The sequence below is a fragment of the Zunongwangia mangrovi genome, assembly GCF_900112105.1.
Taxonomy (GTDB): domain Bacteria; phylum Bacteroidota; class Bacteroidia; order Flavobacteriales; family Flavobacteriaceae; genus Zunongwangia; species Zunongwangia mangrovi.
Genome location: NZ_FOKV01000009.1, coordinates 1 through 57,671 on the forward strand (window position 1 = coordinate 1; position 57,671 = coordinate 57,671).

Annotated in this window: 55 protein-coding genes, 1 rRNA gene and 1 other RNA gene (1 of these 57 running past the window's edge); 24 read left to right on the forward strand and 33 right to left on the reverse strand. The window is 35.1% G+C overall.

The window, feature by feature from the left end:
- Positions 1-223: 223 nt before the first annotated feature.
- Positions 224-332: ribosomal RNA gene (rrf, locus tag BM201_RS15550) — 5S ribosomal RNA — on the forward strand.
- A gap of 325 nt (positions 333-657) precedes the next feature.
- On the opposite strand, the gene BM201_RS15555 is transcribed toward rrf, so the two are convergent.
- Positions 658-1,089: a DUF4268 domain-containing protein gene (locus tag BM201_RS15555; protein WP_092544280.1), complete on the reverse strand. Its 432-nt coding sequence runs from the start codon at positions 1,087-1,089 to the stop codon at positions 658-660.
- A gap of 3 nt (positions 1,090-1,092) precedes the next feature.
- The gene (locus BM201_RS15560) at positions 1,093-1,761 is read right to left on the reverse strand and encodes a ZIP family metal transporter (protein WP_092544282.1); all 669 of its coding nucleotides are present in this window, start codon (positions 1,759-1,761) and stop codon (positions 1,093-1,095) included.
- A 148-nt stretch (positions 1,762-1,909) separates the two neighbouring features.
- Between BM201_RS15560 and BM201_RS15565 the strand changes: the two genes are divergently transcribed.
- Complete coding sequence (locus BM201_RS15565) at positions 1,910-3,067, forward strand: THUMP domain-containing class I SAM-dependent RNA methyltransferase (protein WP_092544284.1); 1,158 nt, start codon at positions 1,910-1,912, stop codon at positions 3,065-3,067.
- Here the strand turns inward: BM201_RS15565 and BM201_RS15570 are convergent.
- The 3 genes from BM201_RS15570 to rlmD are packed head-to-tail and all read right to left on the reverse strand — an operon-like array spanning position 3,064 to position 5,809.
- A complete protein-coding gene (locus BM201_RS15570; RefSeq protein WP_092544286.1) occupies positions 3,064-3,816 on the reverse strand; it encodes a DUF6048 family protein in 753 nt (250 codons plus the stop codon). The genes BM201_RS15565 and BM201_RS15570 overlap by 4 nt on opposite strands.
- On the reverse strand, positions 3,816-4,400 hold the full coding sequence (locus BM201_RS15575) for a DUF6452 family protein (RefSeq protein ID WP_092544288.1): 585 nt from the start codon (positions 4,398-4,400) through the stop codon (positions 3,816-3,818). Before BM201_RS15575 ends, BM201_RS15570 begins: the two co-directional genes overlap by 1 nt.
- Positions 4,400-5,809, reverse strand: coding sequence for a 23S rRNA (uracil(1939)-C(5))-methyltransferase RlmD (gene rlmD, locus BM201_RS15580; RefSeq protein ID WP_092544290.1), 1,410 nt, complete (start codon positions 5,807-5,809; stop codon positions 4,400-4,402). The genes BM201_RS15575 and rlmD overlap by 1 nt, the downstream gene beginning before the upstream one ends.
- A gap of 166 nt (positions 5,810-5,975) precedes the next feature.
- Between rlmD and rocD the strand changes: the two genes are divergently transcribed.
- Entirely contained in the window at positions 5,976-7,220 is a 1,245-nt protein-coding gene (rocD, locus tag BM201_RS15585) for an ornithine--oxo-acid transaminase (RefSeq protein ID WP_092544292.1), read from the forward strand.
- Between the two features lie 76 nt (positions 7,221-7,296).
- Here the strand turns inward: rocD and BM201_RS15590 are convergent, their stop codons facing one another.
- From BM201_RS15590 to BM201_RS15600, 3 genes are read right to left on the reverse strand one after another with little or no spacing between them, the layout of a single operon-like run.
- The gene (locus tag BM201_RS15590; protein WP_092544294.1) at positions 7,297-7,620 is read right to left on the reverse strand and encodes a CCC motif membrane protein; all 324 of its coding nucleotides are present in this window, start codon (positions 7,618-7,620) and stop codon (positions 7,297-7,299) included.
- Between the two features lie 3 nt (positions 7,621-7,623).
- Positions 7,624-7,905 carry a DUF2752 domain-containing protein gene (locus BM201_RS15595; RefSeq protein ID WP_092544296.1) on the reverse strand — a complete coding sequence of 94 codons (282 nt, stop codon included), beginning with the start codon at positions 7,903-7,905 and terminating at the stop codon, positions 7,624-7,626.
- 19 nt (positions 7,906-7,924) lie between these two features.
- Positions 7,925-9,730, reverse strand: coding sequence for a T9SS type A sorting domain-containing protein (locus tag BM201_RS15600; RefSeq protein WP_092544298.1), 1,806 nt, complete (start codon positions 9,728-9,730; stop codon positions 7,925-7,927).
- Positions 9,731-9,820: 90 nt separating this feature from the next.
- On the opposite strand from BM201_RS15600, the gene BM201_RS15605 reads away from it, so the two are divergent.
- Complete coding sequence (locus tag BM201_RS15605; protein WP_092544300.1) at positions 9,821-10,030, forward strand: hypothetical protein; 210 nt, start codon at positions 9,821-9,823, stop codon at positions 10,028-10,030.
- On the forward strand, positions 10,030-10,584 hold the full coding sequence (locus BM201_RS15610; RefSeq protein WP_092544302.1) for a Smr/MutS family protein: 555 nt from the start codon (positions 10,030-10,032) through the stop codon (positions 10,582-10,584). The genes BM201_RS15605 and BM201_RS15610 overlap by 1 nt, the downstream gene beginning before the upstream one ends.
- Positions 10,585-10,692: 108 nt before the next feature.
- On the opposite strand, the gene BM201_RS15615 is transcribed toward BM201_RS15610, so the two are convergent.
- Entirely contained in the window at positions 10,693-11,709 is a 1,017-nt protein-coding gene (locus tag BM201_RS15615; protein ID WP_092544304.1) for a hypothetical protein, read from the reverse strand.
- 89 nt (positions 11,710-11,798) lie between these two features.
- On the opposite strand from BM201_RS15615, the gene BM201_RS15620 reads away from it, so the two are divergent.
- Entirely contained in the window at positions 11,799-12,947 is a 1,149-nt protein-coding gene (locus BM201_RS15620) for a cysteine desulfurase family protein (RefSeq protein WP_092544306.1), read from the forward strand.
- A gap of 116 nt (positions 12,948-13,063) precedes the next feature.
- Here the strand turns inward: BM201_RS15620 and BM201_RS15625 are convergent, their stop codons facing one another.
- Entirely contained in the window at positions 13,064-14,758 is a 1,695-nt protein-coding gene (locus tag BM201_RS15625) for a M23 family metallopeptidase (protein WP_092544308.1), read from the reverse strand.
- A 183-nt stretch (positions 14,759-14,941) separates the two neighbouring features.
- Here BM201_RS15625 and BM201_RS15630 point away from each other — a divergent pair, with 183 nt between their 5' ends.
- The 4 genes from BM201_RS15630 (at position 14,942) to rny (ending at position 17,337) form a co-directional block, all read left to right on the forward strand.
- Complete coding sequence (locus tag BM201_RS15630; protein ID WP_092544310.1) at positions 14,942-15,232, forward strand: hypothetical protein; 291 nt, start codon at positions 14,942-14,944, stop codon at positions 15,230-15,232.
- Positions 15,233-15,238: 6 nt separating this feature from the next.
- Complete coding sequence (locus BM201_RS15635) at positions 15,239-15,532, forward strand: cell division protein ZapA (protein ID WP_092544312.1); 294 nt, start codon at positions 15,239-15,241, stop codon at positions 15,530-15,532.
- Positions 15,533-15,584: 52 nt separating this feature from the next.
- Positions 15,585-15,701: non-coding RNA, 6S RNA (ssrS, locus tag BM201_RS15640), on the forward strand.
- Between the two features lie 49 nt (positions 15,702-15,750).
- The gene (gene rny, locus BM201_RS15645) at positions 15,751-17,337 is read left to right on the forward strand and encodes a ribonuclease Y (RefSeq protein ID WP_092544314.1); all 1,587 of its coding nucleotides are present in this window, start codon (positions 15,751-15,753) and stop codon (positions 17,335-17,337) included.
- 119 nt (positions 17,338-17,456) lie between these two features.
- Here the strand turns inward: rny and BM201_RS15650 are convergent, their stop codons facing one another.
- The gene (locus BM201_RS15650; protein WP_092544316.1) at positions 17,457-18,413 is read right to left on the reverse strand and encodes an aldo/keto reductase; all 957 of its coding nucleotides are present in this window, start codon (positions 18,411-18,413) and stop codon (positions 17,457-17,459) included.
- Between the two features lie 95 nt (positions 18,414-18,508).
- The gene (gene xerD / locus BM201_RS15655; RefSeq protein WP_092544318.1) at positions 18,509-19,408 is read right to left on the reverse strand and encodes a site-specific tyrosine recombinase XerD; all 900 of its coding nucleotides are present in this window, start codon (positions 19,406-19,408) and stop codon (positions 18,509-18,511) included.
- 116 nt (positions 19,409-19,524) lie between these two features.
- Here xerD and BM201_RS15660 point away from each other — a divergent pair, with 116 nt between their 5' ends.
- The 5 genes from BM201_RS15660 (at position 19,525) to BM201_RS15680 (ending at position 23,192) form a co-directional block, all read left to right on the forward strand.
- Positions 19,525-20,130 carry a porin family protein gene (locus BM201_RS15660; protein ID WP_092544320.1) on the forward strand — a complete coding sequence of 202 codons (606 nt, stop codon included), beginning with the start codon at positions 19,525-19,527 and terminating at the stop codon, positions 20,128-20,130.
- A 139-nt stretch (positions 20,131-20,269) separates the two neighbouring features.
- Positions 20,270-20,824, forward strand: coding sequence for an outer membrane beta-barrel protein (locus BM201_RS15665; protein WP_092544322.1), 555 nt, complete (start codon positions 20,270-20,272; stop codon positions 20,822-20,824).
- Positions 20,825-20,961: 137 nt separating this feature from the next.
- On the forward strand, positions 20,962-21,375 hold the full coding sequence (gene aroQ, locus BM201_RS15670) for a type II 3-dehydroquinate dehydratase (protein ID WP_084842827.1): 414 nt from the start codon (positions 20,962-20,964) through the stop codon (positions 21,373-21,375).
- Positions 21,376-21,460: 85 nt separating this feature from the next.
- On the forward strand, positions 21,461-22,189 hold the full coding sequence (locus tag BM201_RS15675) for a Dph6-related ATP pyrophosphatase (RefSeq protein WP_092544323.1): 729 nt from the start codon (positions 21,461-21,463) through the stop codon (positions 22,187-22,189).
- Positions 22,190-22,253: 64 nt separating this feature from the next.
- Positions 22,254-23,192 (forward strand): hypothetical protein, encoded by a 939-nt coding sequence (locus tag BM201_RS15680; protein ID WP_092544325.1) that lies wholly within the window; start codon positions 22,254-22,256, stop codon positions 23,190-23,192.
- Between the two features lie 119 nt (positions 23,193-23,311).
- On the opposite strand, the gene lpdA is transcribed toward BM201_RS15680, so the two are convergent.
- From lpdA to BM201_RS15705, 5 genes are all read right to left on the reverse strand, one after another.
- Complete coding sequence (gene lpdA / locus BM201_RS15685) at positions 23,312-24,703, reverse strand: dihydrolipoyl dehydrogenase (protein ID WP_092544327.1); 1,392 nt, start codon at positions 24,701-24,703, stop codon at positions 23,312-23,314.
- A 283-nt stretch (positions 24,704-24,986) separates the two neighbouring features.
- Entirely contained in the window at positions 24,987-25,538 is a 552-nt protein-coding gene (locus BM201_RS15690) for a hypothetical protein (RefSeq protein WP_092544329.1), read from the reverse strand.
- Between the two features lie 24 nt (positions 25,539-25,562).
- Entirely contained in the window at positions 25,563-25,955 is a 393-nt protein-coding gene (gene msrB, locus BM201_RS15695) for a peptide-methionine (R)-S-oxide reductase MsrB (RefSeq protein ID WP_092544331.1), read from the reverse strand.
- Between the two features lie 8 nt (positions 25,956-25,963).
- Entirely contained in the window at positions 25,964-26,452 is a 489-nt protein-coding gene (msrB, locus tag BM201_RS15700) for a peptide-methionine (R)-S-oxide reductase MsrB (protein ID WP_092544333.1), read from the reverse strand.
- Positions 26,453-26,479: 27 nt separating this feature from the next.
- Positions 26,480-27,349 carry an alpha/beta fold hydrolase gene (locus BM201_RS15705; RefSeq protein WP_092544335.1) on the reverse strand — a complete coding sequence of 290 codons (870 nt, stop codon included), beginning with the start codon at positions 27,347-27,349 and terminating at the stop codon, positions 26,480-26,482.
- 146 nt (positions 27,350-27,495) lie between these two features.
- Between BM201_RS15705 and BM201_RS15710 the strand changes: the two genes are divergently transcribed.
- Positions 27,496-28,320 (forward strand): M48 family metallopeptidase, encoded by an 825-nt coding sequence (locus BM201_RS15710; RefSeq protein WP_092544337.1) that lies wholly within the window; start codon positions 27,496-27,498, stop codon positions 28,318-28,320.
- Between the two features lie 63 nt (positions 28,321-28,383).
- The gene (locus tag BM201_RS15715) at positions 28,384-29,703 is read left to right on the forward strand and encodes an MFS transporter (RefSeq protein ID WP_092544339.1); all 1,320 of its coding nucleotides are present in this window, start codon (positions 28,384-28,386) and stop codon (positions 29,701-29,703) included.
- Between the two features lie 363 nt (positions 29,704-30,066).
- On the opposite strand, the gene BM201_RS15720 is transcribed toward BM201_RS15715, so the two are convergent.
- The 4 genes from BM201_RS15720 to BM201_RS15735 are packed head-to-tail and all read right to left on the reverse strand — an operon-like array spanning position 30,067 to position 33,041.
- Complete coding sequence (locus BM201_RS15720) at positions 30,067-30,801, reverse strand: head GIN domain-containing protein (RefSeq protein WP_092544341.1); 735 nt, start codon at positions 30,799-30,801, stop codon at positions 30,067-30,069.
- Between the two features lie 60 nt (positions 30,802-30,861).
- Positions 30,862-31,950, reverse strand: coding sequence for a DUF4097 family beta strand repeat-containing protein (locus tag BM201_RS15725; RefSeq protein WP_245758670.1), 1,089 nt, complete (start codon positions 31,948-31,950; stop codon positions 30,862-30,864).
- Positions 31,934-32,494, reverse strand: a complete 561-nt coding sequence (locus BM201_RS15730) for a hypothetical protein (RefSeq protein WP_092544343.1) — start codon at positions 32,492-32,494, stop codon at positions 31,934-31,936. Before BM201_RS15730 ends, BM201_RS15725 begins: the two co-directional genes overlap by 17 nt.
- Positions 32,484-33,041, reverse strand: a complete 558-nt coding sequence (locus BM201_RS15735; protein ID WP_175487067.1) for an RNA polymerase sigma factor — start codon at positions 33,039-33,041, stop codon at positions 32,484-32,486. Before BM201_RS15735 ends, BM201_RS15730 begins: the two co-directional genes overlap by 11 nt.
- Positions 33,042-33,255: 214 nt before the next feature.
- Between BM201_RS15735 and lon the strand changes: the two genes are divergently transcribed.
- The 4 genes from lon to rpsA all read left to right on the forward strand — a co-directional run bounded on the left by lon (position 33,256) and on the right by rpsA (position 39,690).
- The gene (gene lon / locus BM201_RS15740; protein ID WP_092544345.1) at positions 33,256-35,706 is read left to right on the forward strand and encodes an endopeptidase La; all 2,451 of its coding nucleotides are present in this window, start codon (positions 33,256-33,258) and stop codon (positions 35,704-35,706) included.
- Between the two features lie 93 nt (positions 35,707-35,799).
- A complete protein-coding gene (gene cmk / locus BM201_RS15745) occupies positions 35,800-36,492 on the forward strand; it encodes a (d)CMP kinase (RefSeq protein ID WP_092544347.1) in 693 nt (230 codons plus the stop codon).
- Position 36,493: 1 nt separating this feature from the next.
- Entirely contained in the window at positions 36,494-37,687 is a 1,194-nt protein-coding gene (locus tag BM201_RS15750) for an MFS transporter (RefSeq protein WP_092544349.1), read from the forward strand.
- Positions 37,688-37,860: 173 nt separating this feature from the next.
- Positions 37,861-39,690 (forward strand): 30S ribosomal protein S1, encoded by a 1,830-nt coding sequence (rpsA, locus tag BM201_RS15755; protein WP_092544351.1) that lies wholly within the window; start codon positions 37,861-37,863, stop codon positions 39,688-39,690.
- A gap of 73 nt (positions 39,691-39,763) precedes the next feature.
- On the opposite strand, the gene BM201_RS15760 is transcribed toward rpsA, so the two are convergent.
- From BM201_RS15760 to BM201_RS15820, 12 genes are all read right to left on the reverse strand, one after another.
- Positions 39,764-40,204 carry a hypothetical protein gene (locus BM201_RS15760; RefSeq protein WP_092544353.1) on the reverse strand — a complete coding sequence of 147 codons (441 nt, stop codon included), beginning with the start codon at positions 40,202-40,204 and terminating at the stop codon, positions 39,764-39,766.
- 85 nt (positions 40,205-40,289) lie between these two features.
- A complete protein-coding gene (locus BM201_RS15765) occupies positions 40,290-40,694 on the reverse strand; it encodes a response regulator (protein ID WP_092544355.1) in 405 nt (134 codons plus the stop codon).
- Positions 40,681-43,803, reverse strand: a complete 3,123-nt coding sequence (locus tag BM201_RS15770; RefSeq protein ID WP_092544357.1) for a PAS domain-containing protein — start codon at positions 43,801-43,803, stop codon at positions 40,681-40,683. The genes BM201_RS15765 and BM201_RS15770 overlap by 14 nt, the downstream gene beginning before the upstream one ends.
- Positions 43,804-43,936: 133 nt before the next feature.
- Positions 43,937-44,689 (reverse strand): NUDIX hydrolase, encoded by a 753-nt coding sequence (locus BM201_RS15775; RefSeq protein WP_092544359.1) that lies wholly within the window; start codon positions 44,687-44,689, stop codon positions 43,937-43,939.
- Between the two features lie 402 nt (positions 44,690-45,091).
- A complete protein-coding gene (locus BM201_RS15780; protein ID WP_092544361.1) occupies positions 45,092-46,126 on the reverse strand; it encodes a leucine-rich repeat domain-containing protein in 1,035 nt (344 codons plus the stop codon).
- Between the two features lie 500 nt (positions 46,127-46,626).
- Positions 46,627-48,168, reverse strand: coding sequence for a hypothetical protein (locus BM201_RS15790; RefSeq protein WP_139219259.1), 1,542 nt, complete (start codon positions 48,166-48,168; stop codon positions 46,627-46,629).
- Between the two features lie 16 nt (positions 48,169-48,184).
- Complete coding sequence (locus BM201_RS15795) at positions 48,185-48,859, reverse strand: hypothetical protein (RefSeq protein WP_245758671.1); 675 nt, start codon at positions 48,857-48,859, stop codon at positions 48,185-48,187.
- Between the two features lie 235 nt (positions 48,860-49,094).
- Positions 49,095-50,681, reverse strand: coding sequence for a hypothetical protein (locus BM201_RS15800; RefSeq protein ID WP_139219261.1), 1,587 nt, complete (start codon positions 50,679-50,681; stop codon positions 49,095-49,097).
- 10 nt (positions 50,682-50,691) lie between these two features.
- Positions 50,692-51,366 (reverse strand): hypothetical protein, encoded by a 675-nt coding sequence (locus tag BM201_RS15805; RefSeq protein ID WP_092544370.1) that lies wholly within the window; start codon positions 51,364-51,366, stop codon positions 50,692-50,694.
- A gap of 133 nt (positions 51,367-51,499) precedes the next feature.
- A complete protein-coding gene (gene gloA2, locus BM201_RS15810) occupies positions 51,500-51,883 on the reverse strand; it encodes an SMU1112c/YaeR family gloxylase I-like metalloprotein (protein WP_092544372.1) in 384 nt (127 codons plus the stop codon).
- Complete coding sequence (gene eutC, locus BM201_RS15815) at positions 51,876-52,631, reverse strand: ethanolamine ammonia-lyase subunit EutC (protein WP_092544374.1); 756 nt, start codon at positions 52,629-52,631, stop codon at positions 51,876-51,878. The genes gloA2 and eutC overlap by 8 nt, the downstream gene beginning before the upstream one ends.
- Entirely contained in the window at positions 52,624-53,994 is a 1,371-nt protein-coding gene (locus BM201_RS15820; RefSeq protein ID WP_092544376.1) for an ethanolamine ammonia-lyase subunit EutB, read from the reverse strand. Before BM201_RS15820 ends, eutC begins: the two co-directional genes overlap by 8 nt.
- 209 nt (positions 53,995-54,203) lie before the next feature.
- On the opposite strand from BM201_RS15820, the gene BM201_RS15825 reads away from it, so the two are divergent.
- The 3 genes from BM201_RS15825 to BM201_RS15835 form a co-directional block, all read left to right on the forward strand.
- Positions 54,204-55,715: an MltF family protein gene (locus tag BM201_RS15825; RefSeq protein ID WP_245758672.1), complete on the forward strand. Its 1,512-nt coding sequence runs from the start codon at positions 54,204-54,206 to the stop codon at positions 55,713-55,715.
- 107 nt (positions 55,716-55,822) lie between these two features.
- A complete protein-coding gene (locus BM201_RS15830; RefSeq protein WP_092544378.1) occupies positions 55,823-56,950 on the forward strand; it encodes an aldo/keto reductase in 1,128 nt (375 codons plus the stop codon).
- 6 nt (positions 56,951-56,956) lie between these two features.
- Positions 56,957-57,671 carry the 5' portion of an L-dopachrome tautomerase-related protein gene (locus BM201_RS15835; RefSeq protein WP_092544380.1) on the forward strand. It continues 410 nt past the right edge of the window, so the window shows 715 of its 1,125 coding nt (coding positions 1-715); its start codon is at positions 56,957-56,959; the stop codon falls past the right edge of the window.

The window sequence follows — 57,671 nt, forward strand, 5'->3', positions numbered from 1 at the left end:
GACCACGTTGATAGGCTATAGGTGTAAAGGCAGTAATGTCATAGCCGAGTAGTACTAATAATCCGTATAGCTTGATGCAACGTTCTCTAAGGGGTGCAAGCTCCTTAGAGACGGCCAAATGCTAAGTTTTGTTAAGTTTTATAGTATTTTTTATTTCTTAATCATGTCAACATATTAGACTGTTGATCAGTTATATTGATAACTGATGCAATAGGTAACGACTTAAGGTGGTTATAGCGACGGGGCTCACCTCTTCCCATTCCGAACAGAGCAGTTAAGCCCGTTAGCGCAGATGGTACTACTATTTGTGGGAGAGTATGTCGCCGCCTTGCTTTTTAAAAACCCTTACCGGAAATGGTAAGGGTTTTTTGTTTTATAGAAGTTTATAAGTTTAGGATGAGTAAACCAATACGTACGTGAAAGTCGTTGCACAGCTAAGAACTAACTAACTCATGACACCCCATAAAAAAGCCGCTCTATCTAATTAGAGCGGCTTTTTATATATTATATGTACTACCCGAAACCTTAGGCGGCCGGAAGATCCCCATTACCCTTGGTCGGTAACTTACTACTGCCCATTAAATATTTATCCACGTGGTAAGTTGCGGTAGAATAATTGTAGTAGATAGTTATTTTTTGAGAGGTAATTTATATGAATTAATCAGTAATAAAATCTTTAAACTCTAGCCAAAACATTTCTAGTTGATGCATATTTTCAGCAAAAAAGCTCTTAACCTGTGGCCAATCATTTCTGTTATTAATACTTACTTTATCTTCTAGTTCTACGTAGATTCTTGAAACGCTTTTTCCTTCAGGTAATACATACTCAGCATCAAATACGATATTAGACAGGTATTCAGATTTCAATAAATTTCGTAGAGATTCTAGTTTTTCAAAATAATAGGATTGAATAATTTCATCTTCAGAATCAACATCTAAAGATATCATTGCTGTTTTTCTGGTAAATGTAAATTTTAGTTGAATTTCCTTAACTTTGGTGTTATAAAGAATCCATTTGCGTGAATATTCCTGTCCAAAGCTTGTCCAAAATTCCTGTCTAAGTTTTTTGCTTTCTTCTTTACTGAACATAAATTACATAAAATAAGCTAGTAGAATTCCCAAAATAATTACGCATAATTTCGAGGCATTAAATTTATGATCTTTAGAAGCTTCGAATAAAATAGTAGTTGATATGTGTAAAAATACGCCTATAACTACTGCATTTATATAGGCGCCGTAATTTTGTATGAAATCGAATTGAATTTTTAGAAAACTTCCGATTGGGGTCATTAAAGCAAATAGAAGTAAGAATAGAGCTGCTTTAAATTTTCCCAGTTTAGAATTGAACAAAAATATACTTAGAATAGCTGCTACTGGTATTTTATGAATTGCAACACCATATAATAGATGAGAGCTCTCACTTAGAGGAAAACCTTCTAATAAAGAATGTATTCCCAAACTAAATAAAAGCATTATGGGGAATTGTTTAGAATTTGGATCATGGTGCATATGACCATGCTCCAATCCTTTCGATATAAATTCTAATATGATCTGGAATAATAGACCTAACAAAATAAAGACGCCTATCTCTTTTCCTTTATTCTCGTAAACTTCTGGAAGTAGCTCAAAAACTGTTACAGATAGTAAATATGCACCACTAAAGGATAATAGAAGTTTAAAACTTGTGGACGATGATGGTTTTAGAAATTTTGCAATTAAATAACCTAGTAATACAGCTAAAAGGGGTAAAATAAATATCATCAATCGTTTCCTGTTAATTATGGCGATGCTTAGTCGATCTTTTTACTGAATGATTTCAGAAAAAATTAATTTTTTAACCAATTAAGCTAAGGTTATTATTTGCTGCGAAAATAACGTAATTTTGCCATTCTTTAAAAGATGATCGAATATGGATGGTAACTTTAAAATGATAGCGAAAACTTTTTTTGGTTTTGAACCAATCTTGGCAAAAGAGCTTAGAGATTTGGGTGCAATGGATGTGAAAGAGGGGAATAGAATGGTAAGTTTTGTAGGTGATAAAGGTTTTATGTATAAGGCTAATCTTTGCCTGCGTACGGCTATAAAGATCTTAAAGCCCTTTGCTGGTTTTAAAGTATTTTCTGAGGAGGATTTATACAACAATATTAAAAAGCTAAATTGGGATGAAGTTTTAGATGTTAATGGAAGCTTAGCTGTGGATGCTACATTACATTCTGAAGTATTTACCCATTCAAAATATATCTCTTTAAAGACCAAAGATGCTATTGTAGATCGTTATCGAGAGCAATATGGTAAACGACCTAATGTAGATTTAAAATTTCCAGACTTACGAGTAAATATTCACATCGAAAAAACATGGTGTAATGTCTCATTAGATACCAGTGGAGATTCGCTGCATAAAAGAGGATATCGTACGGCCACCAATATTGCTCCTATAAACGAGATTCTTGCTGCTGGTATGATATTGAAGTCAGGTTGGAATGGCCAGTGTGATTTTTTGGATCCTATGTGTGGTAGTGGAACCATTCCTATTGAAGCAGCTATGATTGCGTGTAATATTCCTGCAAATATTAACCGAAAAGAGTTTGGGTTTGAACGTTGGAAAGACTGGGATGAAGATTTATTCGAAAAGATAGAAGCTTCCATTCTTAAGAAAGTTAAAGATTTTCATTTTGAAATTCTTGGGTATGACAAAGCGCCATCTGCAGTAGAAAAAGCAAAGGACAATGTGAAGAATGCCAATCTTTCAGAATTTATAAAAATAGAGCGAACAGATTTTTTTGAAACTGTAAAAAGAAATGATCGCCACCTGCATATGGTTTTCAATCCACCATACGGAGAAAGATTGCAGGTAAATATTTCAGAATTCTATAGGAGAATAGGTGATACATTAAAACAAAGTTATCCTGGGACTGAAGCCTGGTTTATCACTTCAGATGATGAAGCTCTAAAGAACGTAGGTTTAAGACCTTCACGCAAAGTGAAAATGTTTAACGGAGGTTTAGAATCTCGTTTTTTGAAATATGAAATTTATGAAGGTTCTAAGAAGCGAAAAAAGCAATTCTAATTTTTAGCCTTTCTGAAAATAGGAATTAGGTAAGAGATAGAGTATCCGTAGCCAATTCCAAAATTACTATCGTCGAACGTACGCCCAAAACCGGGTATGGTAAGATTATCGAAACCATCGGGCGTAGTTTGGCTTAGTCTACGTTTAAGCTGAACGTTAGCCGAAAGATATAGATTTTTCAGCACTTCAACTTTAAAGCCGGCCATCAGTTCGATCCAACTTGCATTTAAACCTGAAGTTTCTTCACCGTTATACCTTATATCATCGTCAAAATAGTCATTAGTGGTGTATATACGATACTCTTCAATATCCTGGCTAAAGGTCGAAAATCCGTAGCGTAGACCTGCAAATACGATATTTTGCATGCCTTCCCAGTTTTCATAAGCATTGTAATTAGCTCCTATCTTTATAAAGCTTCCTGAGGCGGAAACTCGAATATAGTCTTCGCCAAAGGGTAGTGTTTCATTACCAATCTCGGCCGCCAGATAATAATTATCATAGATTCTCATATCGGCTTCGAGCATAAAACCTGTGTAGTCTTCATCTAATGCGGTTCTGGCTAATTTACTTAGGTCAATCCCCACACGTAAGCCATACTTTTCTTTGTACACGGTATCGGCTTCCGCAGCTATTTCAGCAAATTCTTCTTCCTGATTCTGTGCAGACAAAATATTAGTGCTCAGTAAAAAGAGTAGAAGACTAAAAACTAGTGCTGATTTTATATAATTTCGGACTATTTTTTCAGGCATTATTCAAAATAGATATTTAAATGTGCGGTTATGGCATCTTCATCATCTTCGTCTGCATTTTCAAAATTATCTGAAACGACATCATCGACTAAAAATTCCATCCTGGTGATCCATCGATCGTCTTCGCCCCCGTCTGTGATGTAATCTATATTCAAATAGTTTACTTTAAATGAACAAGCTCGGTTGATATATTCTTCTTCTGGATCGTAATTAAACTCGATAATATCTGTATTGGTCTCTAGATTATCATCTTCATCTTCTACAACCTCACCATTTTCATCATAAATAGGGCCGTTATATACAAATTCATACTGAGTTGAATTTTCGCCTGTTCTTAACGGAAGTTGTATACTTTGGCTATTCTCGCGATATAAAACCAGATCTAGTGGATCTCTTCCTGCTTCACGAACCGTTAAGTTAACTGAAGTTCTCGGCTCCCGAGTGGTAGCATCAAAGAAATTGATTACTAACATAGGAGTTGTATCTACTGTTTCTGGGCAAATGTCATCCCTTTGGCATCCTGCAAAAATTACCAGGATGAAAATCGATAAAATTAAATGACTTTTATAATTAGTAAACTTCATTATTTTCTTTCTAAACAAACCACATTTTCAACATGAAATGTTTGTGGGAACATATCGACAGGCTGCACCTTGGTTACCTTGTAATATTCGTCTAGCAAAGCAAGATCTCTTGCTTGTGTAGCCGAATTACAACTTACATAAACAATTTTTTCTGGTAATATTCCTATAATTTGAGCGACCACGTCTTTATGCATTCCGTCTCGTGGTGGATCTGTTATTATAACGTCTGGGTGGCCATGTTTATTGATAAAGTTTTCAGTAAAAACTTTTTTCATGTCTCCAGCAAAGAATTCGGTATTTGTTATGCCATTTCTTTCGGCATTTTCAATCGCATCACTTATCGCTTCAGGAACTGCCTCAACACCAATAACTTTTTTAGCTTGTTTTGCCACAAACTGAGCGATAGTTCCTGTACCTGTATAAAGATCGTAAACTAATTCATCTCCTTTAAGATCTGCAAATTCTCTTGTGATCTTATAAAGTTCGTAAGCCTGGGCAGAATTTGTTTGGTAAAATGATTTGGCGTTGATCTTAAATTTAAGACCTTCCATTTCTTCGAAAATATGATCTCTACCTTTGTAACATATCACTTCCTGATCGTAAATTGTGTCATTTCCTTTGTTATTGATCACGTACTGTAATGAAGTGATCTCTGGGAATTCTTCAGCAACGGCATTTAATAGCAATTCTCTAGCATCCCTATCTTCTTCAAAAAACTGAATAAGAACCATAATTTCACCAGTGCTAGTAGTTCTAATCATTAGAGTTCTAAGTAGACCTGATTGTGCTCTGGTATTAAAGAATGGGATTTCATTTTGCGTCGCAAAAATCTTCACAAAATTTCTTATCGCGTTACTAGGGTCTTCCTGAAGGTGACATTTCTTAATGTCTAAAATTTTATCCCACATTCCTGGAATATGGAAACCAAGCGCATTTTTATCGTCAAAATCTTTACCACTTTGAATTTCTTCTAAAGTCAACCAACGGCTATCACTAAAAGAGAATTCCATTTTATTACGATAAAAATAAATTTCCTTACTGCCTAAAATTGGGGTTATTTCGGGTAATTCTATTTTCCCTAGACGCTGAAGATTGTTTGTAACTTCCTGTTGTTTATATTCAAGTTGATATTTATAATCCATAAACTGCCATTTGCAACCACCACAGGTCCCAAAATGTTGGCAAACAGGTTCTACTCTTTTATCTGAATATGAATGAAAATTTATAGCTGTACCTTCAAAATACGACTTACGTTTTTTGGTAGTTTGCACGTCGATTACATCACCAGGTACGGCATTATTTACAAAAATTACACGTCCATCCGGTGACTTGGCAATGCTTTTTCCTTTAGCACCGGCATCAACAACTTCAACAGCTTCAAAAAGCTTATTTTTATTCCTTCTTCCCATATCGCAAAAATAGAATAATTGCATGATTAAAGGTGTGTGTCATTGAAAAAATCAGGAAACATTTAGTAAATTGCGAAAACATTAAAAATGGATGATTTCTCTCCTAATCTGTAATAGCAGAACAAGAAGGAATTGAATATATTAATGATTAAAATTTGAAAAAGGAATGCCATTAACAGAAATTAATTCATCACAACAAGCTATCGAGTTAGAAGACAAGCATGGTGCGCATAATTACCATCCGCTACCAGCTGTTTTAAGTAGAGGAGAAGGCGTGCATGTTTGGGATGTAGAAGGGAAAAAGTATTATGATTTCCTTTCGGCATATTCTGCAGTTAACCAGGGACATTGTCATCCAAAAATTGTAGAGGCATTAAATAAACAGGCGGCTACCTTAACCTTAACTTCTAGAGCGTTTCATAATGATGTGCTAGGACCGTTTGAAAAATATGCTACAGAGTATTTTGGTTTTGATAAATTGTTGCCAATGAATACTGGTGCTGAAGCGGTAGAAACTGCTATTAAAGTAGCCAGAAAATGGGCTTACGAGACTAAAGGAGTAAAGGAAACTGAAGCTGAAATAATTGTTTGTGAAAATAATTTCCACGGAAGGACAACAACGATTATTTCTTTTTCTAATGACGAAGAAGCACGCAAGAATTTTGGACCATATACACCGGGTTTCCAAAAAATACCTTATGATGACATTGATGCTTTAGAAAAAGCTTTGAATAAAAATGAAAACATAGCTGGATTTTTGGTAGAACCAATCCAGGGTGAAGCCGGAGTTTATGTACCATCTGAAGGTTTTCTAAAGAGAGCAAAAGAACTATGTGAAAAACACAATGTTCTATTTATAGCAGATGAAGTTCAAACAGGAATCGCCAGAACAGGTCAATTACTGGCTGTAGATCACGAGGATGTGAAACCTGATATTCTTATTTTAGGTAAGGCAATATCAGGAGGAGTATATCCAGTATCAGCTGTTTTAGCAAACAACAATGTGATGGATGTGATCAAACCAGGTCAGCATGGTTCGACTTTTGGAGGAAATCCACTTGCTTGCGCAGTGGCGCATGCAGCTTTAGAAGTTATTAAAGATGAAAAATTAGCTGAAAATGCGGAAAAGCTAGGAGGATTATTCCGTAGACTTTTTGATGATTATATAAGAACTTCTAATATTGTTGAATTAGTAAGGGGTAAAGGCCTTTTAAACGCAATTGTAATAAATGATTCTCCAGATAGTTCGACAGCATGGGATATTTGTGTTGCTCTGAAGAAAAATGGTTTGTTAGCAAAACCTACTCATGGTAATATTATTCGTTTTGCACCACCTTTAGTAATGAACGAAGAACAGCTTAGAGACTGTGTAGATATCATTACAAAAACTCTAAATGAATTTGAAAAATAAGAATCAAATAAAATTAAAAAAATCCCCGGTTTTTCCGGGGATTTTTGATTTATAGCAGTTTAGAACATATGCTATATTATAATCCTGAGCTGTATATCTCTCTTTGCATTTCCATCAAGCCTTCTATTCCTCCGGCAGAAATAAGTGCAATTATTCCAGAAATAAATGAAAGAGCACTAAGCACCAAACCAATAATACCTAGAATACGACCGGTTTTTACATTTTCGTAACCTGTATAAAGTTCTGGATTCGCATAGTAAAGTTCTTTCGCTTTATTGGCTAATACGATGGCTAAAATTCCAAATACAATTCCGAATAATCCATAGCAACAACAGCCTATAATAGATAATATTCCGAAAACTAAAATGAGTGTGGAATTAGGTAATTTTTCTTTCATGATTGATTAATTGGTTAGGTTATAAAATTGGCTCATTTTGAAAACATACGAAATAATCATTATCGATGCATTCAAAAAAATAAAAGCGATCTTAACTTTAAAATCGCCTTTAAACTTATATTTAATATTGATGATCAAGAAAATCGCAAAGATAACTAAGGTGTAAATTGCAGGATACATTAGAAAAGCCTCTTTGAAATTACCCTGAAAAAGTAAAATTGCAGCTCTTTGCCCACCACAACCATAACAATCTACACCCAGAAGTGTCTTGTTAAGGCAAGGAAGCATATATTCTTCGTAACCGGTATTAATTTTTAACTGTTATTTTCTTGGTTACTGTTCTATTATCTGCGGTATTGATCTGAACAATATAAATAGCATCTCTAAGATTAGAAGTAGAGAAGCTGAAATCTTTTTCAGACGTTGAAACATCCTTGCTAATTACGGCTCCAGCATTCAAGTTATATACTGAAATATGTTTTACCTTTACGTTTTGTGGAACTAACACCTGTAAGCGACCTTCGTTATTGTTTTGGAAAACATCGATAGAAGCAACAAATTCTTCTTCCTCTGCGCTTGCCTGAACCTTTTCTTCTTCTGTTGGTTGATCATTTTCAAATGCAATGAAAAAGCGATCTTTAAAATCACCATTTAATTGTACTTTATAATGTTCTTTTTTAATATCGGTGTATCGATTATTTTCAGAATCGTATAAAAAGATGTTTTCGTTTTCGAGATTTTCATTTTGAACAATAAAAAAATCTACTTCCATGTTATTATTTGTAATCAAATTAACAGGTATTAATTCATCTCTTCTAAAGGGTTTATAATTAATCACATATTCCTGATCATCGATATTCCATGCTGCATCACTTGATAACTTCCCATACATGGCAGCATCCATGGCTCTATCATAACCGTTAGTAGCCCTGTCGCTAAATGCTAAAACTAATTGTCTAGTATAAGTATCATTAAATGATATATTGAGCCTCAATCTAAGAGCATTATTTTTTTTGGGTATGATGATAGAAGAGTTTTTAGTTTGATTGGCTAAAGGAGTTTGAGATTTTTGACTTGATTTCAATTCTAATTCTGGCTCATAAACTCTATGCTTATTACTAAAAACAATATTTCCGCCTCCATTAGCTCCCACTACCATAAAACCTTGTGCAATTGGAATATTTTGTTTTAAAAGATTTTTACCTTGATTGTTTGTATTTCTTTGGTATATACCATTGCCATTGTACTTAGCAAAAACCGCTCTAGTATAAACCCCAGAATCATTGCCATCTCCGGGAGAATAGTAACCGTAACCTCCTTCGTATTCATTTAATTGATGAGAATTCACATTTTCTTTACTATCCCAGAAATATGCAATTCCAGTAATTTTGTCGTTTTCTATCAAAAACTTCTGGAGATCTAATGATGAAGGATAAGGGTTTCCAATTAAAACTGAATTACCTTCATCAACCCATACCTTGATATCTCCGTTATTGGGGAGACCTCTGAAATCATATCTTTGTGCACTTCCTGGATTGTTTGGTATTCCATTCACAATATCCGATAAATTATCATTGTTAGTTCCTTTCATTGAAAACCCAAAACCAGGTTTTATTTTTTCGACATCATTTCCGACATGTTCCCAATTACTATAACCAGTTCCTCTAAAAATATATAACCATCTTTTTGAAATGGTTAACGGTAATGCCTGCCCGTTAAGACCGGAAGTGAAATTAGCTTTATTACTTAATGTTTTAGTTTTAGGTTCATAAATAATTTGCTTCCAGGTTTTATTCTCCGTACTTACAGGTAAAGACCAATAATTATAATCAAAAGCATTTGAAGTTCCTTCTTGAAAGACAGAAAGGTAACCGTCCCCGGAACTTTTAATGGTATCCCCCTGAAGTAATTGAGCTTCATTTCTTAAATAGATACTGGCTTCTGTAGAACCTGTACTATTTTTCTTAAGTTTAATTCCTTTATTTACGTACAATATTTCATCATTAACATAAACATAACTGTCACCATTGCTAGACGGTGAAACAAATAAGTCAACCTGTGCATTCACAAGCATCGGAAAGATTAATGCCAATATTATGTAATATTGCTTCATAATTAAATTAAATTTGCATGCAAAAATAGTTCAATTTTCCTTTTAATATACGAAAATTTTTAAAAATTAGACTAAAGGCTTAAAAAAAAGATGAAAAAGAACAAGTCGCAAATGCTTAATACTCTTATTATTATAATTGGTGCTGTTATTTTGATCTACGGAATGTCAGTTGCCGATGATACACCTTATGCGAAGATCATTGGACTGGTGATTTTGATGTTCGGTTTATATCGCGCAACTCAATTCTGGTCGGCTACCAAAGATGATTATAAAAAAGAACAGGAAAACGAAAACGAGTAATGGAGTTTGCAGTAGGAGATAGCGTCCAAGTGATCGATGATGATATCGAGGGTGAGATTGTTGAAATTCAGGGTGATATTTTGACGATTGAAACTTCAGACGGATTTCCTATGAAGTTTCCTACGAAGGATCTGGTCAAAATACAACAAGATGTAGAGCCATTACTAGAGCTGGAGAGTGATACTATTGCTGAAGCACTTCAGGAAAAAGAACACTTCAGAAAAAATAAAAAAAGAGCCTCTAATAAGAAAAAGGAAAAGCAAATTCCGCCAATGGAAGTCGATTTGCATATCGAAAAATTACTTCCTTCGAAAAAAGGTCTGTCTAATCATGATATTCTTACCAAACAATTAGATACGGCACGAGGTCAATTAGAATTTGCCATCCGAAAAAGAATCCAGAAAATAGTTTTTATTCACGGTGTAGGCGAAGGGGTATTAAAAGCTGAACTAGAATATCTTTTTAGTAGATACGAAAATGTGAAATTTTACGATGCCAACTATCAAAGATATGGATTAGGAGCTACTGAAGTTTATATTTTTCAGAACCCCTAATCCCTCATTATTTAGTTTCTCATTAAAGTTTTTATTTCACGAGGCTTGTCTCGAAATTAAGAAGATTTTTATCCTATTACCTCGATAGCTTAGCCTTAAGTTCAGGTTTTATTCTACTTCAGTTTCTTCATCGTCTTCTTCTGTATCTACATTTCTTTCATAAATAATAGTATACGAAGAATTATAGCTTCCCATTACAAAGGCAACATTGGTATTAATGTCTGGCGCATTTCCATCACGGTCTCTTAAGCTAAATCCAGAGATTGTAACTTCTGTAATCACACTACGCTGAATTTCATTTTCTATATAGGTAGGATTATCAAAATCTCGTTGAAATTCACTATTTAGATAATCTGGAATTCCATCTTGTTGATCGTAATTTAAAGGATTTAAATATTGACCTTCGTCCAGGTTTGCTAAGTCGTTACCATTTACCTCATTTCTTGTTGGTACACCGTCACCATCGTCATCTGCATCAAGGTAATCTGGAGTACCATCACCATCTGTATCTAAGAAACCAAATTCCTCCCAGGATCCTTCTTCAGGATTTAGTTCATCTTCGGTTAGTACATTATCACCATCATCGTCTATATCAAGGTAATCTGGAATTCCGTCGCCATCGGTATCCAACATTTCAGCATCGGTTAGATTTGGATCAAAACCTTCTACATTATTAGGAACTCCGTCTCCGTCGGTATCGTCTGTTTCATCAAGGTTATCGGTATATGCAACGCTAATGGTAACTGTACCCGCGTTTCCACTAATAAATTCCTGTACAACACGTGGTGTACTTGGCGGAACCGAAGAACAAAAATAATCACTGTCTATTGGTCCATCATAGATCCTGTAAATTAAGCGATTGTTATCATCCAAATTAAATGGGTGATCTCCAATTTCAGAAATTAAAGCTCCATTTACCGTATCATTAATTGGTCCCGTAGCATCAAGAATCAGTGAGATACTTTCGTAAACACCATCGTTATTTACAGCGAATATTACTTTTTCATCCAATCCACAAACATCAAGTTCGGCATCTTCAATAGCAAAATCGGTTACTACAATATCTCCATCATCACAAGAGAACACTAAGAACGCAAGGCTTAGAACGCCTAATATCTTTTTCATAAAAAAGCTTTTGAACAAAAATAGAAGTTTTATAGATTTTCAACGGAGCTTCTTTAAAATTATTTTAAATACCACTACCTTTGTCCGCCATGGAAAAAGTATATTTAGACTCTGCCGCCACAACCCAAATGCGTCCTGAAGTTATAACTAAAATAACTGAAGTGATGCAGGATAATTATGGAAACCCTTCATCGACTCATAGTTTTGGGCGTTCTGCTAAATCGTTAATTGAGAAAGCCAGAAAAACGATCGCAAAACAGTTAAATGTTACTGCTGCTGAAATAATTTTTACTTCCGGCGGAACTGAAGCCGATAATCTTGCGCTAAACAGTGCTGTGAGAGACCTTGGTGTAAGACGTATAATAACTTCGGAAATTGAGCATCATGCAGTTTTATATTCAGTAAATCAACTGAAAGATTGTTTTGATATTGAAGTTGAATATGTTAATCTTACTGCGGAAGGTGAAGTTGATCTAAAGGATCTGGAAAATCGTCTTAAGAACTCTGATGTTAAAACGCTGGTAAGTTTAATGCATGTAAATAATGAAGTAGGGAATAAGCTTGATCTTAAAAAGGTAGCCTTACTTTGTAAAGAATATAAAGCTTTATTTCATTCAGATACGGTACAGTCTATTGGCCATTACGAAATCGATCTTCAGGAAATTCCGGTAGATTTTACTGCGGTAAGCGCGCATAAATTTCATGGACCAAAAGGTATTGGTTTTGCTTTTATCAGGAAAAATAGTGGTTTAAAACCGCTAATTTTTGGTGGAGAGCAGGAGCGTGGTTATCGTGCGGGTACAGAAGGGCTACACAATATTGTAGGTTTAGAAGAAGCTTTTAAACTGGCTTATGCAAATCTTGAAGAAGAAAAAGCCTATACTACCGCTTTAAAATCTCATTTTATCGAAGCGCTTAAAAAAGAAATTCCCGGAGTGAAATTTAATGGGAAATCTGCCGATTTAGATAAAAGTACTTATACCCTGATCAACGTAAATCTTCCGGTTAGCGAAGAAAAAGCTTTAATGCTATTGTTTCAGTTGGATTTAAAAGGAATTGCCTGTTCTAAAGGTAGTGCCTGCCAAAGTGGAAGCGATAAAGGTTCGCATGTTCTAAATGCTTTCCTTTCAGAAGAAGATTTAAAAACTCCTTCCATTCGTTTTTCATTTTCAAAATATAACACCAAAGAAGAGATCGATTATGTGGTAAAAACACTTAAAGAATTTATCGAATCTTAACTCGATAATCGATTTTTAGTAAAATATCTCGAGGCAAGCTTGGGAGTATTATAAACTTTGGTGGTACCAATAAAAAACGCCTCGCAATTGCGAGGCGTTTTTGGTTATTTTAAAGATCAATTTTTTCTGAAGAATTTGGCTTCGTAGGTCGTGGCGTTTCCAACATTATCGGTAACGATCAACTTATAATCATTTTCTGTTTCAGTAACTACACCATCAGAAAAATCGTGCGTTAGTGTATTGTTTTTGTATTCATATTCCATTAGGATCCACTTGCCGTTTACGGTTGCTCTAAAACTTTGGATTCCGCTTAAATCGTCACTTATTTTTACTTTTAAATCACTATTTCCTGAAATCCACTGTCCATCATAAAAATTTACAGGTCGCACTGAAGGTGGATTCAAATCTGAAACCAGTGTATATTCTCCAAAACTGCGTGTGCCGGTCGTAAAACGAGTTGGTTTCTTGTATGTTGTGGAATAACTAGGACGACCGTATTTGTTTAACCTGGCCACAAACATTTTTTCCTTTTCTTCAGTCGGGATATCGCTTACATCAAAACCAATGGTCATGTTTTTGTGTAATGGCACATCGTCATGATGCACTTTTACCGTGTCTCCCATAAATTCGATATCTAAAAATGTATCGTAATACAATGCATTTTTAGGAATGTAAATGTCTATTCCGTTTTCTTCAATAGAAAAAGTCTCATTGTAATTAGTAAAGTAGTCGGTTTTCACGTCATCTTTCGGGGTGATCTCACCAGAGAAATTACCTTTGATTGGGATTCTAATCGTTTTAGAGTTTCCTTTAAAATCGGTTACTTCAACCACGTAATTATAATCCAATCCGTCTTCAATATCTAATTTTCCTTCATTTACAACACCATTATAAATACTAAGCGGATTATTACTTTCCTTAAATAATTTCTGAACTCTTTTTCTGTGATTCGAGTAATATTCGTAATCAATAAGGAAATTCAGATATCTGCTTTCAGCAAAAGAAAAACGCTGAAAATCTAAGTTCATCACCGGACTTCCGTTTAAGGTAGCTTCAATTTTATAAACTCCATTTTTATTGGGAGCAAGACTTTTTTGATCTACAGTTGAAATTCCGAAGCCAATTTCTCCACAGGCTTCCACAGCATTCGTGGAATACGAACCATCATTCTGCGGAATTAATCGCAATTTTTGTCGATTTGCTGAATTGTTTACATGAGCGCCTTCGCCAATAGGATACGCAAATAACCCATCTACAATAGGATCTCGAGTATCCTGAATTTCTATACCAAACATTTCAGGGTTCATTGGTCTTTGACTGCCGTCCCGAATTTCAAAATGCAGGTGTGGGCCACCACTACCGCCGGTATTTCCGCTGTAAGCGATAACTTCTCCCTGTTCAACCTGTAATTCAGAAGCGCCGGGAAATAATTCGATCTCGTAAGATTCTTTATTGTATTGGCGCTCTTTCAGGTATTCTTCGATCTTTGGCGCCAGTTTTTTTAAGTGACCGTAAACAGTGGTGTAGCCATTTGGATGTTGTACGTATAAAGCTTTTCCGTAGCCATAATGCTGAATTTTGATTCGGCTTATAAAACCTTTCGCTGAAGCTTTTACTTCTAATCCCTGCCGTCCCTGTGTTTTAATATCTAATCCTGCATGAAAGTGATTAGACCGTAATTCGCCAAAAGTTCCAGATAAAACTAGGGGAATATCAAGTGGATCTTTAAAATAATCCTGAGGGACATTATCGATCTGTGCATTAGCTACCAGGGAAAAAAGGCCAAGAAAAAGGCTGAAAAATCGCTTCATAAATCGTCAAAAATCATTAAATTCTACTTGCGTAAAGGTAATCAAACTTCGTGCAAAATTAAATCACTATAATTTAGAAAGTTAGAATTTATAAGGCTTAAAAACGAAAATTGAAATAAAAAATCATTGCAAATTTAAAACGGTATGTTAACTTTGTAAGGATTAGTATCGAGTTTGACTTTTATGAGCGAGATCACCGAAATTGTTGATAATCTTGAAAATAGGATTAGTAAGTTACTGCACAGGCACGAGTTGCTTAAGCAGGAAATGCAATCACTACAACAGGAATTGACGGCGGTTCGATCTGAAAATAAATGGCTAAAGGGCGAATTAGAAAATTCGAACGGCCAGATAAAAGATCTAAAAGCAGCAAACGCGATGCTTGGCAGTAATGATTATAAAAAGGAAACTAAGCTTAAAATAAATAGTCTTATTAGGGAGATCGATCAATGTATCGTTCAATTATCTGAATAAATGTAGATGGAAGACAAGCTTAAAATAAAGATTTCGATCGCAGATAGGGTGTATCCCTTAACAATCAATCCTAAACAAGAAGAGGGATTGCGTAAAGCTGCAAAGAAGATCGAAGCCATGATTAAGCAATTTGAGCAAAGTTATGCCGTAAGGGATAAGCAGGATGTTTTGGCCATGTGTGCCTTACAATTTGCAGCCCAAACGGAACAAAAAGATATAGATAAAAGCGAGGAAATGCAAAAAGCAGAAGACAAGTTAAGATCACTTAACGAATTATTGCAAAAGCATATGGCCTCATAACGTTCTTTAAATAAAACTAAGGTTACTGCCTGTATTAGTTACTTTTTGATAAACTCAACAGATAATTCTTTAAAGAGGGTGAGTCTAAGTTGTAAAAGCGCGCCGTTCCCGTTTGGGACTACGGATTCTTGATCAGCTTGTTAGCCCTAAACTTGATTTTAAGGAGTTTAAACAAAACAACGACTAATACAGGCTTTTTTTTTATATAAACAATAAGTATGGATATAATAATATTTGCGATAGTAGGAGTAGTTGTTGGGCTTGGTATTGGTTTTGCCATTGCTAAATCTTTGGAAAAGAAGAAAGCCTCGGGCACTATTCAGGAAGCTGAAAATAGAGCTTCAGGAATTATAAAAGAGGCAAAAAATGAAGCCGAAAGTATTAAGAAGGATAAAATACTTCAGGCTAAAGAGAAATTCATCGAATTAAAGTCTGAGCACGAAAAAGTAATTCTTGCCAGAGATAAGAAAATTGGTGATGCAGAAAAACGTACTCGAGATAAAGAATCTCAGGTTTCTAGTGAGCTTTCTAAAAATAAGAAATTAAATAAAGAATTAGAGAACAAAAGTAAGCAGCTGGAAGACCAGATCGCAGACTACGAACATCGTAATGATTACCTGGAGAAAAAACAGGAAGAGATCGATAAATTGCATAACAGTAAAGTACAGCAATTAGAAGTGATCTCTGGCCTTTCTGCTGAAGAAGCGAAGTCGCAACTGGTAGAAAGCCTTAAAGATTCTGCAAGAGCTGATGCTATGGCTTTAATTCAGGATACGATTGAAGAAGCTAAACTTACCGCACAGCAGGAAGCTAAAAAGATCATCATTAACACAATTCAGCGAATAGGAACAGAAGAAGCGGTAGAAAACTGTGTTTCTGTATTTAATCTTGAAAGTGATGATGTAAAAGGTAGAATTATTGGTCGTGAAGGTCGTAATATTAGAGCTTTAGAAGCTGCTACTGGGGTAGAAATTATTGTGGATGATACTCCTGAGGCCATTATCCTTTCTTGCTTCGATTCTGTTAGAAGAGAGGTGGCAAGATTATCTTTACATAAATTAGTAACAGATGGTCGTATTCACCCAGCTCGTATTGAAGAAGTAGTGAAAAAGACCAGAAAGCAGATCGAAGAAGAAATCATTGATATAGGAAAACGTACTGTGATCGATCTTGGAATTCACGGTTTACAACCAGAATTAATTAAAATGGTTGGTAGAATGAAGTATCGTTCTTCTTATGGCCAAAACCTATTGCAACACTCCCGTGAAGTTGCAAAACTTTGTGGTGTGATGGCAGCTGAATTGGGTATAAATCCAAAATTAGCAAAACGTGCGGGACTTTTACACGATATTGGTAAAGTGCCAGAAACCGAAACTGAAGTACCTCACGCAATTTTAGGTATGCAGTGGGCAGAGAAACATGGCGAAAAAGCAGAAGTTTGTAATGCTATTGGTGCTCACCACGACGAGATAGAAATGAACTCATTACTTTCTCCAATTGTTCAGGTTTGTGATGCTATTAGTGGTGCAAGACCGGGTGCAAGAAGACAGGTTTTAGATTCTTATATCCAACGTTTAAAAGATCTTGAAGAAATTGCTTTTGGATTTGGTGGCGTTAAGAAAGCTTACGCAATCCAGGCGGGTAGAGAACTTCGTGTGATCGTAGAAAGTGAAAAGGTGAACGATGAAAAGGCAAGTAACTTATCCTTTGAGATCTCTCAAAAGATTCAAACAGATATGACGTATCCTGGTCAGGTTAAAGTGACCGTGATTCGTGAAACAAGAGCAGTAAACATTGCAAAATAATTAGAGCCGAAATTATACAATCTGGCCTTAACTTTTAGCCCAGATTTTTAATAGAGCTTATAAAAACAAAAAATCCCCGGAAATTCCGGGGATTTTTTGTTTAAAAATGTTACTTCAAATTATTCATCGTAGATATTGGAGTAAGAGTTTCCTTCAGTAACAAAGAATTCTCCTGTAACATATCTAAAATGATCGTCTAATTTATCGATTTCAGCAAGATCATCTTCATCTAATTGATATCCAGAACTCGCAAGATTTTCTTTAATTCTTCCTTCATTCGTAGATTTTGGGATTACAGCCGTTCCTCTTTGTACAGCCCAGTTAATTAAAATCTGTCCTGCAGAAGCTCCGTGTTTTTTAGCGATCTTTACTATTGTTGGATTTTCAAGTAAGCTTGGTTCGTCTTCAGCTTTCATGGCATCAGAACGATCTCCACTTCCTAATGGGGAATAAGCAGTAACATTAATCCCATTTTTACTGCAGAATTCCAGAAGATCATTTTGATGAAGATAAGGATGTAATTCTACCTGAAGTGCCTCAGGATTTTCATTTGTTTTACTTATTAGATCTTCTAATTTTTCTTTACTGAAATTAGAAACACCAATATGTTTTACCAAGCCTTGCTTTTTGGCTTCAACCATAGCTTCCCAGGTTTCGATAATTGGTACTTCCTGTAACGAATAAAATTCATCATCACTTTCTGGAAAACCAACTCCTTTTTTAAAAGCTACCGGCCAGTGAATTAAATATAGATCCAGGTAATCTAATTTTAGATCGTTAAGACTTTGTTTTAAAGCCGGGATCACATCTTCCTTTTTGTGTGAATCATTCCAAAGTTTAGATGTGATCCATACTTCTTCTCTTTTTATTTTACCTTCAGTAAAAACCTTTTCAAAAGCTTCGCCAACTTCATTCTCGTTACCATAAGTGGCAGCGCAATCAATATGTCTATAGCCGCTTTTTAAAGCGGTTTCTACTGCTTTTGCAACTTCTCCTTTACCAGATTTCCAGGTACCAAGACCTATTGCTGGTTGCTCATCATCATTCTTATACTTAAGCGTTCTTAGTGGTTTCATAGTTTATTGTTTTTCTCGAAATTAATCAGAGTAAAAGGCAAAATAAACTAATAACCAATGTTTAGCAGAAATTTAATAGTAGTTCTTAACCTACGTTAAGTTTTCTTTGGATGATATTTCTCCAAAACTTCTCGAAGATAGGTTCTATCTACGTGCATGTAGATTTCTGTAGTGGTAATACTTTCGTGACCTAGCATTTGTTGTATGGCTCGCAGATCTGCTCCATTTTCTAAAAGATGTGTAGCAAAAGAATGCCTAAAGGTGTGCGGACTAATCTTCTTCTTAATGTTCGCTTTTTCTGCCAGCTGTCTAATAATAGTAAAGATCATCGCGCGAGTTAACTGGCCGCCTCTTCGGTTTAAGAATAAAGTGTCACTGGCCTCAGGTTTTGCATCCTGGTGCGATCTTACTTCATCTTTATAAATATTGATATATTTTATGTTGTAATCTGAAATGGGTACAAAACGCTGTTTATCACCTTTACCGGTTACTTTTATAAAACCTTCGTCAAAATAGAGATCTGATATTCTAAGATTGGTTAATTCTGAAACTCGTAAACCACATCCATAGAGCGTTTCTAGAATAGCGCGGTTTCGTTCACCTTCATTTTTGCTAAGGTCGATAGCAGCAATAAGCTCATCTATTTCTTCTACTGAAATTGTTTCAGGTAATTTTCTACCAATTTTCGGGGCTTCAATAAGATCTGTAGGATTATCTTCTCGATAGTCTTCAAAAATCAGGTAATTGAAGAAGCTTTTTAAACCCGAAATTAACCTTGCGCGAGATCTTGCATTTAGCTCTTTTGCTATCTCATATAAAAATAATTGCAGTGTTTCCTGGTCTATTGTAAGCGGAGTTGTAGAAATGCCTTTAACTTTTAAAAAATTAATAAGCTTGATTAGATCCAGTTCATAACTGCTAATCGAATTAATTGAAAGTCCGCGTTCTAACTTTAAATAGGTAAGGTAATCCTTTAAAATTTGCTCCCATTTCATGTGTTAAAGATACAATTTAAGGTGGTTTAAACTTAGTAATACTTTAGCCTTTGCTAAGTTTTCTTTAAGAAGTGCATGCATACATTTGCCCCTGTAATCAAAAACAAAATGTTATTATGAAGAAGTCAATTTTAATTATTGCTTTAGTATTATTTGGAGCGACTACTATGAGTGCTCAGGAAGCGTGGAATTTTGGTATTAAGGGTGGTGTGAACTTCGCAGATTTTACCGGGGATGATTTTAGTTCACACAATTCCAGAACAAGCTTCAACGTAGGTTTACTTGCAGAAATTCCAGTAGTTAATGGATTTTCAATCCAGCCAGAGGTTTTATATTCAGGACAGGGATATGAGATCTTTGAGATTGATCAGGAAAATTTTGCAGATACAGACGATAATGTTGAGTATCAACTAGATTATGTAAGTGTACCAGTTTTAGCTAAGATCTATTTAGTAGATGGATTAAGTGTACAAGCAGGTCCTTCTTTTAACTTTAAAGTAAATGAAGAAATCGATTACCAACCATTAAGCGACGGTGGAGACATTGATAATGCATATCCAGAAGCTCAGGATTTTGAATTTGGTGGTGCAGCAGGTATCGAGTACAAATTCAACAACGGATTCTTTATCCAGGGTAGATATACTTATGGGTTTTCTGAAACTTTCGAAGATGCAGACGTACATAACTCAGTATGGCAAGCAGGTGTAGGTTTTATGTTCTAAGAAAAAACTGAAAAACAAACTAAACTAACTAACCAAATTATGAATTAAAGCGGAAGATTTTTCTTCCGCTTTTTTGTTGCTCAAAATGTAAAATCAATGCAAAATTGATTAAATTAGATTAAACTTTAATTCATCAATCATGTCTAAAAAATTATTTTTTGCTCTTCTTTTTTTAGTGAGCATTGGCGGTGTTTCAGCCCAAACTGTAGAATTCGGAGTGCAAGCTGGGTATACAAATATTGAAGGAGAATCTTCTAGTTCTTCAGATGATGTAAGCTATTCTGGAAATTCATCTGGTTTTTTCGTAGGTGCAGTTTTTGACTTTACTCTATCTGAAAAATTTCATCTTCAACCTTCCATAAACTATGCGAATGCAGATGAAACAAATTTCATAGTTATTCCATTATTGGCTCAATATTATTTAGAAAATTCGGGCTTTTATCTTTTAGGAGGCCCACAAACAACCATTTTTTTGGATAATTATTCTATTGAGAATATTGAATTTTTTAATGATTTAGGAATCGATTTAGCTTTTGGTGCAGGTTATGGAATTACAGATAATTTTTTCATTGAAGCCCGATATAGTTTTGAACTAACAAATAGATACACTAAAGAGATTAGAGATGCTGCTGGTTCAACAGATATAGACGCAGGTTTTAATGCACTAAGTATAGGAGTAGGTTATAAGTTTTAGCAGCATATAATTATGATTTAAAGCGGAAGATTTTTCTTCCGCTTTTTTTATACCTTTACTTTTCCTCGATGTAAAGAGGATTTTCAAACGAATACCTCAAAGGATTGACCTGAGGGGTTTTTCTAATAATACATAGCATGAAATTACTGATCATCAACGGGCCCAATCTCAATCTTTTAGGAACTCGTGAACCTGAAATTTACGGAAATCAGACCTTTAAAGAATATTTTAATGATCTGCAGAAAAAGTTCGATAGTGTAGAGCTTTCTTATTATCAAAGCAATATCGAGGGGGAACTTATCGATATGCTTCATGATGCCCGCAAAGAATTTGATGGTGTAATTTTAAATGCTGCAGCATATACGCATACTTCAGTGGCTATTGCAGATGCCATTAAAGCGATCGAAACTCCGGTTATCGAAGTGCATATTTCCAATACACACGCTCGTGAAAGTTTCAGGCATAAATCCTTTTTATCGCCGGTGGTAAAAGGCGTAATTTTGGGATTCGGACTCAAAAGCTACGATCTCGCGATACAAAGCTTTTTATAATTTGGGTCGAAATTCGATAATTTCAGCATTAATTTAATTCGAGATTCCTTCAGATAAAGAAGGAATTTTTCATTTTCAATTCGGTATGAAAAAAGCTTATTTAAATTGGAGTAGTGGCAAAGACGCTGCTTTTTCTTTATATAAACTTAAGCAGGAAGACGATTTTGAGGTCGTTAAGCTATTTACTGCAATTAATACCGATGTAAACAGAATTTCGATGCATGGCGTTCGTGTAGAATTGCTCAAAGCTCAGGCAAAAAGCCTTGGCTTGCCTCTGCAATTGGCTAAATTTTCTGGAAATGTTTCTATGGAAACTTATAATGAAGTTATGGAAACCGAAACTAAAAAACTGAAAGCAGAAGATATCGAATTTGCATGTTTTGGTGATATATTTTTAGAAGATTTAAAAGAATATCGAGATGCGCAGCTGGCAAAAGTTGGTTTAAGCGGAGTCTATCCGCTTTGGAAAAAAGACACCAAAAAATTAGTCGAGGATTTTATCGAATTAGGCTTTAAAGCGATCGTTGTTTGTACTAATGCGAAATATTTGGACGAATCTTTCTGCGGAAGAGTGATCGATCATCAATTTCTGGAAGATTTGCCTAAAAATGTAGATCCCTGTGGTGAAAATGGAGAATTTCACAGCTTTGTTTTCGACGGACCAATTTTTTCTGAAGCTATTAATTTTGAAATAGGAGAAAAAGTCCACCGAACTTATCAAAAAGCAGAAGAGGGCGAAGATAATTGCTTTACAGATGAAGAAACCAATTGGGACACTGGATTTTGGTATTGTGATTTACTCGATTTACCCTGAAAACTTTACTATAATTTTCTAACCTGAAATTATCTAAAATAGAAGAACAACCTTCAACTTAAAAATGAATAAATTATTTATAATCTTAAAAAAAGTCTTTTTCGTCTTACTATTTACCATTCTTATTTTAGGAGTTTTTGGATATGTTTACTTATACGTGCTTCCTAAAGGTCCAGAGGTTACCGAAGTAGAGAAACTGAAAACAGACACCGATTCTTTTGTGATGTATGCTTATAAAACAAATGAAAGAAGATCGATAAAAGTTTGGACGTATAAACCTGAGAATTGGAAGAATAATGATAGAATTATCTTTGTAATGCATGGCGGAGGTAGAAATGCAGACGATTATCTGGATGCCTGGAAAAATATAGCTGAAGAACAAAATATACTGGTTCTCGCACCTGAGTTTGCCAACAAGTTTTCAAAGTATACCACTAACGATTATCAGGAAGGTAATTTATTTACTTTTTTTGGAACCAGTAATCCCAAAGATGAGTGGGCTTATACGGTAATAGAAAATATATTCGATCGAGTAAAAGAAACTAACGACATTACAAATGAAAGTTATGATCTCTTTGGACATTCTGCCGGTGGCCAATTTGTACATCGTATGATCCTGCTAATGCCAGAAGCTAGAATTAATAAAGCAATCGCAGCAAATGCCGGATTTTATACCTTACCAATCGAAGATTTAGAATATCCTTACGGATTAAAAAATACTCAGATATCTTTTAATACTATTCAAAAGTCTTTTGAGAAACAATTAATCGTTTTTTTAGGAGAAAATGATAACGATCCAAGCCTTGGAACTTTTAGAGAAACAGATCTAGCTATGCAGCAGGGCGAGCACCGTTTAGCGCGAGGTTCATATTTCTACAAAACCGCTTTCAATTTAGCAGAAAAGAAATCATGGAATTTTAATTGGAAAATTGACACGGTTCAAGATGTTGGTCACAACTACAGAGAAATGTCTAAGCAGGCAGTTAAGTATCTCATGAATTAGTATTCTGCAAAATAATTACATGAAAAAAGCCCTGAAAATATCGATTTTCAGGGCTTAAATTTTTTATAGAATCAAAATCAAAAAGTCTATACTCTATGTTCTAAATTCTATTATCTGTTTTAGATATGGATCACTTCATCATAAGCAGCAGCAACAGCTTCCATTACCGCTTCACTCATTGTTGGGTGAGGGTGAACTGCTTTTAATACTTCGTGTCCTGTAGTTTCTAGTTTTCTACCAAGAACCGCTTCTGCGATCATATCGGTAACACCGGCACCAATCATGTGGCAACCTAACCATTCACCGTATTTAGCATCAAAGATTACTTTTACGAAACCATCAGATTTTCCGGCAGCTTTGGCTTTACCAGAAGCAGAGAATGGGAATTTACCCACTTTAATTTCGTAACCAGCTTCTTTTGCTTGCTTTTCAGTGAAACCAACCGAAGCTATTTCAGGAGTAGCATACGTACAACCAGGAATATTTCCGTAGTCTAAAGGCTGTACATTCATTCCTTTAATTTTTTCAACACAAATAATTCCTTCCGCAGAAGCAACGTGAGCAAGCGCTGGGCCATGTACTACATCACCAATTGCGTAAATTCCGTCCTTATTTGTTTTATAGAAATCGTCTACTACGATCTTATCTTTATCGGTTTTGATCCCTAATTCTTCAAGACCAATATTTTCGATATTTGTTTTAATTCCAACCGCAGAAAGTACGATATCAGCTTCTAAAATTTCTTCACCTTTTTTAGTTTTAACTTTCGCTTTAACGCCATCGCCAGAAGTATCAACGCTCTCTACAGAAGAGTTTGTCATTACTTTAATACCAGCTTTCTTAACGCTACGCTCAAATTGTTTAGAAACATCCTCGTCTTCTAAAGGAACAAGGTTTGGTAAGAATTCTACGATAGTAACCTCGGTTCCCATCGAGTTATAAAAATGAGCAAACTCAACCCCAATCGCACCACTACCAACAACGATCATTTTCTTTGGTTGCTTATCCAAAGACATAGCTTCACGATATCCAATAACTTTTTTACCGTCTTGTTTTAGGTTTGGCAATTCACGAGAACGAGCACCAGTTGCAACGATAATATTATCTGCAGAGTATTCTGTCTTTTTATCTTTAGCATCGGTAACTTCAACCTTTTTACCAGATTTTAGTTTACCGTAACCATCGATAACATCGATCTTGTTCTTTTTCATAAGGAACTGTACACCCTTACTCATACCACTGGCAACATCACGACTTCTTTTAATTACAGCACCAAAATCCTTATCTGGATTCTCTAATTTTAAGCCGTAGTCTTCTGCATGTTTAAGATAGTCAAAAACCTCTGCACTTTTAAGCAATGCTTTTGTTGGGATACATCCCCAGTTTAAACAAACACCACCAAGGTTTTCTTTTTCCACAATAGCTGTTTTAAAGCCTAATTGTGAAGCACGGATCGCAGTTACATAACCACCCGGGCCACTACCTAAAACAATGATATCGTATTTACTCATATTTAGATTTTTTTTAAACAAAAAATAGTTCCTGCGAATTTAAGGAATATTAGCTTAACCGAAAAGTTTTGCACTTACAGGATTCCCTTAAAATCGCCTTTATTTTTATGCTGAAATTTAATTTATGATTGTTTGCTTAAAGTTCGAAAATCTGATTTTTGAAGCTTATTTTTTATGCTGAAATTTTTAGATTGAATATACTTTCTCCTGAAGTAATTCTACGGAATAAAAAAAGGCTTTACCCAAAAAGATAAAGCCTTTATATTTTTAAATATACTGAAGCTTAATTAGCTAATTTGATATCTGAAGTTTTCAAATTCAATTCTTTCATAACTTCATTGTAATTTGTAATATCAAGGTCATTATTAGAAGCTAAATAATCTGAAGGAACAACAACAATTCTAAAAATTTGGTTGTTGGTGTAATCTGTACTTAGGTTACTTAAATCAAAATTCCCTTCGATAATGATCTCAACGTCTGATGGAGTATGATTGTAAACGTATTGAATTGTTCCTTCGTCAAAAAAGAAATTTTGAGGAATTAAACTCCATGTGTCAATAAAATTCCCATCGTTATCCTGAATTTCTCGGTATCGATACACTAAAACTGCATCAGCTTCAGGGTTAATTGTTGCTACATCATCAGGAATTGATATTAAACGTGAATAACTATTGCTATCAGAATAATAATCAAAAGTAATTTGTTCTTCTAATGTATAACCAAGTCCATCAAGACCATCTTCACCTGGAGGCCCTTGTGGTCCTACCTCTCCATCATCTGAACAGGAGGCAAATAAAAATGTGCTTACAAATAATAAAGTGAATATCTTTTTCATAGTGGTAGTATTTAAAGTTTTTAATTATTTTTTAAAATCTATGCTGGCCGAGTTTACGCAATATCGTTGCCCGGTATCTGTTGGGCCGTCATCAAAAACATGACCTAAATGGCTTCCGCAATTGGCACATAATATCTCGGTTCTTATCATTCCAAAGGTGCGATCCTGGATATATTCGATCTTACCGTCTATAGCTTCATCGAAGCTTGGCCACCCACAAGCGCTTTCAAACTTGCTATCGCTTTCGAATAATTGTTCGTTACAAGCGGCACATCGATATTCGCCATCTTCAAAGTGAAGATTATATTTTCCGGTATGTGGAGCTTCAGTTCCTTTTTTTCTAAGCACACGATATTGCTCTTCGGTAAGCTGTTCTTTCCATTCAGCTTCCGATTTCTCGATATTATATTTCTTCATTGGTTATTTTATTTTTCGGTAGGTTTAAAATCCATAGCGACACCGTTTATACAATGTCTTTTTCCAGTAGTTTCTCGTGGTCCATCATCAAAAACATGACCTAGGTGTCCACCACATTTTGCGCAGTGAACTTCGTCACGCTGGTATCCTAGTTTAGAATCAGATCCAAAAGCCACGCCACCTTCAATAGCACGATCAAAACTTGGCCAGCCCGTACCGCTTTCAAACTTGTATTTATTTTCGTAAAGTTCGTTTCCGCAGGCAGCGCAAACAAAGGTTCCGTTTCCTTTTACCGTTAACAGATCGCTTGAAAAAGGACGCTCGGTCGCAGCTTTTCTAAGAACTTTAAATTCGGCATCTGTAAGTTCTTTTTTCCATTCGTTTTCAGATTTAGAAATTTCGAACTTTTGCTTCTTTTTCGCATTTTCTTCCTGGGCGTTCCCTTTGCAGCTTACCAGAGTAAATACGGCAATTAATATAAATAGTAACTTTCTCATTTCTTTTTATTTTGAAAGTTACAAAGATTATGCCGTGATGAACGTTGTGATTTTGTTAATAACATTTTGGTCTCCCAGGATTCGTCGATGTCCTAGGCCTTCGGTTAAATAGAGTTTGCTGTTTTTTAATTGATTATGGATTTCTTCAGCACATTTGTAATGTACATCTACATCATCTTTATCATGAATAACTAAAGTTGGAATATGTACACTTTGCGCTGAAATTGCTCCGGAATAATTATCCATATTTTGCCCGAATTTCTCATCAAATTGCGCTTTCATAAAATAGGCGACCTCTTTATCCATATGAAGGTTTTGTACAAATTCCTGCGTAATTGCGGTAACGCTATTTGCTGTTCCAATAATTACTGCTTTTTCTGAAGATACTCCTTCCTTAATCGCTTTTAAAGTAGACATTCCGCCTAAAGAATGGCCAATAATCGTATGAAACGGTCCGTATTTTTTGCTCAGATAATGAATAGCTTCAATGAAATAAGGCATCATGCTCATTTTTCCCGAAGCTTTCCCGTGGGCAGGAGCATCGAAACTAATGGTACTAAAACCTTCTTTAAGCAAAGCATCGGCAATTTTAGAAAGTTGTGTGCCGCGACCACTCCAACCGTGTACCAGCAAAACTTTTTTATCACTCTTACCATATTCGTAAACCACAATTTCCCTTTCACTTTTAGGTAAAACTTGTGTGGATTGCTTTGAATTTTGATCCATTCCTTGTTCCCGCTGCGGTAATTTATATTTTAAGGGCGTTAGGAATAGTTTACCCGCAAATTTACTCGCAAGATAAGGTGAGATCCAGTTAAGAACTTTCCCGGTATATAAAATGTACCAGGGCAATAATAACTGCTGAATTGGGGTTTTATCTTTATGTTTTTTTGCCATCCTTTTTATAAATACTTGCTATATAGATTCTAAGATTCTTTAATTTTAGAACCTTTTTTGAAAGCTATAATTTGTTAAATCCTACTTAAACAAAACTTTTAAGCGATTTGGCTTTTGTAATTTTAACAAAACTAATCTAATTAACTATGAAAGTAAAGAAGTGGATATTAGTTCTTTTTGTTACTGCTTTAACAGTAGTCGCCTGTAAAGTAAATCCTTTCACAGGAGAAAAGAATTTAAATTTTGTAAGCAACGATCAATTATTCCCATCATCATTCCAGCAATATGATGCCTTTTTGGATAGTAGTAATGTGGTTACTGGTACTACCGAATCCAAAATGGTAAAGAGGATAGGTGATAAGATTAAGACAGCAGCAGAACGCTATTTAAACGCCAATGGATACCAGGGATTTTTAGAGGATTTTAGATTTGAATATAATCTAGTTCAGGACGATCAGGTAAACGCATTTGCGATGCCGGGAGGTAAAACGGTGGTCTATACAGGAATTTTGCCTATAACCCAGGACGAAACAGGTTTGGCAGTAGTGATGGGGCACGAGGTAGCTCACGCATTGGCCGATCATGGGGCGCAACGAATGAGTGCGGCGCAAGCCCAACAAGTTATTGGAGCTGCAGGAGCTGTTGCGCTTAGTGGCAAAAGTCAGCAAACTCAGCAAATTTTTGCCCAAGCCTACGGAATTGGTTCTCAGGTAGGGGTGATGTTACCTTTTAGCCGAAGCCAGGAAGCTGAAGCTGATAGAATTGGTCTAACCTTAATGGCGATCGCCGGCTATGATCCAGATGAAGCAGCCGATCTTTGGAGAAGGATGCAACAAAATAGTGGAGGAGCTTCTACACCAGAATTTTTAAGTACGCACCCTTCAAATCAAACAAGAATCAATAATCTTGAGGCCTGGGCTCCTGAAGCAAAAGCTGAGGCCAGAAAATACGGAGTAACAAGTTTTCAGTAAGATTTTACAAATAAATAAATTGAAAAAGCTGCACTATTGGTGTAGCTTTTTTATTTTTAGTCCATGAAAAATCTTCCAAAGGGTAGTAAAAAACTACTTAACGCATGGGCATTTTACGACTGGGCGAACTCGGTTTATAGCCTGGTGATATCTTCAGCAATATTTCCTATTTTTTATGGAGCGCTTACGATTTTAAAAGATTCTGAAGGAAATATTATTGATGATAAAGTCCCATTTTTAGGATTCGATTTTAATAACGATGCCTTAATCTCTTATGTTACCGCGGCAGCTTTTCTGGTAGTCTCTGGTCTTAGTCCGTTTTTGTCAGGGATTGCCGATTATGTTGGGAATAAGAAGAATTTCCTTAAATTTTTCTGCTATCTGGGCGCGCTATCCTGTATAGGCTTGTTTTGGTTCAACTTAGAAAACCTTTGGTTCGGGCTGTTATGTTATTTTCTGGCTTTAATCGGTTTTTGGTCTAGTTTGGTATTTTACAATAGTTATTTACCAGATATCGCCTTCCCAGAGCAACAGGATAAAATAAGCGCAAAGGGTTTTTCATTGGGATATATTGGTAGTGTTATTTTATTGGTTCTTTGTTTATTAATGATCCTTAAATATGAACTATTTGGTTTTGAAGATGAAGGATTACCAACCCGACTTTCTTTTGTGTTAACCGGAGTATGGTGGATTGGTTTTAGTCAGTACACTTATTATTATTTACCAAAAGGGACTAAAAAAGCAAAACTGACTAAAAATGTGATGTTCAATGGTTTTAAAGAGCTTCGGAAGATTTGGAATTCTTTAAATCATAATCTTCAGCTTAAAAGATATTTGGGAGCTTTCTTCGTGTATAGTATGGCGGTGCAAACCATTATGCTTATTGCTACTTATTTTGGAATTAAAGAATTAGATTGGGGCGAGCAGGATTCAACCACCGGGTTGATCGTAAGTATTTTATTGATTCAGTTGGTCGCTGTTTTGGGTGCAACGCTAACGTCTAGAATTGCAGCTAAGATTGGTAATATTAAGGCCTTAATTTTTATAAATATCATTTGGGCACTTATTTGCGTTTACGCCTATTTTATTACTACGCCAAATCAGTTTTACGTTGCCGCAGCCAGTGTGGGATTAGTAATGGGAGGTATTCAGTCACTTTCTAGGTCTACTTATTCCAAAATGCTGCCCGAAAATGCGATCGATACCGCAAGTTATTTTAGTTTTTATGATGTTTCAGAGAAAATTGGGATTGTAATCGGAATGTTTATGTATGGCTTAATTGCTCAAATTACCGGAAGCATCCGAAATTCGATATTATTCCTTATCATTTTTTTTATCGGCGGAATTGTTTTGCTGATCAGAGTACCGAAGATTAGAAGTTAAAGTTCAGACCGCTTCGCTGTTAGAATATAGAGTATAGACAAGAGAAGAGAGAAAAAAGAGGTAGGAAACAGGATTACATTAAGTTTAATTCTGAACTCTATATGTCTTTAAAACAAATAATACCGATACATTGTAAGATGATAGAACAGAAAAAAATTAAAAATTTTATTTCACTGATTTTTTATTTTGCGGACAAAAGTAATACATTAGATTGATGATTGCTGATTGCTGATTGCTGATTGCTGATTGCTAATTCCTAATTGCTGTCAACCCTTTACCATAAAGAAAATCTAAAAAAATCCCTTCTGTAGGGTAGAAGGGATTTTCATTCAAAAATTAAACAATAATTACCAGTATTTGGAATTAGTACTTTGAAATATCTCCAGATCCTGAAGTTTTAAAATTTTCTTTACTAGGATTACCTTTATAAGAAATATCTCCAGATCCTGCGATTCTTGCATTCAATTCTTTTTCAGCATAAACCATAATGTCTCCAGAACCAGATACTTGGGCACTTACAACAGCTGCTCTGAGTTTGTAAGCGTCAAAATCTCCAGATCCTGTAACGTTACAATCTAATTCACTTGCAGTTCCTATTAATTGGGTATCGCCACTTCCCGTAACTTTTCCGTCAATTTCATCAGCTTCAATTTCAATATTCATATCACCGCTTCCGGTAACCGATAGTGAAAAATCTCTCGCTGTGATCTTATCTTCTGTCCAAATATCACCGCTTCCGGTTAAATAAGCGCCTTCTAAATCTTCAAAAGGAACTGTTACTTTAATGCTTTTGTGTCGTGACGGACTTATATTTACGCCTTTCTCTACTGAAATTCTTAAAGTGCCGTTTTTAACTTCTGTAGTGATGTATTCCTGTAGATTGCTTTCGGCTTGGATAGTTAAATTTCCTTCGCTTCCTTTTACTAGTGCAACATCCATAAAACCTACAAGGCTTACTGCGTCGTAATCTGATGTTTTTCGATTTTCGGTAACTACATTGCCGTTTCCTTTAATACTTTTATCGCTGCTCCACCATTGGGCGTTTGCTGAGGTGATGCTGATGCATAAAATGACTGCGGCTAAAATTGACTTTTTCATGATTTGATTGATTAATGGTTGTGCCTTGCGGCGAATATTTATTGCTGAAATTATATATTTTTAGAATTCTTTTCTGAAGCTTACACTACCGTAACTTGTGGTGATATTTATTGAATTTGAGCTGTTTTGTTTTCCGTAATATCCTGAAATTTCCTTACTGGTATTACGATCATGCTTTTTTTGAATTTCCAGATCATCTGTACCTTTTACACTCCCGTAAGAAGTTTTTACATTGAAGGTGAAATCCATCTCGGCATCAAAACCAAGTTTAATTCCGGCATAATCGGTATCGATATTTACGTTTCTCACACCGTCGATTAATTTTTCGATAGAGATCGAACCATAATCCTGATTTAAGTTTAGTGAAGTAAACACACGACCAATTTTGGTGCTAAGGTAATCTCCGTCAGCTTCCAAAACTTTTACTTTATCTACTCTAAAGCTTCCGTAGTCACAATTGTATTTTAGGCGTTCTACTTTTTCAACTTTCGAGTCGGTATAATCTGCACTTATATTTAGATCTTCAGCTTCTTCAATGGTAAATTCAGAATAATCAGCGTCAATTTCCGCAGTAGAAATAAATCCGAAGTGAGAATTACGGGTATAATCAAAATTCAGCATATTTCGTGATCCTCTTAGCTCGCCAATATCAACCTTTCCGTAGTCACAGGAGATATCTGTATTTCCGTTCACTTTATCAATATAGATCGCTCCGTAATCATTATCGATCACCATATCGTGGTTTACCGGAGCTTTAATTACATAGTTAATTTCCATATTAATGCCATTGCCGCTGCTAAATAAACTGCTCCACCAGGATCTTTCTTCTTTTTGATATTTGGTTTTTGCACTTACGCGGTTTCCATTTTGCTGAAAATCGACAGAAATATCATCTAATTTTTTCTGAACCCTTTCCAGGTCATCGCCATTGGTTTTAATAAATACCTGAATTACAATTCGGTTTTCATCCCAGGTAGAAATATCTACATTTCCGTAGTTATTATTAATATCCAGAATCCCTTTTTGCGATACTTTAAATTCTCTTTTTAATGTTTTCTCTTTGGTATGTCTACCTTCAACATCCCCATTGGCAAAGCTTATTGCCGGCACCAAAAGCGCAAGGAATAGTAATTTATATAATAGTTTCATTTTCTTGTGTGTTTAGTTGTTTAATAGTCTCAATTTGGTCTAGTACCTGGTTTAGCAGGTCGATCCTTTTCTGAAAGTTGTTAATCATGGCATAGATTACGCGTTTATCCTGGCCACTTTCTAAAAGATCTTTTTTTAGTTTGTTGTATTCTTTTTCTAAAGTTTCTAATTGTACGAATGCATCGTTAATGATCTTATTGGTTTTTGGGCTGCGCTCTCCTTCTATAGATTTTAACTCTCTTTCTATAAGTGTGCTGTAAAAATCTTGAGTTTCTTTCATTTGGGAAGAAACTGCAGCAAGATCTGCTTCTTTTGCAAATGCAGGCGTATTAAAAACATTACCAAAAGCTATAAATGCGATGATAAGTGCGGCTGCTATACTGCTTAGCGGAATCCAAAGTTTTCTTAGTTTTCCTGTTTTAGAAGCTTCATTTTTATGTTTCTGTTCGAGTTTTTCAAGAAATCGATCTTTATGTCCAGAATCTGGTTCAGAAATATCAAAGTTCAATCCCTTTAGATCCTCAAAGAATTCGTCATTTTTCATCTTTCATCATTTTTTTTCTTAAACTTTCTTTCGCTCGGGAAATGGTTGTCCTGCAATTGGCATAAGAAATATTTAAAATATCACCTATTTCTTCATAATCATAACCTTCGATTAAGTGTAGTGTTAGGCAAATCCTGTAATTTTCTTTAAGCTCCTGCATGGCTTTTAAAACCATTTTTACTTTTTTATTTTGAGTATCGGTAGTAGTTATTCCTTCATTCTCGTCTGTTTCGTTTTTTAGATAATCCTTATAGCTTACTTCTTCGTACTTCGATTTTTTATTGTGGGCATTAATACTGTTGTTTACCACAATTCGCTTTAGCCAGGCGCCAAAAGAAGCTTCAGCTTTAAATTGATCGATCTTTTCGAAAGCACTTAAAAAAGATTCTTGCATAATATCTTCGGCCTCGGCACTATGATGTACGATTCGCAATGCAGTATTATACATGGCTTTGTAATACCGGTTGTAAATCTCCATTTGCGCACGCTGGTTTCCCTGCCGGCAGTCGTTTACAAGATCGTTAATATGTGTGATGGTTGATTGCAAAAAAATATCTTGTTTCTAGTATAAAGATAGGATGAGTTTCTGTTTGTTACAGTTTTTGAAAATTATTTCAGAAAAAATATGCTGGCATAGGAATTGACACCATTAAAAAGCAACAATTTTAATCGCCTGGAATCTAGTATTTGCAGGCGTAGAGGTCTCAAAACAAATTAAAATAAACAAACTGCAATGACAGTTTGACTATTAAAGATAACTTATGGCTAAAACAAAGTTCACGGATATTGACAGTTTGTCATTACAGGGTATAAATGAAGATGCAGAGTTGATACCGTTAATGACGCCTGAAGATGAAGAGGAAATAAATAAAGAAAAATTACCCGAAAACTTACCAATATTACCTTTAAGAAATACGGTTCTTTTCCCGGGAGTAGTGATTCCTATCACTGCTGGAAGAGATGCTTCGATCAAGTTAATTAACGAAGCAAATAATAATGAAAAGATCATTGGTGTTGTTTCTCAAAAAGATGAAGAGGTAGAAAATCCAGGGATTAAAGACATTAATAATATTGGTGTTGTAGCTAGAATTCTTAGGGTTTTAAAAATGCCCGATGGAAATACAACAGTGATCATACAGGGTAAAAAGCGTTTTAATATTACTGAAGTTACCCAGGAAGAGCCTTTTATGAGGGCAAATGTTGAAGAAATTCCTGAAACAAAACCAGATGCTGAAAATGAAGAATTTGGGGCAATAATCGATGCGATTAAAGATTTAGCGCTGCAAATTATTAAAAGCAGTCCTAATATACCTTCTGAAGCTTCTTTCGCCATTAAGAATATAGAAAGTAACTCATTACTAATCAATTTTGTGTCTTCTAACATGAATCTTTCTGTAGAAGAGAAACAAAACTTATTAGCGACCAACGATCTTAAGGAACGTGCTTTAGCGACCTTGAAGTTTATGAATGTCGAAAATCAGAAACTGGCACTTAAGAATGATATTCAGTCTAAAGTGCAGAGTGATATGAGTCAGCAGCAACGCGAATATTTCTTGCATCAGCAAATGAAAACCATTCAGGAAGAATTGGGTGGTGTTTCTCATGAAGATGAGATCGAAGAAATGCGCGTACGAGCTAAAGACAAGCACTGGAATGAAGATGTACAAAAGCATTTTGAAAAAGAGCTTTCAAAAATGCAAAGAATGAATCCTCAGGTAGCCGAATATTCCATTCAGCGAAATTACCTGGATCTGTTTTTAGATCTTCCCTGGGATGAATTCAGTAAAGACAAATTTGATCTTAAGCGAGCAAAGAAAATTTTAGATCGTGACCATTATGGTTTAGATGATGTAAAACGTAGAATTATAGAATATCTGGCAGTTTTAAAACTGCGTAATGATATGAAGTCTCCTATTCTTTGTCTTTACGGTCCTCCGGGAGTTGGTAAGACCAGTTTAGGAAAGTCTGTAGCCGAAGCTTTAGGGCGAGAATACGTTCGAATTTCTTTAGGTGGTTTAAGAGACGAAGCTGAAATTAGAGGACATCGTAAAACTTATATTGGTGCGATGCCGGGTAGAATTATCCAGAGTCTTAAAAAGGCGGGAACCAGTAATCCTGTTTTTGTTTTGGACGAAATCGATAAGCTAAGTATTGGTAATGCAGGGGATCCTTCTTCAGCATTATTAGAAGTTTTAGATCCGGAACAGAATAGCGAGTTTCACGATAACTTTTTAGAATTAGGTTTCGATCTATCTAAAGTGATGTTCATTGCAACCTGTAATAGTTTAAATACTATTCAGCCGGCATTACGTGATCGTATGGAAATAATAAATGTTACCGGTTATACGATCGAAGAGAAGATTGAAATCGCTAAAAGACATTTACTTCCGAAGCAATTAAAAGAGCACGGACTAACAAAAGATGATCTCAAAATTGGTAAAGCCCAGCTAGAAAAGATCGTTGAAGGTTATACACGTGAATCTGGTGTTAGAGCGCTAGAAAAACAAATTGCAAAAGTAGTTCGATACGGTGCGAAAAGTATCGCAATGGAAGAGGAGTATAATGTAAAAGTGACTAACGAAGATATTATCGAGATTTTAGGTAGTCCTCGTTTAGAACGTGATAAATATGAGAATAATGAAGTTGCTGGAGTTGTTACAGGTTTAGCCTGGACGCAGGTTGGCGGTGATATTCTTTTTATTGAATCAATTTTATCGAAAGGAAAAGGAAATTTAAATATTACCGGAAACCTTGGTAAAGTGATGAAAGAATCTGCTACCATCGCGATGGAATATATTAAAGCCAACGCGGATGCTTTAGGTATTGATTCAGGTATTTTCGAAAAACATAATGTGCATATTCACGTACCAGAAGGTGCTACTCCAAAAGATGGTCCGAGTGCGGGTATAACTATGCTTACATCTTTAGTGTCATTATTTACTCAGAAGAAAGTGAAGAAAAGTATAGCCATGACAGGAGAGATTACCTTGAGAGGGAAAGTGCTTCCGGTAGGCGGAATCAAAGAAAAGATCCTAGCTGCTAAAAGAGCTAGAATTAAAGAACTTATTCTTTGTAAAGAGAACGAACGTGATATAAACGAGATCAAAGAAGAATACTTGAAAGGTCTTACTTTTCATTACGTAAACGATATGAGCGAAGTAATTGATATCGCGATCACTAATGAAAAAGTGGAAAACGCGAAAGAATTATAATCACAAAACAATAGACAAAAAGCCTCGAAGATATTCGGGGCTTTTTTGTTTAAGCTATTTTCAAATCTCTATTTTTGTAGAAACTTTAACTAAATGACCAAAAAGATCACTATTGCCATCGATGGGCATTCTTCAACAGGAAAAAGTACGGTAGCGAAACAGTTAGCTAAAAAGTTAGGTTATATTTATGTAGATACGGGAGCAATGTATCGAGCAGTAACCCTTTATGCGATGCGCAAGGTGATAGTTACAAATGAAAAAGTAGATGAAGAAGCTTTACTAAGACATTTAGCTTTTATAAGCGTTAAATTTAAGTTTGATGAAGATCTTGGTTACGGAGTTGTTCATCTAAATAATGAAAATGTTGAGGAAGAGATTCGACTAATGGAAGTTTCTAATAACGTGAGCAAAGTTGCGGCTATTCCTCAGGTTCGTGAAATGTTGGTAGCACAGCAGCAGGAAATAGGTAAAGAAGGTGGGGTTGTAATGGATGGTCGAGATATTGGTACTGTGGTATTTCCTGATGCCGAATTAAAATTATTCATGACAGCCTCAGCTGAAAAAAGAGCAGAACGTCGCTATAACGAGCTGAAAGAAAAAGGAAATGATGTTAGTTACGAAGAGGTGCTAAAAAATGTACAGGAGCGAGACCATTTAGATTCTACACGGGAAACTTCTCCTTTAGTAAAAGCAGATGATGCTATCGAGATCGATAATTCAGATTTAAGTAAAGAAGAGCAGTTTGAAAAAATTCTTTCTCTAGTAAAAGAAAAAACAGACGCCTAAAATGGCCAAAATCGATACTACCTCTGAAGAGGGAATAAGTAAATCGGTACTTTATTTAATGTCGACTGGTGCAGGATTGGTGGTAGCCAACAATTATTACAATCAGCCTTTATTAAATTTAATGGCAAAAGATTTTGGAGTTTCAGAATCTGCTGTTAGTAATATTCCTCTTTTTACCCAACTCGGCTATGCTTTTGGATTACTGTTTATTATTCCGTTAGGCGATAAATTTCCGCGTAAAAAAATGGTAATGATCGATTTTGTATTCATTATCGCCAGTCTTCTAGTAATGGCCTTAGCGCCTAGCTTACCAGTTTTAGTGATTTCGGTTTTTTTTGTGGGATTTAGCTGTGTAGTACCGCAGGTTTTTGTTCCCATGGCCGCGCAATTAGCAAAGCCGGAAAAGAGAGGAAGCGCAATTGGGATTGTGATGAGTGGTTTACTCATTGGGATTTTGGGAAGCCGTTTTATAAGTGGTTTTGTGGGAGAGTATTTTGGTTGGCGAGTGATGTATTTTATCGCTGCCGGAATCATGCTTATTTTCTGGGGATTATTAAAGCTGAAATTACCTGAATTACAACCTAATTTTTCGGGATCTTATAAAGAACTTATGCAATCTCTATGGGGTTATTTTAAAACTGAATCTTCAGTACGATTAGCTGCGCTTCGTGGAGCCTTAGGATTTGCCGGTTTTAGTGCATTTTGGACCACTTTGGTCTTTCTTATGGAAGATAATTTTAACTACGGAAGTGGGGTAGCGGGTACTTTTGGCGTTTTAGGAATCGCAGGTGCACTAGCCGCCAGCTTAATTGGGAGATTGAGTAATAAAATGAATAAAAACAGATTGATCATTATTTCAACAATAGTAATGATCTTTGCCTGGGTAGTTTTTGAGTTTTCTGGGTATTCAATTATAGGGCTTGTTATCGGAGTGATTTTGGTTGATATGGGCCTACAATCTTTACATATTACGAATCAAAATATTATCTTTTCCAGAAATCCAGATGCAAGAAATAGGATCAATACTATTTATATGGTGGGTTACTTTATTGGTGGCGCATTAGGAACAACTACGGGAGCATATGCATGGGAGCTTTTTCAGTGGCAAGGAGTAGCATCTTTAGGCTTAATTTACAGCGTTTTGATCTTAATTTTTCACCTTCTTTTCAAGAAATCTTTACCTGAAGAAAATTAAGTTTTTAGTAGGTTTGAAAATATTAAAATTAGTTGTATTTTTGCACTCCTTTTTGGCAAAAGAACGGAAATGCAGAAGGGCTTGAAAATCAAAACGTAAAACATCTTCTTAGTTTTATTTTGCTTAAATGTTTCCGATAAACTTAGAATACAAATTTTAATCAGCAAATAATTATGGCTGAAGAAATCAAAGATCAGGATGTTCAGGACGTAGCGGGAATGGCTACAGCATCTCAACCAGAGGTAACTGAGCAACAAGCTAATCCTGAAAAATTCCTAAAAGAATTTAACTGGCACAATTACGAAGAAGGAATCGATCCAATCGCAGATGATAAGCTGGAAGAATTCGAGAAATTAGTAGAGGAAAATTTCGTAGACACTCTAGATGATGAGGTTGTAAAAGGAAAAGTAATTAATATTACTGATCGTGATGCAATTATCGACATCAACGCGAAAAGTGAAGGTGTAATTTCTCTTAACGAGTTTCGTTACAACCCAGATCTTAAAGTTGGTGATGAGGTAGAAGTTTTAATCGACGTTAGAGAAGATGCTACCGGTCAGTTAGTTCTTTCTCACCGTAAGGCTCGTGTTATCATGGCATGGGATCGTGTGAACAAAGCACATGATGAAGGTCTTATCGTTAATGGTTTTGTTAAGTGTCGTACTAAAGGTGGTATGATCGTAGATGTATTTGGTATTGAAGCTTTCTTACCAGGTTCTCAAATCGATGTGAAGCCTATTAGAGATTACGATGCTTACGTAGGTAAAACAATGGAATTTAAAGTTGTGAAAATCAACCACGAATTCAAAAACGTTGTTGTATCGCATAAAGCACTTATCGAAGCTGATATCGAAGAGCAGAAGAAAGAAATCATTGGTCAGTTAGAAAAAGGTCAGGTATTAGAAGGTACTGTTAAGAACATCACTTCTTACGGTGTATTCGTTGATCTTGGAGGAGTTGACGGACTTATTCACATTACTGATCTTTCTTGGTCTAGAATCAACCATCCAAACGAGATTGTAGAACTAGATCAAAAACTTAACGTTGTAATCTTAGACTTTGATGAGGCTAAGACTAGAATCCAGTTAGGTCTTAAGCAATTACATAAACACCCATGGGAAGCTCTAGATGAAGAGTTGAAAGTAGGTGATAAAGTAAAAGGTAAAGTAGTTGTAATCGCAGATTACGGTGCATTTATCGAAGTTGCTGAAGGTGTAGAAGGATTGATCCACGTTTCTGAAATGTCTTGGAGTACGCACTTAAGATCTGCTCAGGATTTCGTAAATGTTGGTGACGAGGTTGAAGCTCAAATACTTACTTTAGATCGTGATGATCGTAAAATGTCTCTTGGAATTAAGCAATTAACTCCAGATCCATGGACAGATATCACTTCTAAATATCCTGTTGGATCTAAGCATACAGGTGTAGTTCGTAACTTTACTAACTTTGGTGTATTCGTAGAGTTAGAAGAAGGAATCGACGGACTTATCTATATCTCTGATCTTTCTTGGACTAAGAAAATCAAACACCCATCAGAATTCTGTAATGTTGGTGATAAACTAGAAGTAGTTGTATTAGAATTAGATGTTGAAGGACGTAAACTAAGTTTAGGTCACAAACAAATCGAAGATAACCCTTGGGATAAATACGAAACTGAATTTGCTGTAGGTACAACTCATACTGCTGCAATTTCTGAAATCGTAGACAAAGGAGCTACTATCGATTTTAATGAAGATATTACTGCATTTGTACCACAAAGACACCTTGAAAAAGAAGACGGAAGTAAACTTAAGAAAGGTGAAACTGCAGAATTCCAGATCATTGAATTCAATAAAGAGTTTAAACGTGTTGTAGCATCTCACGCTGCTATCCACAGAGAAGAAGAGCAAAAAATCGTTAAGCAAGCTGCTAAAAAAGCCGCTTCACAAAACAACGACAAAACCACTATTGGTGATGTAAATGCAGACCTTCAGGCTCTTAAAGATAAAATGGAAGGAAAATAATTCTTTCAGTTTATAAGACTAAATACCTCCTTTTTCAAGGAGGTTTTTTTATATCTTTTTCTAAGTAAACAACTTACTTCAATTTATAATTCAGTATTTGTTTTTCCCCCTGAAAGCTTGAAACCAAGGTCATTTTTTTATCTTCAGTAGAAATCAACAATCTTTCATCTGTGACAAAATCATTAATATTTATGATATTTCCTTCCTTGTTGAACTCAAATCTTAAATAGGTTTCTCCGTTTTGTTTTTCAGTATAAAATTTCCCCTCAGCAGTAATTGTTTCAGTAGTTGTCATTCTTTTCTTTAAGAATGTGCTATCGGGTAATAATAGATAGCTTTCCTGCCATGCCATATTTAAGCCTTTTTGCAGCTTATTTTGAGATGGAAAATGCATTTGCACTAATTCCCATTTTTGAGGAAAATTATTAGCTGTGTGTAATTCTGGATAATCGGGCTTCTCGATATTGCACGATAATAAACTAAGAGATAAGATTAGCACTAACAGGTATTTCATGATTGATGATTTGATGTCTATCACTTAGATACCAAAATCATGAAATGGTTGCGTAAATAGTTAAAGTTTTCTAAAAAGAAGCTGATTAATTTTGTGAAGTATGATTTTGAAGCACGCTTTTTAAGCTTTCAATTGTTACAGGCTTTACGATATAGTTACTCACGTTATCGTATGATTTCGCTTTATTAATATCACCGGGATCGATAGAAGAGCTTACAATATATATTGTAATTACTTTTTTACTTTCGATCTTAATGAACTCTTCTAAAAACTCCCAGCCATCCATTACGGGCATGTTTAGATCGAGCAAAATTACATCGGGAAGTTCTTCTCCTGTTGAAATTACAGCATCCAGATGATTTAAAGCTTCTTTCCCATTATGAAAAACCATAAAGCCATTACAGAAATCAGCAAGTTCCATTATTTTTTTTGCACTAAAAACGAATATGGGATCATCATCTATGATGCAGGCAAGATCAATTTTCTTCATTCTTAAAAACTATTTTAAATATGGTTCCCTGGTTAACTTCACTTTCTACCTCGACCTTAGCTCCAATGGCTTCAATCTGGCTTTTTGTAATGAATAGCCCAATTCCTCTAGAATCTTTATGTCTATGGAAGGTGTTATACATCCCAAATAATTTGTGTCCAAATCGTTGAAGATCGATCCCTAGTCCGTTATCCTCAATATTCAGTATAATATTTCCAGTGGCAGCATCCTTTTCGGTAAACAATTTAATAAAACTTTTTCTTTCTAAAGAACGATACTTAATTCCATTAGTAATAAAGTTAAGCAAAATGCTATCTACATATGCTGGTATTCCCTGTATTTGAATATTCTTATCAATATCGAAATCAACCTTAACGTTCGCTTCTATGGCAAGTGCACTCGTATTTTCTACTGCGTTCTCTACGAAGTCTCGCAGGTTTAGATCGTTTAAATTTTCTTTTACTGAAGTATTTATAACAACAACCTCATTAAGATGTTCTATTGTTTCCCTAAGATTTTCACTAGCTGTGCCTAGTAGCTGTATTATCTGGTTCTCATTAAGTTCTGGATGTTCCACATTAAATAGTTCCAGTAAAGAAGAGAAGTTACTGGAATGGCTACGTAAGTTATGAGAAACAATATGCGCAAAATTCCTTAATCTTTGGTTTTGATCTTTTGTAACCTCTAAGAGATTTAAGATTTCGTTTCTTGCTTCTTTCAGGTCTGTAATTTCTAAGGCCGCATGCAAATAGCCAATTAATTCGTCATTTTCGAGGATTGGCGTAATAGTTAATAGAACTGGAATTTTATTTTTATGAATATCAACATAACTCCATTCTCTGGTCGTACTTTTTCGCTTTTTGGCTTCATAGATCAATGCTTCAAAATCCTTAATTTCTTTTTGAAATTCTTTATTAAGATCGTCTATTTTTTGGTCTAGTTCTTCTTGATCATGAAAAAGAAGTACAGATCTATTTTTAACTTCCTCAGGATTGTAGCCTAATAAATTCTTTGCACCCTGATTAAAATCGGTGATTAAACCTGTTTTGTCTGTTGCGATAAAGCTCACCTTTGTACTGGCAGCTAAAAGCGCTTTTTGATGAGCTAGGGTTTTATTAAGTTGCTGCTGTGCTAATTTACGTATGCTAATATTTTTTATTTGTGTGGTAATTAACAATGGTTCACCATGTCCATCCTTAATTAGGGAAGCAAATATGAGTACATAGATCTTTTTATGCTGTTTAGATCTAAATTGAAGCTCAATATGAAAGTGATCTTCTTTTTTATTTATTAACTGATTTACTTTTGCATCAAAAGCTTTTTGATCCTTTTTATCTACAAGATCAAATAAAGATCTTTCCAAAAGATCATTTTGATCATAATCCAAAATAGAGCAAAGACTATTATTTACTTTTAGAGGCTTAGTATTTAGATCGCAAATAGCCATTCCAATCGCTGCATTTTCGAAATTACCACGAAAAGTTTCTTCGCTTAATCGTAATTTCTCCTCGGCCATTCTAAATTCAGTAATATCATACATGGCAGCTACAGCACCTACTACATTACCATTTTCATCCTTTATTTGCGAACCGTTTACAGAAACGATCCTGTTTTTAGCATTATTCGGTTTTATTTGGATATCCTGATTGCTTGCTTTACCTGTTTTTAATATCTGTAAAAGCGGAATTTCCTCGGTTTTAAGGGAAGTTACACCATCTGCCTGGTACAATCCGTAATAATCTGAAAGTTGCTCTGGAGGAATGTTGGAGACTGGCAGGCCGTGCCATTCTTTCGTGGTTCTATTAAATAATTTTAGTTCACCATTTGCATCACAGGAAACAATACCTACCTCTAGCGACTCTAAAATAGTTTCTAAAAATTGCTTACGATCTTCACTTACTTTTTCAATCTCTTTTAAATGCGTTATATCTGAAGTGTGAAGGATGATTCCTCCAATTTTTTGATCGTTAGTGTACCAAGGGTTCATAGACCATTTTATATAGCGTTGCCTGCCAAAACGATCTGTAAATTCTTCTTCATCATTATGTAGAGACTCACCTTTTAATCCGCGTAAGTGTATTGCTTTCCATTCCTCCTTTACATCTGGAAAAATTTCGTAATGACATTTATTTTTAAGATCTATATTTTCTACCTGGTAATCCTGTAACCATTTTTTGGAAGTTACAATGTAACGCATTTTGGTATCGAACATGGCAATAGCCGTTGGTGCCTCTTCAATAAATTTCTGACTACGCTCTGTTTCTTTTTTCTGCTGAGTGATTTCCTCATGATAACCAGTCATCCATTCTGGCTTACCGTCTTCTGTCCAGCTTACTACTTTTCCACGATCTGCAACCCAAATCCAATGGCCTTTTTTGTGGCGCATTCGGGCTTCGGTTTTATAAACTTCGGTCTTTCCTTCAAAATGTTCGTTCAATATTCGCTGGCAACGATCTGAATCTTCCTTATTAGCAAGTTTATGCCAGGTTTCTACAGAAGTAGGCCTTAATTCTTCAAGATCGTAACCTAAAATTTTAGCCCATTGTGCATTAAATATAGTTTCACCTGTTTGCACGTTCCATTCCCAGACACCAATTGCTGTTCCTTCTAAGACATGCTCGTAGCGTTTAACTTGTTCCTGTAAATTGAGATCTGGTTTTTTAAATTTGGTGATGTCTTTTACTGCGGCAAGAATTCTTTTTTCTGAAGTTGAATTGTTAAAGCTAATGACATTACATTCTAGCCACAAAATGTATTTATGACTGTGAACAAATCGAACTGTAATTTTGTTATCTTCTAGATGGCAAATTTCTCCTGAAAGAATACGATCTCTAAATGCAATTTGATCTTCAGCAAAGATTAGATCTTTCCAGCTTTCATAAGTATCTTTAATATCGAAGCCTGAAGCATACCCAAGTAGTTCGAGTAGTTTATGGGAACAAAATAAGTGGTCACCGTTTTGGCAATTCAAAATGAAAAAACCATCTAAAGCATTGTGCTGTAAAAAGTCGAAATAATCTTTATTTACAGTTATAGCCTGGTATAATTCATCATTTAGATAATCGAAATTATCTGTTTTAGGGGCATTTATTATGTATTTAGGGCACATTATGTATTTATAGGGGCTTCAAAAATACATAAAATATAAATAATGTATTATTTTTTTAGGAATTATTTAATACCCTAGCTTGATTGTAATCTAATTCGAAAAAAGAAGCTCGATTTTTAAGGATACCACAAAACTACCATGCTTCTTTAAAGCCGTTTTCTAAAGCCTCATTATAGATTTCAGCATTAAATGTATATAGGTTTGGAGCTTTATGCGCGCCACCCTTTCTGGTTTCCTTCAATTTATTTAAAATACCGTATTTAGTCATTTTACGATAAAAATTTCCTCTGTTTAGTGGTTTATCCAAAATGATTTCATAAAGCCTTTGAAGTTCTGGCATCGTAAATTTTTCAGGAAGAAGATTTAATCCAACAGGACGATAGTTAAGACCTTTTCGAAGCTCTAGTAATGCGGTATTAAAAATATCTTCATGATCCATCATTAGTTGTGGTAGTTCGTGTACATTCTTCCATTCACAACGATCAGAAAGATCATCTACTTTTGGTTCTACCTTAGCGAAGTTAGTTAAAGCGTAATAACCAATGGATAAAAATCGTTGTTTATGCCAAAGATCATTAGGAAATTCATCAAAAAAGTCTTCATTTCGATTTATTTTACCAAAAGTTTTAAATTGGTTTAGGTAGATTTCCTTAGCTCCTGTACGTTGGTCCAAGATTCTGTAAGCGCCATCGTCTAGATTTTCGTCTTTCCATAGATATCCTCCAGGTAATGACCATTCCTCTTTATCCTTTAGTTTAACTAAAAGGACTTTTAAAGAAGAAGTATCAAATCCAAACACAACGCAATCGATAGAGATACTTGGTAAACTGTTTTCTTTGTTTAATTTTGAATCTTTGTCTAAGATTCTAGCTAACTCCGATTTCATTGAAACTTGTTTAATTATCAAAATTACGTTTAGATTTTAATAATTCAAACTTAATTTTGATAATATGTGAAATTATTTGGTAAGAAACGGAGTAAAATATAAAATATTTTATGTTTAACAAAACATTATGTGATTTTCTAATTTTTAATTATTCGTTTTTAAATGATAGATTAAACTCATTTTATCTATGATTTTGTGTTTTTTGTCGATAAATTGATATTTTTTGGAAGAAAAGTTTTATTTATTTGAAGTATTATTTTAATATTGTCGCGAGATGAAGCATTGAAATGTGATTTATCTTATAATATCATTCATTTTTGGTTAGGTTGGTATGATATTAGAAAACTGGTTAGTTGCGAAAACGGGATGCAAGTGCATCCCGTTTTTATTTGATATTAATTATTAATTCATTACAATTTGGCAATCGGGTAGGGAAGTGAATAAATTTTCTTTGTGTTCTTTCTTTATACTATAGATTCCCGTTAGTCCCATCTTCCTAAGATTTTTCATTTCACATAATAATCTGGTGCTTTCTAAAGGATTATTCCCAAGATCGATTACTTTTAAGCGATTCAAATTTTTAAAATGAACTGGTAGTACTACGATCTCTAGGTCAAAAAGATTTAATTCTTCTAGATTTTCCAGCCGTTCGATAGAAGCGGGAAGATTTGTAATAGGATTTTGACTTACATTCAAGATCTTTAGTTTATTCAGGCTTGTAAGAACCAAGGGGAATTCTTCAAAGTGATTTCTGCTGATATTGAGGTTTTCAAGCTGACTTAATTTCGATAAATTATCTGGTAAATTTCTAATATTGTTGAATTCCAGATTCAATATTTTTAGTCCGCTTAACATTGAAATTTCTTTCGGTAAAGCTTCGATGGAATTATGTTTGAGGTTTAGAACTGTTAAACTTTTCAAGCTTAAAATCGCCTTCGGAAATTCCTTTAAATGATTCTTTCTTAGTGAAAGATTTTTTAAATTACTATAGGAAGAAATATGCATAAGGATTTCATCTAAATTTGATCGTATAGAACCGTCAATTTCCAAAATTTCCAGGCTTTTCATTCCTTTAGGGATAGAAGCTATAGGATTAAAACTTATCGAAAGTTTCTTAAGTTTTGGTAGGTTAGATAATGATTCAGGTAAGCTTTCTAGAAGATTGTCACTCAAATTTAAGGTTTCTAGATCCTTAAATTCTGAAATAAACTCGGGCAGTGTCTCAAGATTATTAAAAGAGAGATCAAGTTCTTTCAGGTTTTTCAGGTTTCTAACTTCTTCTGGGATTTCAGAAAGTTGACGATTAGAAAGATCTAAAATTTTTATCTCCTTGGCAGATTCAATTGTAACCTGCAAAGGGCACATGTCAATCTCTTTGCCAAATAAATTTGGAAGAAAACAGGCACAAAATAGTGCGAGAAAGTAATATTTTTTCATAATGACGATCTTTAAATTAATAAATAGAGATTAATTCAAGCAGATTTGGGTGTCATTGTTTGGATTGAAAAAATGTAATAAGTTGAATTCTTCTAAAGATAGTGATTTTTTTTAAATATCTGGTTACTAATAACTTAAAAAAAATACTCCTCATAAAGTTCTAAAGGAAGATCATCTGGATCACTGAAGAAGGTAAATTTTTTGCCAGTGTGAGGATCTATGCGAATAGCTTCTGTTGCTACACCTTTTCTATTAACCTCTTTATCTTCAATAAGGTGTGTTTTGGACTAGATTTAGTTGGAGTGATATTTAGTTATCATAACTAGTTTTACTATATATCGGCAATTCTAGATATATCTTAATTTAAATATTGATCCAGTCTTTATACTTTAAATAGAATTTGAATATTATTTCTTTCCAATAATCAAATGCATATTAATAAAAAAAGGACTCTCTAAAGAGTCCCCAGTTAATTTTATATTTCACTAATTATCGTAATATTAAAAATTAATTTCGCTGCATAAATCACTATCGACGTCAAATTGATAATTAGTTGAGCTAATGAACTCTTCATAGGTATATGTTTGACCATCAAACTGAACTTGGAATTCGTAAGTATTTCCTGCCTCCATTTCGTAAGATTCTAATTTAAGGTTTTTAATAACACCATTAATCCATTGTGACTCTCCTTGCTTACGATATTTAATTGGATAACTAGCGATGTTCAAATCTACATCCTCACAGGGTATATTTATTGTAATAGTTAATAATTCACTTTCAGGTTCAGGTATTTCGATTGCAGGAGATTCTCCACAAGAAATGTTATCTATTGTTAGTGCTTCACCAGAAGTGTAAAGTTTTAATGAAATATTACTGCCTATTCCATTGTACGGTATTTTATTTATACCTGGGGTAAGGTTTTGCTCGATAATAGTATATACTCTTGTTTCAGAACTACCAGTAATTTCTAATTCAATTTTTGCCTGAATATTAGAATCAGTAGGATTATTTATTTCAAATATATCAGAACACACAGGTAATTCCGCAACTATAGAATAGTCTGTTAGATGGTTAGTATCAAAATTCGCATAAAACTTATTACCTGTTTTCGATACAGTAACATCTTTTTCGTAAACCCAAGTTCCATTTTCTATCTCGTAACTATAGATAGATAATTGATCTCCAGCTTTTATATTTCTTCCGGTTTGAGGGTTAAATAAATTTTGGTCAATTTCCATACTAATGTCTATAGAATTGCTAAAATCTTTCACCTCTTCATTATCAACATACATATTGATAGAAGTATAACTCATAGGTAGAAAAGATGTTTCTTCTGAAGCTCCATTTTTAAGAACCGTTTGCTTTGTAAAACCGCCAGGGAAAACCTTGGTTAGTTTTTCTGAATTAGCATCTACATCGATAATTTCTATGTTTACAGAGCTGCCTTTCAAAACTTTACCATTAGTATTCAAAAAGCGTGTTCCAGCTTTTACTTCTACTGTTCCACTTGTTCTTTTAGAGGAATTATCGCCAAATGTTATCTTTTTATTTTCTTTAAGTTCGCTCTCAGAAATTTCGGCATTACCAGATACAGCACTTACACCATCAGAATCTTTAGTTTTACTTAATAGATGAATAGGAACCTGCACAGTTTTGTTGTTCTCTGAAAAGTTAACTTTTACTATTGAATTTTGATATCCCGGAGCAGATGCAACAAATTTAAAACTCTTTACCTCATTAGACGCTTGCGGCCTATCAGCGGGGTTAAGAATAAGTATGATATTTCCATCAGATACTTTAAAGTTTTTTTCTCCAGCAGAATTTAATATTGAAGTGCCATAATCTGTCACAGGAGTTAGGGTAACATTTTCTGGATAACTACCATCTTCTAAATCTTTAATTTCTAATTGAGCAGTATATTCTAAAAAATTTACATCAAGCCCTAATTTAAAATCGTCTGCAATTTCGTTCGGCATTTTTTCACATGCTGTTGGAATCATAGCCACAGCAACTAACATCATTAATAACAATACTCTTCTCATTTCTAAGGGATTTAAATTAAATTCTAATTGATAATCTTAAATTAATAAAGGGAAACCATCTATAATCTTTTATATCTTCCTGAAGAGAATCTGCTTCATTAGCAGTTGGTTCAAGCATACCACTAGCAGTAATCCCTACTTGAGGTTCTGGTAAGTAAAAGCTTCCAGCTTCAAAGGCAAGACCAATTTTGCGTTTAGGAACAGCTCTCCCAAAGCCTAAGCCAAAATATGGTGCGAATCCATTATAGTCTAGTGATAACTGTAAATCACCAATATCTTCAGGTCCTAAAACAATTTCTCCGTATTCAAATGTACCATCATAAGTAGCGAAAGCTTTGGTGTTACCGTCACTAAAATGGGAGGCCCCTCCTACTAGTTTAAAACTACTTGCTTTAAATGGTAAATATTCTAAGCTAAGGTCGAACTCAAGGAATCGGGTATTTGCAGTGACATTTAAATTAGCATCATCTACCTCAATTTCTTGAACAAAATTTTTAATACTAAGTGTGTTACCTCTAAGCCTTATGTTGAAATGTGGAGACAAATTTCTAGCAACTTCTATACCGCCTCCTAAAGTTGAACCATTTAATGCTACGGCATATTTATTTGCGTAATTGGAGTCTGCATTTTCCTGGCTTATAGATGTCCAGGAAATTAAAATTATAAATAGATACAATAAAGATTTTCTCATCGACATTTTCCTACTTCTTTAAAAATCAAATATTCAAAATTTAATTTATGAAAATATTAACAGGTGCAAATATATGCATATGTCTTAAAAATGTGCGCTTTATCGGTAAAAAAAATCAAAATTGATATTTTTTATGTTATTAGTGTCAATTTTATACGTTTTGTGTGAGAAAATACATGTTAAAAAAATAAAAAGGCCTCGCGAAGAAAAGCGAGACCTTTATGAATAGGAAAAATTATAAAGCAAAATTGCAAATTTCATCACTAATTATATCAATGAAATTTTCGTTGTTGGTAAGAGTATATTCTGTTGTTACCCAACCTCCAAAATAGGTTCGGAATTCATATGTTGTTGCAGTTTTCATTCTATAGGTTTGGAATTTTCCAGAATGCATATAACCATAATTCCACCACCGAGCACCTTTTTCTCTATAATAGAACCAATATGATGGTTTAAATTTAAAATTAGAGTAAGGACATTCTATAGTTACTTCAGCCGATACTAATTGAGGAAAGGCACTTGAGGGAAGATTAATTGTAGTGCTCTCTGTACAAATAATAAAAGGCTCTGTTTCGGTTATCAAATTTCCTTTGTTATACCAGTTAGATCCATTAAAGATTCTAACTTTCATAGGAATGTTGTTGGGAACTCTTAAATAGTTGATTTGCGCGCCATCATATAAATACATACGTTTTCTCGCATAGTACCCAACTGGTTGATTGTTGTAGGCATATACAAGTTCGGTGTAAAAATAAGATCCCATAGAGCTACCGGGAGCATTTACAGTAATTGCATTTGATCTATAACAGGTATATGAATAAAAGTCTAAATTATACCAAGTAAGGTGGTCCGTTTCAAAGCTAACTTCCATCTTCGCGTTATTAGATACCACAGTTCCAGTTTTTTCATATACCCAGGTGCCACTTTCTACTTCATAACTCCAAACGGGTATTTGATCACCAATTTTAATATCAGCATCTGTATCTAAATTAAATCCGTTGGAATCAACTTCCATAGTAACTTTAATAGGTTTACTAAATTCCTTAACATTTATTCCATCAATATCCATGTCGATTGAAGCAAAACCAGCAGTTACGAAGTATATATTTTCTTCCTCTCCATTTTCACCAATTACACTTTCAGGTGTAAATCCTCCAGGGAAAGCACTTAGCGAAGCATCTCCACTTGCATCAAAATGTGTGAAATTTATATTTAAAGACTCTCCAAATATTTGATTTCCGTTAGCATCATAAAAAATTGTACCCGGTTCAAGTTTTATTGCCGCGCCTGTAATTTTTTCATCGCTTACTGGTATCTCAATAGTTGCGCTGTTATTCAAAGTTCCATTGGATAAATTTAAATTTTCTATTGAAGAGCCAACTCCACTAGGTGGGGTTTCCGTGTTTACCATGCTTATAGTTAAATTCTGATCTTTAGAGTTTTCTGTAAAATCAACTTGAAAATTAACTGGTAAAAAGCCGGGAGCTTCGGCGTATAAGTTGAAAGACTTTACATCTTCTGGTCCATTTGGTTTACTATTCGGGTTCAGTATAAAAGAAGCTATACCAGCATCCACGCTAAATTCAACTTCACCTTCAGAATCTAATAAGCCATTATTTTCATTATCTAAAATTTGTAATTCTATGTCTTGTGGAGGATTTTGTGGATTAGCTGCATCTATAAATTCCACAACCAGAGTATATTCGAGGAAGTCTGAATTAATTCCCAGATTAAAGTCGTCTACTACTTCATTCGGCATCTTTTCGCAGGATGTCGGTATTACCAGTGTAAGAAGTAGAAGGATATAAATTATTTTTTTCATTGCTTTATTTTTAAATTCTAACAGATAATCTTAGGTTCAAAAAGGGATACCATCTATAGTCTTCGATATCTTGCTGAAGAGTTTTTGCCTGATCTGCAGTTGGAGCAAGCATTCCATTAGCTACTATGCCTACCTGTGGTTCTGGTAAATAAAAACTTCCAGCTTCGAATGCCACACCAAACTTCTTTTTAGGTACGGCCCTACCAAACCCTAATCCAATATATGGTGCGAATCCATTATAATCCAGAGTTAGTTCTAAATCACCAATTTCATCTGGACCAATAGTTATTTCACCATATTCAAAAGAGCCATCATAAGTAGCATATGCGGTCGTCTCTCCGTCACTAAAATAGGATGCTCCACCTACAATTTTGAAACTACTGTTTCTAAATGGTAGATATTCTAAGCTAATATCAAATTCTAAAAATCTTGAGTTTGCGGTAACATTTAAATTAGCATCGTCTACTTCAATCTCCTGAACGAAATCACTTATATTAAATGTATTTCCCCGAAGTCTAATATTGAAATGTGGAGAAATATTTCTTGCGATTTCAATCCCTCCACCAAGGGTTGAGCCATTAACACCTATGGCAAACTTGTTTTCATAGGTAGTTTCTTCAACCTGCGAAAACGTAGATATCGAAAAACTTAAAAAAAATAAATAGAGTAGTAATTTTTTGACCATGTTAAAATTTTTATGTTAAAAATTAATAGGGTCAAATATAAAATCTTAATGTATTCTTAAAAATACCCAATTTTGGGTATTTTGTACGAATCTTTATCAATTGGGATTAATCTGTGGGATCATGTAGGAATTTTCACTCCTCATAAAGTTCTAAAGGAAGCTCATCTGGATCACTGAAGAAGGTAAATTTTTTGCCAGTGTGAGGATCTATACGAATTTCTTCAGTCTCGACTCCTCTTTTGTTAAGTTTTGATATCGCTTTTTCGATGTCATCAACTTGAAATGCCAGATGCCTTAAACCTTGAGCTTCCGGGAAGCTTGGCCGTTTTGGTCGATTTGGGAAAGAAAAAAGTTCTATAATGTATTTTCCGTTTAGTGCGAGGTCTAATTTGTAGGAGTTTCTTTCTTCGCGATAAACTTCCTGTAAAATCTCTAAATCTAAAATTTCAGTATAAAATCTTTTTGAAGTTGGATAGTGAGAACATATGATAGCGATATGATGAACGGCTTTAAGCATTGTCGATTTTGTGGTTTTTTAGATCAGATTTTAAAGATACACCACTAATTTTTTTCGCAAAAGATTCGGTTATTAAAAACTCCAATAGCTCTGCTGCCGCTGCGGTACTCATTCCGTCGCTATGAATATTCGAAATACAATTTCTTTTTTCGTCTGTTGTGCCACTTTTTGGACCGTAAGTGGTATAAATTCCTAAACTTTTTGGACTGGACAAACCGGGACGTTCTCCAATAAAAGTCGCTGTAAATTTTCCATTCAATTTTTCTGCAATTTCGTCTCCAATGGCAACTCGTCCATTTTCAACTATACTAATGGCTGCGGAATATTTCTCTTTTAACTTCGGAAGCAATTTCTCAATGATTTCTGCACTTTGCAAGGTCGCTTCAGGCGATAAACCATCCACAATATTAAAAATGATATCAAATCCTGAAGCATTTTCTTGCTCGCTATCGGCTAAAAGTTTCCCCAGATCCGGACGTTTTAAATATTGCTCACGGTCTTCTGCCTTACTTTTAAATTTGAAAACCTTTAAGTCGAAATTTGATAAATCTGCCTCTATTTTTTCAATATTGAAGTCGGTATAAATTGCATCTCTTGCTTTAGCGTGATCCAACTGAAATTGCAAAACATCCTTTATAGATTGGCTTCCGCCGGTATTTCCAAGTGCAATTCGGGCTTTAGAAAGCTCACGTAATTGCGTATAGGGATCTTTTTGGATCTCGTTTTTATAGATTTCAGGTTTATCCATTGCTTATTAATTTATGAGATTCGGGTAAATTTTGGCGATTTCCATTTTCATCAAAAATCCCCATTTTTAAAAGCCATTTTTCAAATTCCGGCGCTGGTTTTTTATTCAAAACTTTCCGTAGATACATGGCGTCGTGAAAAGATGTACTTTGATAATTCAGCATCACATCATCGGCACCGGGAACTCCCATAATATAATTGCAGCCAGCAACGCCCAAAAGCGTTAACAAAGAATCCATATCATCCTGGTCGGCTTCAGCGTGATTAGTATAACAAACATCGCAACCCATGGGAAGTCCCATAATTTTTCCGCAGAAATGATCTTCTAAAGCGGCACGAGTGATCTGTTTTCCATCGTAAAGATATTCTGGTCCAATAAAACCAACTACTGTATTTACCAAAAGAGGATTGTATTTTCTGGCCACGGCATAACAGCGAACTTCACAGGTTTGCTGGTCGATGCGGTGATGCGTATTTGCTGAAAGTTCCGATCCTTGCCCGGTTTCAAAATACATCACATTATTACCAATATCGCCTCTGTTCAACTGAAGTCCGGCATCGTAGGCTTCCTGAAGCATATTTAAATTGATCCCGAAAGATTCGTTGGCTTTTTGAGTACCACCAATTGATTGAAATATAAGATCTATGGGTGCTTTTTCTATAATTTCCATGGTTGTGGTAATATGACTCAAAATGCAGGTTTGTGTGGGAATTTCGTATTGCTGTCTAAAATTGTCTAATAATTTAAGCAATTCTGAAACTCCGTTTGGGTTATCGGTCGCCGGGTTAATTCCTACCACGGCATCACCACAACCATAAAGCAATCCGTCGATCGTACTCGCCGCGATCGCTTTTGGATCATCTACCGGATTGTTGGGTTGTAATCGAACTGAAAACCGATCGTTTAAACCAAGGGTATTTCTAAATTTTGTGATGACTTCACATTTCTGCGCAACTTTAATAAGATCCTGGTTTCGCATTAATTTAGAAACTGCGGCAACCATTTCAGGAGTTAATCCGGGAGCTATTTCTTTTAAAATTTCCGGAGTTGCATGGTAACTAAGCAACCAATCTCTAAATTCTCCTACACTAAAAGCCGAAATTGGATAAAAAGCTTCAGCATTATGATCGTCCATAATTAAACGGGTAACTTCATCTTCAGCATAAGGAATAATCGGATTTTCAAGAAATTCTTTTAGTGGTACTTCGCTCAAAACATATTGTGCGGCAACTCTTTCTTTGTTGTCTTTTGCAGCAAGGCCTGCGAGAACATCACCAGATCGATGCGGACTAGCTTTTGCCAGTAATTCCTTTAAATCTTTAAAAGAGTAGGTGATGTTATTGATGCTGAATTTATATTCCATAACTGCAACTTTTGAAGTAAGTTACCAAAAACTACATCCACGAAATGTTTAAAGAATATTAATTTAAACCGGAGAGGTTGAATATTGATATTTCTGAAGTTTAAAGATCTACAATTAATAAATCATAAAGCCATCTGGAGGTTTTCTCATAAAGCTGTAATTTCATAATGTTAAAATAATTGGTTATATTACAGAAAATCAATTATTTAATGATTAGACTTTTACTCACCTTATTTTCAAAATCAAATTTTAAAAAAATTGGATTCGTGTTTATTGTTTTGAGTTTCACTTTTAGTTGCTCAGAAAATAAAAATATTAGCTCGAAAGTTTCAGCCGATATAACGCCAACTGAATACACTAAAGATTTCTCAGAAATCAAGAAAGACGGGAAACTTACCGTTATTACCATTTATAATTCTACCAGTTACTTTTTATATCGCGGAAAACCAATGGGTTTTGAATATGAATTGGTTAAAAAACTTGCAGATCATTTAGAACTCGAACTCGATATAAAAGTCGCAAAAGATATCGATCATTTATTCGATATGCTGAATGCCGGTGTGGGCGATCTTATTGCATTTGGACTCTCGGTTACCGAAGACCGAAAAAAACTCGTCAATTTTACCGAATATCACTATTTAACGCATCAGGTTTTAGTGCAACGTCGCCCGGAAAATTGGAGAAAGTTACCAATGTATAAGATCAAAAAGCACACGCTAAATGATCCTATCGAGATGATCGGGAAGACCGTTCACGTGCGTAAAAACTCGTCATATTTTGAACGTTTAGAAAACCTGGAAGACGAGATTGGCGGGCAGATTGATATTCAACTGGTTTCTGGAGATAAAACTACAGAAGATATCATTAAAATGGTGGTCGATGGTGAGATCGATTATACGATTTCAGATTATAATATCGCTGCGATCAATCAAACCTACAACCCAATTTTGGATATTGATACCGAGATCAGTTTTTCGCAACGTATCGCCTGGGCGGTTCGAAAAAATTCACCTGAACTTTTAGCTGAAATCAATTCGTGGCTAAAAAATATCAAGAAAAAAGACTTTTATTATGTGGTGTACAACAAGTATTTCAAAAATAAGAAATCCTATCGCCGCCGAATTAAAAGTGAATTTTACAGTAAAAACCAGGGTAAAATTAGTCAGTACGATGCGATCGTAAAAAACAATGTAGAACGTTTAGGTTGGGATTGGCGATTGCTGAGTTCACAGATCTTCCAGGAATCACGTTTTAAACCGAATGAAAATTCCTGGGCAGGCGCTGGCGGATTAATGCAAATTATGCCGGCAACCGCAAAAGATTTGGGTGTAAACGATATTACCAATCCTTCAGAAAATATTCGTGGCGGCACCAAATATCTAGCACAATTACGGGAAAATTTTGATAGTGTTGAAGATAGCATTCAGCGTATCAAATTCACCTTGGCAGCGTACAATTGTGGCTTAGGTCACGTTCGTGATGCGCAACGACTTACCAAAGCCTTTGGCGAAGATCCTAATGTTTGGGACGATAATGTTGAAGATTATTTACTGAAGTTAAGTTCGCGTGAATTCTTTAATCGACCGGAAGTAAAATATGGCTTTGTTCGCGGTCGTGAGCCGTATTTGTACGTGAAAGAAATATTCTTGCGCTACGAACATTATAAAAAATTAATTCCGTTTGAAACTCCCGAAACCGAATCTCAGGTCGCTTCAAATTAACTAGAGTTTAACGCGAGAAGTCCGTTTTTTACTACTTAATAGCCTTTTTTTACAGGAAGGTTCAGACTGTTTTTTGTGAAATTTGAACCTGAACAAAAACCAAAAATATGGCTAACAGAAGAGACTTTTTATACAAATCTATTTTAGGAACTGCCGGAATGGTTACGGCTCCTTCAATTATAAATGCAGCAAATTCTACGGAAACTGCAATTCCTTCAGCAAAAATTAAAAACAATTTTTTACGCGATAAATTTAAACCCGAATGGAAATTTGGGATGGGTGGTGTTGCCGCCGGTAATGGTTTTCACGTAAATAGTGACGAAGACATTCGTGGCGCAATGGATGCCGCGTGGAATAACGGCGTTCGTTATTTTGATACTTCGCCTTGGTACGGTTTAGGAATTAGCGAACGCAGAATGGGAAGTTACCTTTTCAATAAAAACCGGGAAGATTTTGTGTTGTCCACCAAAGTGGGAAGAGTCTTAACACCAGATCCAGATTTTGAATTGCCGGGTGCACTCTGGAAAGGGAAATTAAATATGAATTACGAATACGATTATTCGGCTGAAGGTACCAGAAAATCGGTAGAACAAAGTCTGCATCGTTTAGGTTTAGCCTATATCGACATTGTTTTTATTCACGATCTATCGCCAGATAATCCAGATTTTAAGGAAGGAGATTATGAAAAATACTTTGATCAGGCTCAAAATGGAGCGATGCCAGAGCTTACCAAAATGCGCGAAAAAGGTTTAATTAAAGGTTGGGGATTAGGCGTAAATACCACTAGACCAATTTTAGAAACCATCGAAGTTGCCGATCCAGATATTTTCCTTTCAGCAAAACAATATTCGTTGTTGGTTCACGAAGACGATCTAAATAATGTCTTTCCGGTTTGTGAAAAAGAAGGAATTAGTTTAGTGATCGGTGCCGCTTTAAATGCAGGATTTTTAGCAGGAAAAGAGCGTTATAATTACGGCGGAACTATTCCTGAAGAGATGAAAGAAAAACGTGCAAAATTGCAAAAAGTAGCCGATAAACATAATGTCGATCTAAGAACGGCAGCATTGCAATTCTCTGCAGCGCCAGATGTGGTGGCAAGTGTGATTCCGGGAGCGAGTAATGGAGAGCAATCTGAAGCAAATGCAAAATCGATGGATGTAAAAATTCCGAAGGCATTTTGGAAAGAGCTAAAATCGAAAGGTTTAATTGCTGAAAACGCTCCAGAACCTAAATAATAAGTAATGAGAAAAAGTTTATTTTCGATAATTTTAGCGCTATTTCTTCAACCTATAATTGCTCAGGAATATCATAGCGATCAACTAGAAACTGTTGCCAATTTAGGCGAATATATGGCGATTGGTTTGAGTGTTTCTTCTGATAATCGGGTGTTTGTGTCTTTTCCTTATGCTGAAGATCGTCCCTATAAATACGGTTTAACAGAAGTGATCGATGGCGAAACCAAAGCCTATCCAAACAAGAAATGGAATAAACATTCAGGAAACGAGCACAAGCATTTTGTAAAGGTTCAGGATTTGTATGTCGATGCGAATGATATGCTTTGGGTGTTGGACTCGAAGCCTTCACCGGGCGGATCAATTTTTGGCGATAGCGGAAAAGCGGAAGAAGGAAAATTCAAATTACTGAAAATCAATTTGAAAAATGATAAAGTTGAAAAAGTCTATCATTTCGAAGATTTAGATAAAACAATTTCAGGTTTAAACGATATTAGAATCGATACCGATAAAAGTTTAGGGTATCTTTCAGATCCCGGTCAGGCGGCTGTTGTTATTCTCGACCTAAAAACCGGAAAAACTCGCAGCGTTCTTAAAAATATTGAAGCCACGAAAGCAAATCCTGATGTTGTGTTAAGCTATCACGGCAAAGAGATGCGTAATAAAGAAAGAAAAGCCTTTAGCTCGAATGTAAACGGAATTGCGTTAACTTCAGATAATAAAT

Bases quoted from the DNA above. Each gene is read 5' to 3' on its own strand.
- BM201_RS15780 (WP_092544361.1), bottom strand. From the start codon at position 46,126: ATGAAAAAATATTACTTTCTCGCACTATTTTGTGCCTGTTTTCTTCCA.
- BM201_RS15555 (WP_092544280.1), bottom strand. From the start codon at position 1,089: ATGTTCAGTAAAGAAGAAAGCAAAAAACTTAGACAGGAATTTTGGACA.
- BM201_RS15660 (WP_092544320.1), top strand. From the start codon at position 19,525: ATGAAGAAGTCAATTTTAATTATTGCTTTAGTATTATTTGGAGCGACT.
- BM201_RS15705 (WP_092544335.1), bottom strand. From the start codon at position 27,349: ATGGCAAAAAAACATAAAGATAAAACCCCAATTCAGCAGTTATTATTG.
- BM201_RS15720 (WP_092544341.1), bottom strand. From the start codon at position 30,801: ATGAAAAAGTCAATTTTAGCCGCAGTCATTTTATGCATCAGCATCACC.
- BM201_RS15715 (WP_092544339.1), top strand. From the start codon at position 28,384: ATGAAAAATCTTCCAAAGGGTAGTAAAAAACTACTTAACGCATGGGCA.
- BM201_RS15675 (WP_092544323.1), top strand. From the start codon at position 21,461: ATGAAAAAAGCTTATTTAAATTGGAGTAGTGGCAAAGACGCTGCTTTT.
- BM201_RS15635 (WP_092544312.1), top strand. From the start codon at position 15,239: ATGGAAGACAAGCTTAAAATAAAGATTTCGATCGCAGATAGGGTGTAT.
- BM201_RS15790 (WP_139219259.1), bottom strand. From the start codon at position 48,168: ATGAGAAGAGTATTGTTATTAATGATGTTAGTTGCTGTGGCTATGATT.
- BM201_RS15665 (WP_092544322.1), top strand. From the start codon at position 20,270: ATGTCTAAAAAATTATTTTTTGCTCTTCTTTTTTTAGTGAGCATTGGC.
- BM201_RS15795 (WP_245758671.1), bottom strand. From the start codon at position 48,859: ATGAGAAAATCTTTATTGTATCTATTTATAATTTTAATTTCCTGGACA.
- xerD (WP_092544318.1), bottom strand. From the start codon at position 19,408: ATGAAATGGGAGCAAATTTTAAAGGATTACCTTACCTATTTAAAGTTA.
- BM201_RS15770 (WP_092544357.1), bottom strand. From the start codon at position 43,803: ATGTGCCCTAAATACATAATAAATGCCCCTAAAACAGATAATTTCGAT.
- BM201_RS15565 (WP_092544284.1), top strand. From the start codon at position 1,910: ATGGATGGTAACTTTAAAATGATAGCGAAAACTTTTTTTGGTTTTGAA.
- rlmD (WP_092544290.1), bottom strand. From the start codon at position 5,809: ATGGGAAGAAGGAATAAAAATAAGCTTTTTGAAGCTGTTGAAGTTGTT.
- eutC (WP_092544374.1), bottom strand. From the start codon at position 52,631: ATGGATAAACCTGAAATCTATAAAAACGAGATCCAAAAAGATCCCTAT.
- BM201_RS15820 (WP_092544376.1), bottom strand. From the start codon at position 53,994: ATGGAATATAAATTCAGCATCAATAACATCACCTACTCTTTTAAAGAT.
- BM201_RS15620 (WP_092544306.1), top strand. From the start codon at position 11,799: ATGGAAAAAGTATATTTAGACTCTGCCGCCACAACCCAAATGCGTCCT.
- msrB (WP_092544331.1), bottom strand. From the start codon at position 25,955: ATGAAGAAATATAATATCGAGAAATCGGAAGCTGAATGGAAAGAACAG.
- BM201_RS15825 (WP_245758672.1), top strand. From the start codon at position 54,204: ATGATTAGACTTTTACTCACCTTATTTTCAAAATCAAATTTTAAAAAA.
- gloA2 (WP_092544372.1), bottom strand. From the start codon at position 51,883: ATGCTTAAAGCCGTTCATCATATCGCTATCATATGTTCTCACTATCCA.
- BM201_RS15830 (WP_092544378.1), top strand. From the start codon at position 55,823: ATGGCTAACAGAAGAGACTTTTTATACAAATCTATTTTAGGAACTGCC.
- BM201_RS15800 (WP_139219261.1), bottom strand. From the start codon at position 50,681: ATGAAAAAAATAATTTATATCCTTCTACTTCTTACACTGGTAATACCG.
- BM201_RS15610 (WP_092544302.1), top strand. From the start codon at position 10,030: ATGGAGTTTGCAGTAGGAGATAGCGTCCAAGTGATCGATGATGATATC.
- BM201_RS15615 (WP_092544304.1), bottom strand. From the start codon at position 11,709: ATGAAAAAGATATTAGGCGTTCTAAGCCTTGCGTTCTTAGTGTTCTCT.
- BM201_RS15730 (WP_092544343.1), bottom strand. From the start codon at position 32,494: ATGAAAAATGACGAATTCTTTGAGGATCTAAAGGGATTGAACTTTGAT.
- BM201_RS15625 (WP_092544308.1), bottom strand. From the start codon at position 14,758: ATGAAGCGATTTTTCAGCCTTTTTCTTGGCCTTTTTTCCCTGGTAGCT.
- BM201_RS15765 (WP_092544355.1), bottom strand. From the start codon at position 40,694: ATGAAGAAAATTGATCTTGCCTGCATCATAGATGATGATCCCATATTC.
- aroQ (WP_084842827.1), top strand. From the start codon at position 20,962: ATGAAATTACTGATCATCAACGGGCCCAATCTCAATCTTTTAGGAACT.
- BM201_RS15760 (WP_092544353.1), bottom strand. From the start codon at position 40,204: ATGAAATACCTGTTAGTGCTAATCTTATCTCTTAGTTTATTATCGTGC.
- lpdA (WP_092544327.1), bottom strand. From the start codon at position 24,703: ATGAGTAAATACGATATCATTGTTTTAGGTAGTGGCCCGGGTGGTTAT.
- BM201_RS15630 (WP_092544310.1), top strand. From the start codon at position 14,942: ATGAGCGAGATCACCGAAATTGTTGATAATCTTGAAAATAGGATTAGT.
- BM201_RS15710 (WP_092544337.1), top strand. From the start codon at position 27,496: ATGAAAGTAAAGAAGTGGATATTAGTTCTTTTTGTTACTGCTTTAACA.
- rny (WP_092544314.1), top strand. From the start codon at position 15,751: ATGGATATAATAATATTTGCGATAGTAGGAGTAGTTGTTGGGCTTGGT.
- BM201_RS15750 (WP_092544349.1), top strand. From the start codon at position 36,494: ATGGCCAAAATCGATACTACCTCTGAAGAGGGAATAAGTAAATCGGTA.
- BM201_RS15690 (WP_092544329.1), bottom strand. From the start codon at position 25,538: ATGAAAAAGATATTCACTTTATTATTTGTAAGCACATTTTTATTTGCC.
- BM201_RS15570 (WP_092544286.1), bottom strand. From the start codon at position 3,816: ATGCCTGAAAAAATAGTCCGAAATTATATAAAATCAGCACTAGTTTTT.
- BM201_RS15600 (WP_092544298.1), bottom strand. From the start codon at position 9,730: ATGAAGCAATATTACATAATATTGGCATTAATCTTTCCGATGCTTGTG.
- cmk (WP_092544347.1), top strand. From the start codon at position 35,800: ATGACCAAAAAGATCACTATTGCCATCGATGGGCATTCTTCAACAGGA.
- rpsA (WP_092544351.1), top strand. From the start codon at position 37,861: ATGGCTGAAGAAATCAAAGATCAGGATGTTCAGGACGTAGCGGGAATG.
- BM201_RS15650 (WP_092544316.1), bottom strand. From the start codon at position 18,413: ATGAAACCACTAAGAACGCTTAAGTATAAGAATGATGATGAGCAACCA.
- lon (WP_092544345.1), top strand. From the start codon at position 33,256: ATGGCTAAAACAAAGTTCACGGATATTGACAGTTTGTCATTACAGGGT.
- BM201_RS15575 (WP_092544288.1), bottom strand. From the start codon at position 4,400: ATGAAGTTTACTAATTATAAAAGTCATTTAATTTTATCGATTTTCATC.
- BM201_RS15595 (WP_092544296.1), bottom strand. From the start codon at position 7,905: ATGCTTCCTTGCCTTAACAAGACACTTCTGGGTGTAGATTGTTATGGT.
- msrB (WP_092544333.1), bottom strand. From the start codon at position 26,452: ATGAGAAAGTTACTATTTATATTAATTGCCGTATTTACTCTGGTAAGC.
- BM201_RS15605 (WP_092544300.1), top strand. From the start codon at position 9,821: ATGAAAAAGAACAAGTCGCAAATGCTTAATACTCTTATTATTATAATT.
- BM201_RS15725 (WP_245758670.1), bottom strand. From the start codon at position 31,950: ATGAAACTATTATATAAATTACTATTCCTTGCGCTTTTGGTGCCGGCA.
- BM201_RS15560 (WP_092544282.1), bottom strand. From the start codon at position 1,761: ATGATATTTATTTTACCCCTTTTAGCTGTATTACTAGGTTATTTAATT.
- rocD (WP_092544292.1), top strand. From the start codon at position 5,976: ATGCCATTAACAGAAATTAATTCATCACAACAAGCTATCGAGTTAGAA.
- BM201_RS15805 (WP_092544370.1), bottom strand. From the start codon at position 51,366: ATGGTCAAAAAATTACTACTCTATTTATTTTTTTTAAGTTTTTCGATA.
- BM201_RS15680 (WP_092544325.1), top strand. From the start codon at position 22,254: ATGAATAAATTATTTATAATCTTAAAAAAAGTCTTTTTCGTCTTACTA.
- BM201_RS15775 (WP_092544359.1), bottom strand. From the start codon at position 44,689: ATGAAATCGGAGTTAGCTAGAATCTTAGACAAAGATTCAAAATTAAAC.